This window comes from Pseudochelatococcus sp. B33 (genome assembly GCF_053570585.1).
The window spans coordinates 1-56142 of sequence record NZ_JBSEFH010000006.1 but is presented as its reverse complement, the minus strand read 5'-3'; the positions used below and the strand labels follow the sequence as shown (position 1 = coordinate 56142).

The window sequence follows — 56142 nt, the reverse complement described above, 5'->3', positions numbered from 1 at the left end:
CCGTCTGCCGCGTCCAGCGCGAGGCCGCCCTTCGCGGCCGTGATAGGATTGTTGATGATGATGTCGCTGTGCGCCTGGAGCGTCAGCGTGAAGGCGTTGGTCCACGCAATGTCGGCGTTGACCGTGATGTTGCCTGCCTGAGAGCCGCCGCCGTTGGTCGTGACGGTGACGTGCGCGGTCTCCAGCAGGGCCGTCAGCGTGTCCGCGCCAAGCGTCGAACTGTCTCCGGCGGGGTCGAAGTCATGGCCGTTCCGGACGGCGTCGCCGCCCGAACCCGCCACGATCTCGAGATCATGCGGATCGAGCAGCAGCGTACCGGTGCCCAGCGGCCCTTTCAGGTTCGCCGTGCCACGGAACGACAGCACCGCCTTGCCCGACACTTCTGCATCGCCCCCGCGGCCGGTCTCGCCCGTCGCAGAGACGTGGCCGGCAAAGGCGGTGAGGTCGTCCGACCATAGCACGATGCGGCCGCCGTCGTCGGCGCCGTCCGCCGCAACCGTCGCGCCCGCGGCCACGGTCAGGGTCCTGGCGGTTGCGACCTTTTCGGCAACGTAGTTCTTCGCCGCGTCCTTGCCGCCCTGGAAATCGCCGCCGACGAGCGCCACGCCGCCCCTGGCGCCCGAGACGTCGAGGCGCGCCGTATCCGCCAGCGTGATCGCCTCACCGGTGACGATCACCGTGCCGCCGTCGCCGTCGAGCGCGGAAGGCCGTGCCGGGGGCAGCACGCCCGGCGCAGCTGAAGGAGCCCTGCCGCTCGCGTCGAGCGTCGCCGCGACCTTGACGTTCCTGCCCGCGACGCGGATCTCTCCGCCGCGCGGGGGCCTCGCTGCATTGGCGTCCGCCTTGCGGGCAGCCACGCGCTGCGTCACCTCCACGGCGCCGGCGTCGCCCGCCGTCAGGAACACGCGTCCGCCCCGCGTCGCGGTGCCTGTCGCCACGATCACGCCCTTGCGGTTGCCCGCCAGCGCGTAGACGTTGCCGCCGTTGGCGCGCAGCTCCACCTCCGCCGCCCTGATGCTGCCGCTGTTGCGCGCGCTCGTGCCCGAGTTGCTTCCTTGCCGGCCCGCCTTCACCACGAAGCGCCCGCCGTCGAGCGCCCGGTCCTGCACCAGCACTTCCGTGCCGGCCGCCAGCGCCGCCGTGCCCCGGGGCGCGTCGATGTCGCCGGTGTTCTCCACAGTGCGCCCCACCAGTGCCACGTCGCCGCCGAGGGAGCCGATCCTGCCGGCGTTCACCACCGAGGCGGCGCTGTCGCCCTTCAGCGTGTAGGTCTCGCCCTTCGCGGCCTTGGCGAACTCCTCGTCGGCGAGGTCGAGCGTCGAGCCGAGGAAGGAGCCGCCGGTCTCGATGCGGCCCGTCGGCCCGACGGCGACGCCGGCCGGGTTGACGAGATAGAGCGAGCCTGTCGCGGTGAGCGATCCGTCGATCTGCGAGGCGACGTTGCCGCGCACGCGGTTCAGTGTCGCGCCGGCGCCGTTGTCGAAACGGACGCTGTTGGCCCCGCCGATGGAGAAGGTTTGCCAGGAGATGATGGCGGCGGGCGTGGACTGGCGCACATCGAGGTGCGGTCCGTCGCCGGCGACGGCGGCCTGTCCGCCGAGGACCTGCGCGCCGGTCGGCAGCGTCTGGGCAAGGGCTGCCGGCGACGACACGGCGGCGGCGAAGACCAGTCCCACGCCGGCGGCTCTGCCGAGCACCGCGAGGCGGGAAAGCCGGCGCTGCAGGCGGCGGGAAACGGTCTCAGACTTGCCGACCATATGACGCGCTCCACCCTGAAAGCAAGCATGCCGGCGCGGCAGGCTTACAAATCGATACGAGCGCCAAAACGCCAGAAAAAATCACCACTGGCGAAGCAGAGCGCCGAGTAAAAGCCAAGCAGTTTGTTAACACATGGCTATCTATATATTATTTGTTCATGGAGTCAATTATCTGTGAAAATTTCAGGCGGAATCGTAACGTGCGATTGACTGGGCGATCGGCCGCTCGCCGCGCATCGGCCGCCGGGCGGGTGCGACGCGCGGGCTGCGTCGCGCGCAGTTTGATTTCGCGCGCAGTTTGATTCCTCGGCGCCGGCGACGGTCGACATTTGCCGCCGGCGCGCGAAGTGCTACAAGCCCCGGCAGTGTCGATCATCATGCCAAGGACCAGACCGTGAGCACCATCCGTCCCTCGAAGCGCGCGCCCGACGAGCTGCGCAATGTCACGCTGGAGCGCGCCGTCGCGCGCTATGCCGAGGGCTCCTGCCTCGTGCGGTTCGGCGAGACCCATGTGCTGTGCACCGCCTCGCTGGAGGACCGCCCGCCGCCGTGGCTGCGTGGGCAGGGGCGGGGATGGGTCACCGCCGAATACGCCATGCTGCCGCGCGCCACGCTTGAGCGCACCCGCCGCGAGGTCACGTCCGGCAAGCCCTCCGGCCGCACGCAGGAGATCCAGCGCCTGATCGGGCGCAGCCTGCGCGCCGTCGTCGACCTCGCCGCCATCGGCGAGCGCCAGATCGTCATCGATTGCGACGTGCTGCAGGCCGACGGCGGCACGCGCACGGCCGCCATCACCGGCGCATGGGTGGCGCTGCACGATTGCCTCGCGTGGATGCAGGCGCGCGCCATGTTGTCGAAGAAGGCGCTCAAGGACCACGTCGCCGCCGTATCGTGCGGCATCTATCAGGGCACGCCGGTGCTCGACCTCGACTATGCCGAGGATTCGTCCGCCGAGACCGACGCCAATTTCGTGCTGACGGGAGCGGGGGGCATCATCGAGGTGCAGGGCACCGCCGAGGGCGCGCCCTTCTCGGAAGAGGAACTGCTGCGGCTGCTGGCGCTCGCGCGGGCGGGGACGTCGCGGCTCGTCGACCTGCAGAAACTGGCGGTGGCGTGATGGCGCGCAAGCTCGAAGGGCGGCTCGTGGTCGCCTCGCACAACCCCGGCAAGCTCAGGGAGCTGCGCGAGCTGCTCGCGCCCCATGCGGTGGAGGCGGTATCGGCGGGCGAGCTCGATCTGCCGGAGCCGGAGGAGACCGGCACCACCTTCGCCGAGAATGCAGCGCTGAAGGCGCATGCGGCGGCGCAGGCCTGCGGCCTGCCGGCGTTCGCCGACGATTCGGGCCTGTGCGTCGACGCGCTGGACGGCGCGCCCGGCATTTTTTCGGCCCGCTGGGGCGGCCCGGGCAAGGACTTCGCCGGCGCGATGGCGCGCGTCGAACGGGAACTGGCGGCGCGCGGCGCCCTCGATGACGTGGCCCGGCGGGCGCATTTCGTGTCGGCGCTGGTCGTCGCATGGCCGGACGGGCACGAGGAGCTGTTCGAGGGCCGCGTGTTCGGCACGCTGGTGTTCCCGCCGCGCGGCGACAGGGGGTTCGGCTACGATCCGATCTTCCGGCCGGACGGCCGCGCCGTCACCTTCGGCGAGATGACGGCGGAGGAGAAGCACGGCCTGTCGCACCGGGCGCGGGCCTTCGCGAAGCTGAAGCAGGCTCTGCTGGGCTAGCCTTTCCTCGGCTAGCGGCATCAGGCCGGCAAGCGCCCCCGCATTCGCAACCCGTCGCGGATATTCAGCCCGACGAGCGCGAGGTTGACGAGACCGGCCGCGATCTCGACGGATTGCACGGCGACGAAAGCCGTATCGAAGGCATGGGCGCCGGCTTTCCAGTTCAGGAACAGCGCGGCCGGCATCAGTATCAGCAGCCCGTTCGGCGCGATGACCTGCATGCGCCGCAGCTTGGCCGCCGCAAGGCCCCTCGGCTGACGGCCGGCGAGAAGGAAGCCCGTTGCGCCGACGACGGCCAGCGCGGCGATGAGCGCGGGCAGGCGGGAGACGATCCAGCCCTTCGCCGCCGCGATCTCGCCGGCCTGGCCGCCGAATTCCGCCCACGCCGTCTGTCCGAGAAAGCGCAGGATGAAAAAGAAGGCCGCCACCCCTGCGGCAATGTGGATAACGCGCAGTATCGGTCGGATCTTCATGGATTGCTCCTTGCAACCGCATTCTGTATAGCACACTATATATCATGCAATGAAACTTGATAGCAAGCTATATGTCTTTCGATCGTTCCCTTTCCGCCGGTTACATGACCAACTGGGCGGCCCGGCTGTTCGCCAGGGCCATTGATCGCAAGTTGAGGGCGGCCGGCCTTTCGTCGGGGCAATTGCCGGTCTTCTTCGCTTTGGGAAACGGCGAGGCCCTGCCGCAGAAGGCGCTGGCGCGCGCGGCGGCCATCGAGCAGCCGACGATGGCGGCGACGTTGTCGAGGATGGAGCGGGACGGCCTGATCGAGCGCCGGCCAGATCCCGAGGACAGGCGCAGCGCCCTCATCTCGCTCACCCCGGCGGCGATGGAGAAGGTGCAGGCGGTGCGCGAGGCGATCGCGAGCGTCAACGCGGCGGCGCTCGCCGATCTCGGCGAAGCGGAGCGCAACGCCTATCTGGCGGCGCTGCGGACGATCATCGCCGCGCTCGACGCACTGCCGGACAACGGCGATGCGAAAACGGAATGACGGCGGTGCGTTTCCTCGCCCGCCCGCCGTGTCAGGAGCCGCCGGCGTCGTGCTCGCGCAGGAACGCCGCCACCGCGTCCGCGAAGATCTGGCCATAGCGCTCGAGCTTCGCCTCGCCGACGCCCTGCACCATGCGCATGGCATAGAGGTCGGTCGGCTTGAGGCGTGCCATGTCGATCAGCGTGCGGTCGGGGAACACGATATAGGCCGCGACCTGCTCCGCCCGCGCGAGCTCCAGCCGCACCGCGCGCAGATGCTGGAACAGGGCGTTCTCCTCGGCTGTCAGGTCGCTTGCGGCTTCCGTGCGCGGGCTCTCGCGCCGGCGCTTCGGCTCCTCCGGGACGGTGCGCAGCGTCAGCCGCTCGCGGCCGAACAGGATGTCCTCGCCCCTGTCCGTCAGCCGGTAGCCGCTGTACTGGTCGCCCGTCTCGGCCACCGCGCCGGCCGCGAACAACTGCCGGATGACGGTGCTCCAGGCGCGCTTCGACTTGTCCTTGCCGACGCCGAAGGTCTTCAGCCGGTCGTGGCCGAGGCGCGAGATCGCGTCGTTCAGCGTGCCGGTGAGGATGTCGGCGATATGCGCGGCGCCGAAGCGCTGGCCGGTGCGGGCGATGGCCGAGAGCACCTTCTGCGCGTCGATCGTTGCATCGTAGAGGCTCACCCCGCCGCGGCACAGGTCGCAGCTGCCGCAGGGTTCCGACGCCTCGCCGAAATAGGCGAGCAGCGCCTGCCGGCGACAGGTGGCGCTCTCGCACAGCTCGATCATGGCGTTGAGCTTGCGGTGCTCGATGCGCCGGCGCTCGTCGTCCACGTCCTTCTCGTCGATCTGGCGCCGTCGCAGCGCCATGTCGGAGGCGCCGTAGAGGGTGAGCGTCCACGCTGGCAGGCCATCACGGCCGGCGCGGCCGATCTCCTGATAATAGCCCTCGACCGTGCCGGGCATGTCGGCATGCGCGACGAAGCGCACGTCCGGCTTGTTGATGCCCATGCCGAAAGCCACGGTGGCCACCATGACGACGTCGTTCTCCTGCAGGAAAAGGTCCTGCCGCTTGCCGCGCACCGCCTGGTCGAGCCCGGCGTGATAGGCGAGCGCGCGGATGCCGCGCTGCGAGAGGCTTTCGGCAAGCTCCTCCGTGCGCTTGCGCGCGCTCGCGTAGACGATGCCGCTGGCGCCGCCGTGGGAGGCGACGAATTCGGCGATCTGCGCCGCCGGGCGGTCCTTCACCGCGAAGCGCAGGTCGAGGTTGGGGCGGTCGAAGCTGTGCACGACGATGCGCGGCTCGCGCGGGAAGAGCTGCTGCACGATGTCGGCGCGGGTGGCGCGGTCGGCGGTGGCGGTGAGCGCGATGGTCTGCGGCGAGCCGAGCCCTTCGCGCACCGCCTTGAGGTTGCGGTAGTCGGGCCGGAAGTCGTGCCCCCATTGCGACACGCAGTGCGCCTCGTCGATGGCGAGCCGGCGGATGCCGCATTCGCGCAGCGCCGCGAGCAGGTTGTCGCTGGCGAGCTTTTCCGGCGAGACGAACAGCAGCCTGAGCTCGCCCCGGCGCATGGCACGCCAGGCATCGCGGTTCTCGTCGTCGCCGTTGGCGGAATTGATGGTGGCGGCGGCCGCGCCCAGGGCGCGCAACTGGCCGACCTGATCGCGCATCAGCGCGACAAGCGGCGAGACGACGAGGGTCAGCCCGCCGTCGTCGGTGAGGGCCGGCAACTGGTAGCACATCGACTTGCCGCTGCCGGTCGGCATCACCGCGAAGACGTCCTCGCCGTTGAGCACGGCGGCGATGACCTCGTCCTGCCCGGGGCGGAAGTCGTCGTAGCCGAAGACGGATTTCAACACCGAACGCGCACGCCTGGCGACGTCCGGGCGCACCGGCTTGAGGGGCGCGGCATTCGCGCCTGCCAGTCCGGCCACCTTCATGAGCGCGACGCCACCGCGACGGCGGCGCCCGCCATCACCGCGGCCGTCGCCCGGTTGAGGAGGGCGAGGGAGCGCGGGCTCGTCAGCAGGCGGCGCGCCCGCGCCGCGGCGATCACGTAGCCGGAAAAGATCACCGTCAGCACGGTGAACGTCACGGCCGCGAGCTCGGCATAGGTGAGGAGCGTCACGGCGTTGAGCGGAATGAAGCCCGGCAGCAGCGCGAGGTAGAACATCATCGCCTTGGGATTGGCGAGGCCGACGAAAAGCCCCCCGAACAAGGCCGGCAGGCCGCCTTCGCGCACGTCGAGCGGCGCGGCGGTGATGGTGGCTGCGGGCGCGGTCCAGAACCGCCACGCCAGCCACAGCAGATAGGCCGCGCCGAGATATTTGATGACCACGAACACGCCGTGGAACGTCTGCGCCAGCACCGCAAGGCCGGTGACGGCCAGCGTCAGCCAGATGACGTCGCTGAGGATGATGCCGAGGATGAAGGGGCCAAGCCCCCGCGTACCCCGCGCCAGCACGCGCGCCACGATGGCCGCGACCGCAGGGCCCGGAACGGCTGCCGCAATGGCGAGCGCGCCGGCGAAGAGGACGAGGGCCGCGATGTCGATGCCGGGCACGGGCAACTCCTGCAAGCTATTGCATCAAACCAGAAAATGGGTACCGATTTTGGATGAACTTGATGCACAAACAAAGAAATAGAGCAAATTGCTCTAAGGGGGCTGGAAGGCTTGGCGCGCCGCCACGCGCTGCCGCCAATCGGGCGGCTCCAAATCAGACCGCTCTCTGCATAGCGTGTCCCGGTGTCACCAGGCAAGTGAGCGCGGCGGCGGGCAGGTTGGTGAATAACGCAGGGTCGGCGCCGGTCATGAAGATCTGGCTGCCGATGCCGCCGAGCGCCGAAAACAGCGCCTCGCGGCGGCGCGGATCGAGATGCGCCGCGACCTCGTCGAGCAGGACGAGGGGCGCGATGGCGCTCATCGCCGCCACGAGCCGCGCGTGGGCGAGCACGAGGCCGATCAGCAGCGCCTTCTGCTCGCCGGTGGAGCAGCGGGCGGCCGGGATGCCCTTTTCCGCATGCTGCACGACGAGATCGCTCGTCTGCGGACCGTTGAGCGCCCTGCCTGCGGCGCGGTCGCGCGCCCGGCTCTCGCGCAGCAGGCGGCGGAAGCGGTCCTCGACATCGACGGCGGGAAGCGTGGCGAGATCGCGCTCCAGCGCGCCCTCCAGCGTGCTGCGGGCGGCGGGAAAGGGCGAGGCACGGTCGTGTCCGGCGTCGATCAGCGCCTGCAGCCGCGCGACCGCGTCGAGCCGCGCGGCGGCGACCGCGACGCCGAGTTCGGCCACTTCCTGCTCGATCGAATCGAGCCAGCGCGTATCGCCGGGCCCCTCATCGAGCACGCGGTTGCGCGACGCGAGCGCGCGCTCGAAGGCGTTGGTGCGCGCGCCGTGCGCGGGATCGATGGCGAGCACCATGCGGTCGAGGAACCGGCGCCGGTCGCCCGCCGGCCCGGTGAACAGGCCGTCGAGGGCGGGCGTCAGCCACACCACGCGCAGATATTCGGCAAAGGCGGAAGGCGAGGAAACAGGCGCGCCGTCGATCCGGCACCTTCGCGAAGCCGAGGCCGGGTCGAGGCCGGTACCGAGCCGCGCGCCGCCGGTCGCGGCATCAAGCGTCACGGCGACGGCGAAACCGCCGCTGCCGCCGGTGCGCGCCATCTCGGTGAAGGGCGCGCGGCGCAGTCCCCGCCCCGGCGTGAACAGCGACAGCGCCTCGAGCAGGTTGGTCTTGCCCGCACCGTTCTCGCCCACGAAGGCGACGATCGGCGCATCGAGCCCGAGATCGAGCGCGGCATAGCTGCGGAAGTCGGTCAGCGCCAGGCGCGTGACCCGTCGCGGGGCGGGAGAGGCATCAGACACACGTCAAACACGCTTCAAACGCGCGTCTCATCAAACACGCATGGGCATCAGGACGTAGAGCGCATCCGCGCCCTCGCGGTCCTGCACGAGGGTAGGGGAGCCGGGGTCGGCCAGCAGCAGCAGCGCGGTGTCGCCGTCGAGCTGGCCGGCGATGTCGAGCAGGTAGCGCGCATTGAAGCCGATATCGAGCGCCTCCGAGTCGTACTCGACCTCGATCTCCTCCGTCGCGCTGCCCGAATCGGGATTGGTGACGGAGAGCGTCAGCCGGCCGTCCGTCAGCGACAGCTTCACCGCCCGCCCGCGCTCGGACGAGATGGTCGACACGCGATCGACGGCGGTGGCGAACTCGGCGCGCTCGACGACGAGGCGCTTGTCGTTGTTCTGGGGGATGACCCGCTGATAGTCCGGAAAGGTGCCGTCGATCAGTTTCGAGGTCAGCACCACGGTGCCGGCGGTGAGGCGGATCTTGCTCGACGACAGCTCGACCTGCACACCGCCCTCGATGCCGTCGAGCAGCTTCTGGATCTCGGCGACAGCCTTGCGCGGCACGATCACGCCGGGAATGTCCCGGGCGCCGGCGGGCGCATCGGTCTCGACCCGGGCGAGGCGGTGGCCGTCGGTGGCGACCGCCCGCAGCTTCGGCGTGCCGCCGGCGTCGAACGCATGAAAGTAGATGCCGTTCAGATAGTAGCGGGTCTCCTCGGTGGAGATCGCGAACTGCGTCTTGTCGATGAGCTTCTTGAGCTCCGCCGCATTGATGGCGAACACATGCGGCAGCTCGTCGGCCGCAAGGTCGGGGAAATCGCTCTCGGGCAGCGTCTGCAGCGTGAAGCGCGAGCGCCCGGCGCGGATGACGACCTGCGCCCCCTCCTGCGCGCTCTCGAGCGCGATCTGCGCCCCGTCGGGCAGCTTGCGGATGATGTCGTAGATCACATAGGCTGGCACCGTGGTGGCGCCGTCCTGCGCCACATCGGCCGCGAGCGTCTCGGTAACTTCGAGGTCGAGATCGGTCGCGCGCAGCAGCAGGGCACCGCCCTCGGCGCGCAACAGCACATTCGACAGGATTGGAATCGTATTGCGCCGTTCCACGACCCGGTGGACATGGCCGAGCGATTTGAGGAGCGCTGCCCGCTCGACGGTGACCTTCATCGACACTTCCATTCAACTTGCACGCCGGACTGCCCGCCGTCCCGCGCGGCAACAAGGCTCGGCACCAGGGTGCGTTACCAGGACGCCAGCGGCGCGGGCGGGGAGGGAACAATGGCGTTTCCAGCGCCTGGACGCAAGAGGCGAAACGGCCCGGTGCGACGCTTTCCAGAGACTTCCGCCCGAGACTTCCGGCGCGCCGGAGATATCCGGCTCACCCGGCGGTGAAGCGCCGTTCCGGCAAGCACTACAGCAACTCCCGCTCAACTTGGTCATCAAATTGAGCGCGAGGTGCGGAAGGCAATAGAAACGGGAGTGGGCTGCAGAACAAACACCTCAACAACAATAATACAGACCGCTTTGTTCTTGACGGCCGGTCCCGGCGGTCATTGCCGAGCGTCACTCCTGCAGCATGCGCTTGAGAAGCTCGATCTCTTCCTTCAGCGTCACGTCGTCGGCGATGGTCTTTTCGATCTTGCGCACCGCATGCAGCACCGTGGTGTGATCGCGTCCGCCGAAACGGCGGCCGATCTCGGGCAACGAGCGCAGCGTCAGGATCTTGGACAGATACATGGCGATCTGACGCGGCTTCACCACCGCGGCGGTGCGCCGCTCGGACAGGATATCCGCTCGCGAAACGTTGTAGCGGCTCGCCACAAGCTTCTGGATATCCTCGATCTTCACCCGGCGCGGCTCGCGCGTGCGGATGAGGTCGCGGATGGCCACCTCCGCCGTCTCCAGCGTCAGCATGGTGCCGGTCAGGGTCGTGTGCGCCAGCAGGCGGTTGACGGCGCCATCGAGGTCGCGCCCGTTGGTGGCGATGACCCGCGCCACGTAGGAGACGACCGCCGGCGGCACCTGGAACGTGGGATTGACCGCCTGCACCGTCTCGATGCGCGCGGCGAGAATGCGCGCGCGCAGGTCCTCGTCGAGCGAGCTCACCTCGACGACGAGCCCGCCGGCGAGCCGCGAGGATACCCGCTCGTCGAGCGCGTCGAGCTCGGACGGCGGCCTGTCGGCGGCGACGACGATCTGGCGCCCGGCGTCGATCAGCGCATTGATGGTGTGGCCGAATTCCTGCTGGATCGACTTGCCCTGCAGGAACTGCACGTCGTCGATGATCAGAAGATCGATGCCGCGCAGCTTTTCCTTGAACGCCAGCGCGGTCTGCGCCTTCAGGGCCGCGACGAAGCCGTACATGAAGCGGTCGGCCGTCAGGTAGATGATGCGCTTGCCGTGAACCTGCGCCTCGTGCGCGATGGCTTGCAGCAGGTGCGTCTTGCCGAGCCCGACGCCGGCGTGGAGATAGAGCGGGTTGTAGAGGGCAGGGCCCGCGGTATGGCGCGCGACCCGCTCCGCCGCCGCATGGGCGAGGGCGTTCGAACTGCCGATGATGAAGCTCTCGAACGTCAGGCGGCTGTCGAGCGGATTGCCGCTGAGGTCGGTCGCCGCAGCCTGACTTGCAGCGCCCGCCGGCGCGGGAGCGGTGCGGGAGGCCGGCTGCTGCGGCGCCGGGCCGCGCTGGGCCGAAGCGGGGGCTGCCGGGCGCAGCGGCTCGACGTTGCGGGCCTGCGCCGCGGGAACGGCGGCGCCCTCGCGCCCGACGGTGTCGCGCACGCCGATGGTCACGCGCAGGAGCTTCGGATACTCGGCGCGGTAGAGCTGCAGCACCCGGTCGGCGTAATGCGATTCGATCCAGCTTTTCAGAAAGCGCGTCGGGACCGTCATGTGAGCGGTCTGACGGCTGACGGATTCGAGCTCGAGCCTGCCGAACCAGCTTGCGAACACGTCCTCGCCGAGCTCGGCGCGCAGGCGTCGCTTGACGCGCGGCCAGGCCGCCTCGGGTGTGTGTTCGGCTTCGGCGGCGTCCTCTCCCTCCGAACATGACAGAGCATCCAAAGCGCTGAAGGGGGCGGCGTTGTCGCCGTTCTGGTGGGCCTTGGCATATTTCGCGCTGTCATCAGCTTTAAACATGGTCTCGACGCTCCGCCTTTAGTCGTGGGCCCGCCGCTGCCGCCGGGCGTGCCGCAATTGTCTTGCCTATTTATATGGTGCCGCGTCCTTAAGCCCCCATGGGATCGGGACGCAGCCGGCTTTCGCCTGTCGTCGCGGTCGCGCATCATACGCGACCGGGCACCCGAAGTACCCGAAATTCCACCCGGGCACGTGAAGCGCCCAGGATTTCCCCGCATCGGCCCGCTGGCCGTCGCCTTCCCGCCGGTCGGTCGCACCGACCACAATATATATACCACATCGCTGCGCCCATCCCGCGAGGTGCGGAGCAGCAAAAATCATCGCCGCGCACCAGCCCTTGCGGGATATCGCCACGCACCAGACACGGTTTCACGCAAACGCCTACGCTGAGCCTGCCGCATTCTCCCGGACCGGGAGTGCGTGCCGGACGCCTTGCCTATCTCACCGCCGGCCCCCGAAGGTTACGACAATAAGCCGGGGCCGCAGACCGAACCGGGCCCGCTGATAAGATCTGCAGCCTGTGGAGAATGAGGCGAACATGCAGAACCAGTAGCGTATTAGACACATCTATGCGCAAGTGTTTGTATGTTAATTTATACTACTAAGCACCTCGCACTCACAAATACGCATACACTGCACGTTATACATCCGAATAAACCTTCACAGTAGATTGGATCTATTCGAATGATTATTCATCATTCGAATGCCTCCACTTCCGAGCGAGCGAAAGCTTTGGCTACCAACCTCCTGATTTGGAGAGGCAAAGTTGTCCCGAAGGCAAACTAACCTTACTTCAACTCTCCGGTCGTATGCAACTGTGCAAAACCGGCGCGAGCCGATGAATCGCAAGGCCCGCCGATTCGGCGGCGGGGATCCCCGCCGGGCGCGCGCGACAACGTCTTGTTGAATCGGAGTGATTTTTCATTGGATCTTTTTTGCCAGCATATTTTGTTTTGCACATTTTGCCCGCCGGAGTCGCAGATTTTTCCCCCGGAGCGGGGCAGATTCGCGACCGCGTGAGACCTTTGCCCCCTAACAGTTTGTTTTGCCGATGGATTGTCTGCGCGGTCGGCGAGGCCATTCCGATGGCTTGGACTAGCCCGCGGGAACCCCTTGTCAAGCCGATTTTGGGCAACACCGAGGGCGAAAACTGCGAGAATCGACAGCGGCATCGACCCGGAACGCGAAAAGCGGCTTTCAGCTTTTTGTCGTTGTCAAGTCTCGGGTTTCGCGCGCCGCCGGGCGCAAGCGGAGCGGTCATTCGACGTCAAGTCATGTCAATCTATCTCTATGTATTGTCGTAATTCCGGACAGAGAAGGCCGCATACATTTTTGAAATGACTGCAGGCGCGACTCGCGCGGCCTCGCCCGTTCGGTGCTCCGGCGTCGGGCGCACGGGGCAACGAAAAAGCCCGGCCGTGGGCCGGGCTCGGACAATTGGCAACGCGGGGAAGAAGGATCAGGCCTGCAGCGCCTTCACCCGGCTTGCCAAGCGGGACACCTTGCGGGAAGCAGTGTTCTTGTGCAGCACACCCTTCTGCGCGGCGCGGATGAGCTCGGGCTCGGCCAGGCGCAGAGCAGCCAGCGCGGTGGCGTGGTCGCCGGTGCCGATGGCGGTCTCCACCTTGCGCACGAAAGTCCGCACGCGGCTCTTGCGCGACTTGTTGATGGCAGTCCTGAGAGCGATTTTACGCACCGCCTTCTTCGCGGACGCAGTATTTGCCATGGTGTCCTCTTGTCAGTCCGACCTGCGCGCCACACGGAAACGGACCGCGCGATCGGCATCGGCTTGGTTGTAAACCGGGTTAAGATCTCTGCCGCGCAGCCGCAAGCGCGAATCCTCGCCGGGCGGAACGCTTATGAAGGCGCGCTTATAGTGCCTATCCGGCCGCTCGTCAATGCCCTATCAGCCGCGCCGTCACGACATGCAGCGGGTTGGCCGGATCGAGCAGCAGCCGCACCGCCATGGCGCAGCACACGACGACGAGCAGGGGCCGGATGATCCTGGCGCCGCGGCGCAGCGCGACCCGCGCCCCGAGCTGCGCGCCGATGTACTGGCCGATCCCCATGGACAGGCCGATGAGCACATGCACGCCGCCCGTCAGCCAGAAGAACAGCAGCCCGCCGGCATTGCTGGCGAAGTTGAGCAGCTTGGTATGGCCGGTGGCCTGCATGAGCGGGAAACCGAGCAGCACGACGAAGCCGATCATGAAGAAGGAGCCGGTTCCCGGGCCGAAGCAGCCGTCATAGAAGCCGACGCCCACGGCGGTCGCCGTGAACACGCGCGTGGAGACGCGCGCCGGCCGCGCCTCGGCGCTGATGCGCGGCGCTGCGGCGAAGTAGATCGCCACCAGAATCAGCAACACCGGCATGACCGTGGCCAGCACCCCGGTCGGCAGGACGGCGATCAGCGCCGCACCGCCCACCGATCCGGCGAAGGCAGCGACCGCCATCGGCCACGCCTTGCGCCAGTCGATCAGGCGCGCCCGCCCGTAGGCCGCCACGGCGGAGCAGGAACCGAAGGTGCCCTGCAGCTTGTTGGTGGCAAGCGCCGACAGCGGATCGAGCCCGCACGACAGCAGCGCCGGCACCGTGAGCAGGCCGCCGCCGCCGGCGATCGAATCGATGAAGCCGGCGAGAAGGCCCACGATCGCGAGCACGGCGACGGTCAACGGTTGTACGTCGCCGAGCAGGTCCACTTGGTGTGATTCCGGGATGAGGGGCCGGCATGAAGGGCCGGATAAGGGGCAATGGCGGGCAGGGGAAGCGGTTCAGTAGGCCCGGGCGATGCAGAAGGCCACCGCGTCGACGAGCGCGCGTTTCATGGCGCCGTCGGGGAAGGCTTCCAGCGCGTCGACGGCGTGGTCGCCGTAGTGGCGGGCGCGCCGCAGGGTCGCTTCCAGCGTGTCGTGGGCGCGCAGAATGCCGATCGCGGTCGCGAGATCGCCGTCGGTGATCTCGCCCCGCTCCAGCGTGCGGGACCAGAACGCGCGCTCCCTGTCATCGGCCTGGCGCAGGGCGAGCACGATGGGCAGCGTGATCTTGCCCTCGCGAAAATCGTCGCCGACGTTCTTGCCGAGGAGTTCCGCCGCGCCGCCGTAATCGAGCGCGTCGTCCACGAGCTGGAAGGCGATGCCGAGCGCGTTGCCGTAGGTGCGCGCCGCCAGGCGCTCGCGCTCGCCGAGCCCGGCGAGGATGGGGCCGACCTCGGCGGCGGCCGCGAACAGCGCCGCCGTCTTCGCCCGCACGACGCCGAGATAGGCCTCCTCGTCGGTGGTGAGATCCTTGGCCGCCGACAATTGCCACACCTCGCCCTCGGCGATGACGGCGGCGGCGCTGGCGAGCACCTCGAGCGCGGCGAGCGAGCCGACCTCGACCATCATCTTGAACGCCTGGCCGAGCAGGAAATCGCCGACGAGCACGCTCGCCTCGTTGCCCCACAGCATGCGCGCCGCGAGCTTGCCCCGGCGCATGTCGCTCTCGTCCACGACGTCGTCGTGCAGCAGCGTCGCCGTGTGCATGAACTCGACGCTCGCCGCAAGCCGCACGCTGCCATCGCCGCTGTAGCCCGACAGCTGGGCGAAGGCGAGGGTGAGCATCGGCCGCAGCCGCTTGCCGCCGGAAGATATAAGGTGACTGGCGACCTCGGGGATCAGCGCGACGTCGGAGCCCGTGCGCGAGAGGATGAAGCTGTTCACCCGCTCCATGTCGTCGGCGACGAGGGAGACGAGGGCGTCGATTCCGCCGGCTTTCGCCGGTCCGTCCGCGCGAGGCGCCGTCATGACCACGATATCGACCTCCGTTGCTCGCCCCTCGGGACGCCATCACCCGTGCGACCGACTGTGTGCGCAGGGGAGGCGGCGCCGCGCCGCTTGCGCCTGCCCTACACCGGATGCCTTAACTGTCCGACGATCGCAAGAGGGGGTATATCGCCTTTCCGCGAAAATTCAAAAGCGCGTGTCCGCTCAGCCTTGCCGCGCCGCCGGCAGGTCGGCGGGCGGGAACGCGCGCGCCTGCTCCCCGGCCGCGCCGAACTGGAGCCGGGCGAGGCGGGCATAGAGGCCGCCGTCCGCCACGAGCGTGGCGTGGGTGCCTTCCTCCACGATGCGGCCGCGATCCATCACAAGGATGCGATCCGCGGACAGGACCGTGGCGAGACGATGGGCGATGACCAGCGTGGTGCGGCCCTGCATCAGGCGGTCGAGCGCGGCCTGCACCAGCCGCTCGCTCTCGGCGTCGAGCGCCGACGTCGCCTCGTCGAGCAGCAGCACCGGCGCGTCGCGCAGGATGGCGCGGGCGATGGCGAGCCGCTGGCGTTGCCCGCCGGAAAGCGTCACGCCGCGCTCGCCCACGAGCGTATCGTATCCTTGCGGCAGGGCGGCGATGAAATCGTGCGCCGCCGCCTGGCGCGCCGCGGTCTCGATGCGCGCGAAATCCGCCTCCGGAGCACCGTAGCGGATGTTGTCGGCGACGCTCGCGCCGAAGATCACGGGATCCTGCGGCACGATGGCGAATCGCCGGCGCAGGGCGGCAAGATCGGCCTCGCGCGCGTCGACGCGGTCGATCAGCACGCGGCCCTGCAGTGGATCGTAAAACCGTTGCAAAAGCTGGAACACGGTGCTCTTGCCGGCGCCCGAGGGGCCGACCAGCGCCACCCGTTCGCCGCGCGCCACGTGGATGTCCACGCCGTCGAGCGCCGCGGTTTCGGGCCGCGTCGGATAGGCGAAGCGCACGCGATCCAGCGCCACCGTGGCGAGCGGCGGCTCGGGCAGCGGCTGCGGCGCGGCGGGGGAGACCACCCCGGAGCGCGTGGCGAGGATCTCGCTGAGCCGTCCGGCCGCGCCCGCGGTCTGCGACACCTCGCCCCAGACCTGGCTGAGCTCGCCGAGCGACGAGGCGGCGAGCACCGCGTAGAGCACGAACTGGGACAGCCTGCCGCCGGTCATCTCGCCGGCAAGCACCGCCTGCGCCCCGTACCACAGCACGGCCACGATGCTGGCGCCGACGAGGAAGAGGGCGACCGCCGTCAGCGCCGCCCGCGCACGCGCGGAGAGGCGCGCCGCGACGTAGGCCTCTTCGGCGGCATCGCGGAAATGCCCCGTCGCCTGGGCTTCGGCGTTGAAGGCCTGCATGGTGCGCACCGCGCCGATCGCCTCGGTGGCGTAGGCGGTGGCGGCGGCGAGCGTGTCCTGCGCCGCGCGGGAGCGTTTGCGCACGCCCCGGCCCGAAAACACCAGCGGCAGTACGATCAGCGGAATGGCGGCGAGCACCAGCGCCGACAGGGGCGGGCTCGTGATCACCATCATGGCGCTCGCGCCGATGAAGATCACCAGATTGCGCAGCGCCTGCGAAATGCTGGAGCCGAAGGCCGACTTGATCTGGGTGGTGTCGGCGGCGAGCCGCGACGTCAGCTCGCCGGTGCGTGCCGTATCGTAGAACGTCTGATCGAGGGTGACGAGATGCCGGAAGGTCGCCGTCCGCAGATCCGCCACCACCCGCTCGCCCAGCGTGGTGACGAAATAGTACCGCGTCGCGCTCGCCAGCGCGAGCACGCCGACCACCACGGCCAGCATGAGGAAATAGGCGTTGATCAGCCAGGTATCGAGACCGGAGAAGCCGTAGTCGATGACGCGGCGCACGGCGAGCGGCAGCGCCAGGGTGGCGCCCGCCGCGACCAGGAGGGCGACGAGCGCGGCGACGACGCGGCCGCGATAGCGCCAGGCGAAGGGCAGCAGGATGCGCAGCGCTTGCCCGGTGGAGTGTCCCGCATGCTCCGGGCTGCCTGCCTTCTGATCGCCTGCCTTCTGGCCGCCGGCGCCCTTCGCCGGCCCGTCCGTGGCGGGAAAGCCGGCTGCTGCCGCCGATTCCGCTTGCGCTTCGGTTCGCACTCCTGAAAGCTCCCGTCCCGTCAATGATTCTGCGTTGGCTATATGGGCGTCGGCGGCGGAGCGCAAGCCGTTCGCTGCAATCGTTATAATCTGCGACGAGGTGTCGCTTCGCCCCGCACGGGCGCGGCCGGCCGCCGCAACTGACGGCTTGTGTCGCCGGCCGACCTGCGCTATAGGAACGCGGATTCACTTTCACCATCGATAGTCGTCAAAGGTCGCCTGATCACCGGCTGGCCTCGACGGAGACTTTATCCGAGGACCGCGCCATGCCGAAACAAGACATCCATCCCGACTACCACTTCATCGAGGTGGTGCTGACGAACGGCTCCAAGTACGTCACCCGCTCGACCTACGGCAAGCCGAACGGCACGCTGAACCTCGACATCGATCCGTCGAGCCACCCGGCCTGGACCGGCGGCTCGCAGCAGCTCCTCGATCGTGGTGGCCGCGTCTCGCGCTTCAACAACAAGTTCGCCGGCATCAGCTTCGGCAAGAAGTAAGCAACGCGGCAGTATTGGGAGCGCCGGTCGTTCCGACAGTACTTGCGGTGGCACGCGCAATGACAGCCGGCTCCTCGCGGGGCCGGCTTTTTTGCGATGCGCAGGCCCATCGGCAGTGAGGCGCAAACTGCTCTAGGGAATCGGGCGAAAAGGTGCTAACCGCATCGCAGCATCGTCAAGTGACGCCAGAACAGGGTCCGTTCCACGCGCTGGCAGGCGCATCGTGCGGACGGGAGTATCGTATGCCGGACGAACGATATTTTCTTTCACTCTCCTGCCGCAACCGCCCCGGCATCGTCGCGGCGGTGGCGCGCTGCCTGTTCGAGGGCGGTGGCAATATCCAGGAAGCGCACCAGCACGACGACGTCGAAACCGGCAAATTCTTCGCCCGCATCGGGTTCAATTTCGTCAACGGCGGCGATCTGGAGACCCTGCGCGGGCGTTTCGCCGCCGTGGCGGACGCGTTCGGCATGGACTGGTTCATGCGCCCGGTGTCGCAGCCGCTCAGGGTGCTCGTCCTCGTATCGCGCTTCGACCATTGCCTCGCCGATATTCTCTATCGCTGGCGCATCGGCGAATTGAACATGACGATCGCCGGCATCGCGGCCAACTATCCGCGCGAGACCTACCAGCACCACGACTTCGATGGCATCCCCTTCGATTACCTGCCGGTGACGAGGGACACCAAGGCCGCGCAGGAGGCGCAGCTCTGGACCATCATCGAGGAGCGCCGGGTCGATCTCGTGATCCTGGCGCGCTACATGCAGATCCTCTCGCCGGAGCTGGCGGCGCGGCTCGCGGGGCGCTGCATCAACATCCACCATTCCTTCCTGCCCGGCTTCAAGGGCGCGAAGCCCTATCATCAGGCGCACGAGCGCGGCGTGAAGCTCATCGGCGCGACCGCCCATTACGTCACCGGCGATCTCGACGAGGGTCCGATCATCGAGCAGGATGTGGAGCGCGTGACCCATCACGACACGCCCGACGCGCTGGTGCGCAAGGGCCGCGACATCGAACGGCGCGTGCTCTCGCGCGCCCTGGCGTGGCATCTCGACGGCCGGGTCATCCTCAACGGCCGCAAGACAGTCGTGTTCAAGGATTAAGCCAAATGAGCGCCCAGATCATCGACGGCAAGGCCATTGCAGAGCGCCTGCGCAACACCATCGCCGCAGAGGTGGCCGAGATCGCCGCCCGCACCGGCCTGGAGCCGGGGCTTGCGGTCGTGCTCGTCGGCAACGACCCCGCGAGCGAGGTCTATGTCGGCTCCAAGGCCCGCCAGACGGTTGCGGTCGGCATGCGCTCCTTCGAGCACCGCCTGCCTGCCGACGCGTCCGAGGCCGAACTGCTCGCCCTGATCGCGCGCCTCAACGCCGATGAGGCCGTCGACGGCATTCTCGTGCAGCTGCCGCTGCCCGGCCATATCGACCCCAACCGCGTCATCGAGGCCATCGATCCGGCCAAGGACGTCGACGGGTTCCATCCCGTCAATGCCGGCCGTTTGCTGATCGGCCTGCCGGGGCTGGTGGCGTGCACGCCGCTCGGCTCGCTGCTGCTGCTGCAGAGCGTGCATCGGGATCTCACGGGGCTCTCCGCGGTGGTGGTAGGGCGCTCCAACATCGTCGGCAAGCCGGTGGCGCAATTGCTGCTGCAACAGAACGCCACCGTCACCATCGCCCACTCGCGCACGCGCGACCTGCCTGCGGTGGTGCGCGGGGCGGATATCGTGGTGGCGGCCGTGGGGCGGCCGGAGCTCGTGCGCGGCGACTGGATCAAGCCGGGCGCGACCGTCATCGATGTGGGCATCAACCGCCTGCCGCCGGAGCCGGGCGCGGCGAAGGGCCGCCTCGTCGGCGACGTCGCCTTCGAGGAAGCGCGTACGGTCGCCGGCGCGATCACGCCCGTGCCCGGCGGCGTCGGCCCCATGACCATCGCCTGCCTGCTGCGCAACACGCTACAGGCGTTCCGGGCGCGCCGTGTGAGAGGCTGAACGGTCCGCAATCTCTTTGCCTACGCATCAAATTTTTCCAAAAAGTGCGCACACTTTTTGGTTCGATGCGGCGGATCAGCGCGACAGGCTGACGGGTGCGCCGGACTTGGCCAGCACGCCATTGAAGTTGCCGCCGCCGCCGCGCAGCCGCGCCACCACGTTGCCGCGCGCATAGAGATAGACCTCGTTGCCGCGCAGATCCCACGCGTTGACGCTCTGCAGATCCTGCGACGAGCAGCCGCTGGACGACGCCCTGTAGAGATCGAGCGAGGGCGAGCTGGACAGCGTCACCCGGCAGGAGCTGCCGGCGGCTTCGCTTGCCCGCCAGCTTCCGGTCATGGAGGTGCGCGTCGGGGCGACGGCCGGCGGCGGGGCCGCCGCGGGGGGCGTTGCCGGCGGCAGCGCGGCCACCTGGCCGGGCGTCGTCCCCGCGAGCGCGGCATCGGGATCCTGCCCGAGCGACAGGTCTGCAGAGGGATCGCCGGGCGCACCGGGCAGCTGCGTTTCCGGCGCGACCACGGTGCCCGGCGCAGGCGGCAGCGGCGCGGAGATCACCGCCGAGGACGGCCGGTTGGAAGGCGCGGGGACGATATCGTCCACCGGCGCGGCGATGACGCGCGGGCTGCCGTAGGGCACCGCCCCATACGGGCCGCCGGAGGCGAAGCGTGCCGAATCGGCGCACGCGGCCAGCGCCAGCATGGGTGGAATGGCCAGCAGCGCCCTGACGGCCGACTGCGACCGGACAAGCCGGAAGATCCGCGCGACAACATCGGGGCCACAGGCAAAACCGGGCACGCTCCCCGCTGATTCAATCCCTCGGGCCATATTGATTCCTCACCATCACGCACACGCCGGGAAGACGGGTGGCTTCCGTCCCACCTCATCCTGAGCAGCATTGTGTGTCACGAACATTAACAAAACTGGAGAAGAATGTGATCCGGTCAATCCAAGTGAATCGATAATGGCGCATTCCTGCAACAGAACGCGCCATTATCGAGCGTGATCGGGATATCGGCCGGGCAGTCGGCGGTCACACCTGCCGCGCGACCATCATCTGCTTGATTTCGGCAATCGCCTTCGCCGGGTTGAGGCCCTTCGGGCAGGCGTTGGCGCAGTTCATGATGGTGTGGCAGCGATAGAGGCGGAAGGGATCTTCCAGGTCGTCGAGCCGCTCGCCGGTCGATTCGTCGCGGCTGTCGATCAGCCAGCGATACGCCTGCAGCAGCGCGGCGGGGCCGAGATAGCGGTCGCCGTTCCACCAGTAGCTCGGGCACGACGTCGAGCAGCAGGCGCACAGGATGCACTCGTAGAGGCCGTCGAGCTTCTGCCGGTCCTCGTGGCTCTGGCGCCATTCCTTCTCGGGCGCGGGCGTCACGGTGTGCAGCCACGGCTCCACCGAGGCGTGCTGCGCGTAGAAGCGCGTCAGGTCGGGCACCAGATCCTTCACCACCGGCATGTGCGGCAGGGGATAGATGTTGACGATGCCGTTCTTCTCCACCTCGTCGATGCCGCGCGTGCAGGCCAGCGTGTTGGTGCCCGAGATGTTCATGGCGCACGAGCCGCAGATGCCCTCGCGGCAGGAGCGGCGGAAAGTCAGCGTCGGATCGACGATGTTCTTGATCCAGATCAGCGCATCGAGCACCATCGGCCCGCAGTCGTCACGATCGACATGGTAGCTGTCGAGGCGCGGATTGTCGCCCGTGTCGGGATCGTAGCGGTAGATGTTGAACAGCGTGGTCCGCGTGGCGCCCTGAGGGGCAGGCCAAACCTTGCCCGACGTCACCCGGGAGTTTTTCGGAAGCCTGAACTCAGCCATTGTCTTTAACTCTCTCCGCTAAGCCGCTCGGGCCGCATCATTAAAAGCGAGCCTCGACAGACACGCGCCCCGGCGGACGCGCGCCCCGGTCAGCGCGCGCCTATCAATAAACGCGCGCCTTGGGCTCGATGTACTGGATCTCGTTCGACATCGTGTAGGTGTGCACCGGCCGATAATCGAGCGTCACCTGGTGGGAATGGGTGTCGAGCCACGACAGCGTGTGCTTCATCCAGTTCACGTCGTCGCGGTCGGGATAGTCCTCGCGCGCGTGGGCGCCGCGGCTCTCCAGGCGGTTGAGCGCGCTTTCCATGGTCACTACGGCCTGGGTGATGAGGTTATCGAACTCCAGCGTCTCGACGAGGTCCGAATTCCAGATCAGCGACCGGTCGGTGACGGCGATGTCGGAGGCCGACGACCACACGTCGTGAATGAGCTTGACGCCCTCGGCCAGCACCTCGCCGGTGCGGAACACGGCGCAGTTCGACTGCATGGTGCGCTGCATGTTGAGGCGCAGCTTCGCCGTCGGCGTGCCGCCCGCGGCGTTGCGGAAGCGGTCGAGCCGCGACAGGGCGAGATCGGCCGAATCCTTCGGCAGTTCCGGCTGCTTCTCGCCCGCCCTGACGATCTCGGCCGCCCGGAGGCCGGCGGCGCGGCCGAACACCACGAGGTCGATCAGCGAGTTCGAGCCGAGGCGGTTCGCGCCGTGCACCGACACGCAGGCCGCTTCGCCCAGCGCCATCAGGCCGGGCACGACCGAATCGGGATCGCCGCCGCGCTTGGTGACCACCTCGCCGTGGAAGTTGGTCGGGATGCCGCCCATGTTGTAGTGCACCGTCGGCAGCACCGGGATCGGCTCCTTCGTCACGTCGACGCCGGCGAAGATATGCGCCGATTCGGAGATGCCGGGCAGGCGCTCGGCCAGGATCGCCGGGTCGAGGTGGTCGAGGTGCAGGTAGATGTGGTCCTTGTTCTTGCCCACGCCCCGGCCCTCGCGGATCTCGATCGTCATCGAGCGCGACACGACGTCGCGCGAGGCGAGATCCTTGGCGGAGGGCGCGTAGCGCTCCATGAAGCGCTCGCCCTCGGAGTTGGTGAGATAGCCGCCTTCGCCGCGCGCGCCCTCGGTGATGAGGCAGCCGGCGCCGTAGATGCCGGTGGGGTGGAACTGCACGAACTCCATGTCCTGTAGCGGCAGGCCGGCGCGCAGCACCATGGCGTTGCCGTCGCCCGTGCAGGTGTGGGCCGAGGTGGCCGAGAAGTACGTGCGGCCGTAGCCGCCGGTGGCGAGGATCACGAGCTGGGCCCGGAAGCGGTGGATGGTGCCGTCGTCGAGCTTGAGCGCCACGACGCCGCGCACGCGCCCTTCCTCGTCCACGATGAGGTCGATGGCGAAATATTCGATGAAGAACTCGGTGTCGTGCTTCACCGCCTGGCCGTAGAGGGTGTGCAGCATGGCGTGGCCGGTGCGGTCGGCGGCCGCGCAGGTGCGCTGGGCCGTGCCCTTGCCGAAATGCGTCGTCATGCCGCCGAACGGGCGCTGGTAGATCTTGCCTTCCTCGGTGCGCGAGAAGGGCACGCCCCAGTGCTCCAGCTCGTAGACGGCGGCGGGGGCGTTGCGCACCAGATATTCGATGGCGTCCTGGTCGCCGAGCCAGTCCGACCCCTTGACGGTGTCGTACATGTGCCATTGCCAGTTGTCCTCGCCCATATTGCCGAGCGAGGCGGAGATGCCGCCTTGCGCCGCGACCGTGTGCGAGCGGGTGGGGAACACCTTGGTGACGCAGGCCGTGCGCAGGCCCGCCTGGGAACAGCCGACAGTGGCGCGCAGGCCAGCACCCCCGGCGCCGACCACCACCACATCGAACGTGTGGTCGGTGATCGGATAGGCGTTGCCGATCGCGGCAGGAGAGGAAAGCGTGGCCATCATTACACCCCGAACGAAATCTTGAGAACGGCGAACACCGCGGCGACCGCCACCACCGCCGTGAACAGGACGTTGGCGATCACCGCCAGAACCTTGATCCCCTCGTGATGGATATAATCCTCGATGATGACCTGCGCCCCGATCTTGGCGTGGATCGTGCCGGTGACGACGAACAGCAGCAGGACGATCGCCGTCAGCGGATGGGAGACGAGCGTGCGGGCCGCCTCGTAGTCGCGCGTCGAGGCGCAGATCACGATGGCGACGAAGGCGAGCGCGAGCGGCACCAGCGCGATGGCGGTGAGGCGCTGGCGCCAGAAATGCTCCGTGCCGGACTTCGCGGACCCGAGGCCGCGGACGGCCTTGACCGGCGTGCGAATGGAGAAATGAAACTGGCCCATGTCGATCTCCTCCTGTCCCCGGTCAGCCGACGCTCAGGCCGATCACCCAGACCAGCACGGTGAGGATGAGGGAGGCGATCAGCGTGCCGCGCGCCAGCGCGAAGCGTATCTTGGGTTCATAGCCGTAGCCGAGATCCCAGACGAAGTGCCGGATGCCGCCGGCCATGTGGTGCAGCAGCGCCCAGGTGTAGCCGAACAGCACGACGCGCCCGACCACCGAGCCGAAGACCTCGCGCGCCGTGGCGAAAGCCTCGGGACCCGCGGCGAGGGAAACCAGCCAGTAGACCAGAAGCAGCGTTCCGGCATAGAGCGCGATGCCCGTCGCCCGGTGCACCACTGACATGGCCATCGTCCATGTCAGGCTGTAAATCTGCAGGTGAGGCGACAGCGGTCGTTCCGCTGCGCGCGCGGGGGCTTTCGCCTCGGCCATGATCCTGGTCTCCTCCATGATCGCCATGCATTGTCGCCCTGTCCCGCCGCCATGGCTCCCGGATGGAGCGAACCGGACACGGGCTGGCGCAAACTCGATAGTCTAGAGCTACTCGAAGTTGCAATGCTTCGTATCTAATCCGTAGCAGGTTAGCAACGGAATGGAGCGAATCGCTGGTGACAAATTTTGGGAGTTGTCATCTGCCCTGGCCGGGCGAGGGGTATGCGCCGCGCCGCTTCGCGACAGCCAGGGGAGGGCGAACGGCGCGGCCGCGCCTGTCCCGGCCTTTCTTGTCTCAGTGTTTCCTGCCTTCAGTGTTTTCTGCCGCGGGGCGCGGGCGCGGCGTGGGCGAGATCCGCGTGAGCGGCGAGGGCGCCGACGATGCCGGGACCGTCGCCGTTGAGCCGCACGATCTTGATGCGCGATGTGTGGCCGGACACAATTTCGGCGGCCGAGGCCGGAATCCCGGCGCTCTTGGCGAGCAGTTTGAGCAGCGCCGCGTTGGCGGCGCCGTCCTCGGGGGCCTGCCGCACGCGCGCGAGGAGCACCTTGCGGCCGTCGGAGAGCTCTCCCGGCCCGTCGATGGCGTCGCGGCCGCCTCTTGGCGTCAGCCGCACGGCGACGGTCGCGCCGCCGTCGATGATCCGCCATGGCAAAGCTTTGTCGTCCGATGCGTCCATTAGGGAGTTGCCAGTGGGAACCGGGTTGCGAATCAGGGCAGGGCCGGCCGCAGATAGCGCTCGATGAAGCTTTGCAGGAAGAACACCAGCAGCAGCAGGATCACCGGCGAGATGTCGATGCCGCCAAGGTTCGGCAGCAGGTTGCGAATCGGCCGCAGCAGCGGTTCGGTCGCCTGATACAGAAAGCTGACGACGGAGTGGACGAAGCGGTTGCGGGTGTTCACGACGTCGAAGGCGATCAGCCAACTGAAGATGGCGCTGGCGATAATGACGTACGTGTAGAGGTTCAGCACAAGCTGAACGACGTCGAGCACCGATTGCATGTCGTCTCCTGAAACCGCAAGGACTGACGGGAAGGGATATCGTCCGACCTATATATCTGTCATCGCGGGCAAGAGCCAGAGAAGAAGCGGCAGGCGCGGCCTCTCCGGCTCCCGGAAATCCGCCGCCGTTCCCGGCCGGACGGCCGATGCCGGAGGCTGGCGGGCAAATGTGCAAAATCACGCGGATGGAAGCGGACAGGCGATTGACAGCGGACGAACGGGATCATACAACGCCCATCCATTGGGGCTGTAGCTCAGTTGGGAGAGCGCTGCAATCGCACTGCAGAGGTCGTGAGTTCGAATCTCATCAGCTCCACCAGTTACCCCGCTCCGGCGGGGTTTTTCGTATCCGGTTTCCAAAGGATACGACATTTCCGCAGGTTAGCCGGGACAGTCTCTGCCCGGGTGGCCGTTGCGGGGCCTTCCTGCCCTGTTTCCACCCTCTCCTCAGGCTCCGTCTCTGCCGGGCCATTTCCGTGACCACTTGGCCTGCCACACGATGCTAGGTGATCGCCGGGATGTAGCGGGCTGTCCGGAGGGATCGATTATGGGTGCCGGGCGTCGGGCGAGCCGACTGATTCGGCCGATGCCTTCGTTTACATTCCGAGCGTGTCGGCCTGTTCCGACCAGAGATACGGGACATCGATGGACCGCGCCAGGGTGCGGGCGGTGAGGTCTGCCGGTTGACGCCCAGTCAGAATCGCATCGGTGATCGCCGGCGACAGGAAGGCGAGGGGCAGGATACGGCTGATGTCGGCACGATAAACGCCGAGCTCACGCGCCAGTTCCACAATCGATGATACCGAGCCATCCGTGAGCCGGGCGAGATAGAGATGGGCGCGCGCCAGCAAATCGATCAGCGACGCCTCAGGTTCCCGCGCGGTTCCGTTGATGACGATGCGCGCCTCCAGTCCCCGCCGCTTGATCGCAACCGGCCGATCGATCACGCATGTTTCCGCCGCATCTTCGGTTGTCGGATCTTGGGATAGTTGATCCCGACAGTCGACGGGTTCCCGACCCGTCGACGCAAGCAGGTGGCTGACCAGCGTCTGTTTACGGACCTCGAAGCTGATCTTGTGGGGCGAAAGCGCGATCCTTCGGAAAAGCGCATGGAGAATCTTCTTCCGCGGTTCAGACACCGCATCGTTCTGCAGGGCGGCTGCCATTGCCGAAGCGGCCGACAATGCCCCCTCGATGCGATCGGCGGGGACAGCGTACTCCTGCAACCAGATTGCAATCAGGGTTCGATCCAGCAAAATTTCACAGGCCTGCCTCAGGACAATCCCTTCCAGTTCGCCGGCCGCGATGCGCCAGCTCCCTTCCTTGCTGGACGGATCGTGCCTGAGACGACGCGAGACATAATAACGGTAGCGCTTGCCGTGATTATAGGCGTGGGTCGGACCGAGCCCGTCGCCGGTGTCATCGACCACGAGACCGGTCAGCAGATGGATGTCCAGGCTGTATGATCGGTATTTTCTTTTCCGGGACTTGTCTGCGAGCAGGGGTTGTGCCGCCTCGAACATGGCCGGATCGATGATCCCCTCGTGCTCTCCCTCATAGACCTCGCCATGATAGCGTGCCTTGCCGATATAGACTGGGTTCGACAGCAACCGATGGAGCCGGCCCCTGCTCATGGGTGCGTGTTGCGGAGCGAGCTTGTCGCCCTGACCATCGACCTCCTTGGCAAGTTCCACCACCGATCCCAGTTCGAGATAGCGGCTGAACAGATGCCGCACCTTTTCTGCCCCGCCCTCATCGACGATCAGCTTGCGGTTCTCGACGCGATAACCGAGCGGTACCGTACCACCCATCCAGATGCCCTTCCTGCGCGAGGCGGCGATCTTGTCGCGGATGCGCTCCGCCGTTACCTCGCGTTCGAACTGGGCGAAGGAGAGCAGGACGTTGAGCGTCAGCCTGCCCATGGACGTGGTGGTGTTGAACTGCTGGGTGACGGAAACGAAGGAGACGCCGCTCGCGTCAAAAATCTCGACGATCCTGGCGAAATCCATCAGCGAGCGGGTGAGCCGGTCGATCTTGTAGACCACCACGACGTCGACCTTCCGCTCCCGGATGTTCTGTAGCAGGCGCTGCAAGGACGGTCGTTCCATCGTGCCGCCCGAGATACCGCCATCATCATAGCGGTCGGGGACCAGCTTCCAGCCGAGGCCGGATTGCGAGGCGATGAAGGCGGCGCAGGCTTCGTGCTGGGCATCGAGCGAGTTGAACTCCTGATCGAGCCCTTCCTCGCTCGATTTGCGGGTATAGATCGCGCAGCGCTGTCGGGGCTGCGATGAGCGGGGGGAGCCATTTCCATTGGTGTTGTTCCTGCCGCTACTACTGGCGGGGCTCCTCGTTGTGCCATTTCCCCTCATAACCCGAAGAACCTCGGCCCGGACCAATGCGTGCCGGTTATCGCACGGGCGATCGCCGTCAGCGAACGATAGATCTTCGCCTCATGGACGAAACCATTTTCGATGACGTCGACGATGTGAGTGCGGCCATTCCACTCACGCAACAACCGGGCACCGGGGCGCAGGATCTGGCGTTTCCGGGTGGTGATCTCCAGGCTGGTTACCAGCGGCAGCACATCGGTCGGACCAAGATCGGCATCATCGATCGGGCCTGCGGCGCCTTCCTTCTTTCCTGCGATCCGCTCTTCACGTTGCCGCATCGCCTCCTTCAAACGTCGCCTCGTCTCAGGCTTGAAACCACCCAGCCACCTTGCCTGCAGATGCCACGTCGCCGAGTGGATCAGAAGAGCGTTCCGCACGCCGACGGGTGGCGGATGGCCATGGGCCTTGATCCAACGTGCAGCCAGTTCCTCCCGCGAGAGGTCGCCGATCGCGCCGACCTCCTCGTCCAGCGCAAAAATCTTTCTCATGAGGATCACCCGGCCTTGCCGCTTGTGCCGCCGTCGTCGATTCGGTATCGGCGGATGCCGTCCCTACCGGTATCGGAGATCAGCCTCAGGCCGAGCTTCTTCTTGACCGTTCCCGACAAGAAGCCACGCACCGAATGGAGCTGCCAGCCTGTGGCCTCGGCAAGCTGGGCGATCGTCACGCCCCTCGCCAGACGCAGTTTTTTAAGGACGATATCGGTCTTTTTTTGGGCGGGGGTAGTGGCCCTGTGGGGCCATCTGGCCCGGTTAGAATTCACCGCTGTGGCAACGGCTATTCCTTGCCCTTGAGCGACGCTCGTTCGAGGGGCTGGGCTCCGCTTCTCGGGCTCGGCCTTCATGGGGGCCGACTTCCCCGCTGCCGATGCGATGGTTTCCGGGTTTCTCTCGTGCCCGGTTTTTTGCCTGGTTTTCAGGCTTGCTTCCGCTTGTTTCTGCAAGACCCGCCCGCCATCCGGAACAGCATCTTCGTCATTTGCAAGGGCGGATGTGATGGTGTTGATCAATGCCATGTTGGCTCTCCGTCAGTACAGCCACCGGATCATCCAGCGCCTGTACTGACGAAAGCCCGCTATCCGGGCCGGCCGTGAGCTTCAGCGGCAGGGGGCGCTTCAGCGACCCCGTTACTGTTAGCACGACATTATGCTCGCTTGTGCACCAAAGTCCAGCGGCTACCAAGCTAGCTGTGAGCTTTCAGGAGGTTGTCCATTCGGAGCGGATTTCGGAGACTGGAGTTACCACACCTCAGTTTTCCAGGATCGCTCCGAATGAACATACACAAGAATGCCCGACTGACGCCCTTGCGTCGAGAGGAAATGGCGTCGGCGTTATCAGTGGCCGGTTGTCTCGCGCACAAGCTGTCCGTGTCTACATGGAGCGTGTGTTCGGGCTACTCGATCCGCAGAAGGGGTCGGTGATGCAGCAGGTGCATATTCTCGAGAACTATCCGCTGGTGGCCGGCATCGTGGCCTCGACGGATGCGATCGGCATCGTCAGCGCCGATTACGCGGAAACCCGGACGTTCCGGAAGCATTTCGCGATCCTGCCTTTCGAACTCGGCGAACCCATGCCGCTCGCCGCAGCGTCGCGCGCCCGCTGGACCCCGACCCGCCCGATGCAGCATTTCATGACAGCCCTGCGGAACCACCCGCTGACCGGCAGGGATCCGATGTGAGGGCGGTTCCGGCTTTACGGCGTTGTTTACAGTTGGAGAGACGCATCTCGACGCGATGCGGACCGTGTGGGTCAACCCTTCTGCGCCGGATCGGCCGTATAGCGATCGGCGTAGACCGTCCGGATCACCTTTTTATCGAACTTGCCCACACTGGTGCGCGGAATCCTGTCGAGGAACAGGATCTCGTCCGGCAACTGCCATTTTGCAAAGCTGCCCAGAAGGTGTTCCCGCAAGTCTTCGGCGCTCGCTTCCTCCCCCGGTTTGAGCACCACGAGCGCCAGTGGCCGCTCCTGCCATTTAGGGTGCTGGACGCCGATCACCGCGGCCTCGAGCACCGCCGGGTGCCCAACCAGGGCGTTTTCCATGTCGATCGACGATATCCATTCGCCGCCCGACTTCACGACATCCTTGATGCGGTCCGTGACCTTCACGTAACCGTCGGGATCGATCGTGCCGACGTCGCCGCTGCGCCAGTAACCGTCGATGAAACGGTCTCCGTCATCCGGCATGTCGTGGTAACGGGCGGTGATCCAGGGACCGCGCACACAGATTTCACCAACTGTGACGCCGTCGTGGGGAAGGGCGCGGTTGTCCGCGTCCAGGATCAGGAAGTCAACACCCGGGGCCATCAGTCCTTGCTTGCGCTTGAGGTTCCAGCGTTCCTCGGCACTGAGACGCCGCTTCACGGAGGGCTTGAACCGGTTCAGGGCGATGATGGGTGACGTTTCCGTTGCGCCGTAAGCATGCACGATCTCCGCGCCTGTCAGCTCGTGGAAGCCGCGCATCATCGACAATGGCGGCTCTGTGGCGCCGGAAAGCATGCGCAGACGCCTGAGGTCGGGCTTTTCCGGCAGCGTTTCGATATAGCGCAGCATGGGCAGGAAGATGGCAGGGGCGCCGTTGGTCACGGTCACGCCTTCTGCGATCATCGCATCCGTCAGCGGCGCGGTGTCCTCCATGACGTAGCGGCCCGGCAGCACGATCTTGTTGGCGGTGAAGGTCGCCGCCTGCGGCAGGCCCCAACATTGCCCGTGGAACATCGGTGTGATCAGCATCGTGCAGTCGTCGAGAGTCATTTCGAGCGTCGTCGCCAGCATCATGGCGTGAAGGTAGACAGACCTGTGTGAGTAGTAGACGCCTTTGGGCCTGCCCGTCGTTCCCGTGGTGTAGCAGGCGCCCCAGGCGGAGCGCTCGTCGATCATCGGCCATTCGATCGCTTCGTCTGCGTTGGCCAACAGATCTTCGTAGTGGTAGACGGGAGAAAGACTGGTCGTGATCTCGGCAAGCGGCTTGTCGCTCATCACGATCCATCCCCTGACGTTTGGGGCGAGGGGGGCCAGCGTCTCGGCGATCGGCAGCAGGCTTTCGTCGACGGCGATGAAGCGTGTGTCGCTATGCGTGACGACATAGGCGAGGTCTTCCGGGCCAAGCCGCTGGTTGAGCTGGAGCATGACGGCGCCGAGGCCGGGAACCGAGTAGTAAAGCTCGAAATGGCGGCGGGTGTTCCAGTCGAGCACGCCGACGCGGTCGCCCGGGGTGACGCCGATGCCCGCGAGCGCATTGGCGCCGCGCTTGATACGCCGGTAGCATGCATCGTAGGTGTAGCGGTCCCAACCGCCGTCCCCGTTGCGATAGACGATCTCCTGCTCGGGATGGGTCCTGGCAGTGTGCCGGATCAGGGACGTGGTGTTGAGCTGGTAATCGTCGCCCATGGTGGAGGGGCAGCCCTGGATGATCCGGTATGGGCGTTTCGCTTTGGTCATTTTTCTTGTCTCCGGTAAATGTATCGGCCTTTAATCACTGTCGTGGCTTTGTGGGCCTAGTATATCCTTGGGCGCATTGTCATCGAGCGGACGAAAACGCGGGGCCGCAAGCGGCCGGACCACTCCATTCCCGTCAGATGCGCAAGCGCGGCGCGAAACGATATGAGGATGTCGCGCCGCCTCGTCATGGTTCAGCACCGGAGCGAAGCAGACGTCGCCGCCTTCCAGCAGGAGGGACCATTCCGCCCGCGTGCGACCGGCGAAGAGCGCCGCCATGCGCGCTTTCAGCGCAGGCCATTGCGCGGTGTCGTACTGGGCGGCGGGGTCGACATCGGTCAATCCGAGCCGTTCCAGAAGCAGCGCGTAGAACTGCGGCTCCAGAGCGCCAACAGTGATGAAGCCGTCGGCGCAGGGATAGACATCGTAGAACGGCGAATCGTGGAAGGCGCTTGGCCGTCCGGCTGCGAGCTGTCCGTTCGCCTTTAGCCATTGCACCAACGTGCCGAGCATGGCGACGATGTCGACGATCGCAGCGTCGACCACCCGTCCAGAGGCGCCGCGACCCACGTCGAGCAGCGCCGCGACCATGCCGAAAGCCAGGCCGAGCGCGCCCGAAGCATCCCCCACTATGGTCGGTGGAACGATCGGCGCTGCGCCGTCGCGGGAAGAGAGGGGGAGGAGACCGGTCAGGGCAACGTAGTTGAGGTCGTGCCCGGCAGTCTGTGCCAAGGGTCCATCCTGTCCCCAGCCGGTTATGCGCCCGTAAACGAGGTGCGGATTGCCGGACGCGAAGTCGGAGGGGCCGAGGCCAAGACGTTCCATCACGCCAGGCCGGAAGCCTTCGATCAGGCCGTCGGCTTCTTCCACCAGTGCCCGCGCCCTTGCGCGCCCGTCCGGGGATTTGAGATCGAGCGTTTCCACCCGCTTGCCGCGACGAAGCAGGTCGGTGTCGTCTTTTTCGGTCGTCGAGGCGGCGCCGGGGCGCACGATCAATGTGATGTCGGCGCCCATGTCAGCAAGAATCCGCCCCGCCAGCGGGCCGGGGCCGAGGCCCTCGAACTCGACGATGCCGATGCCGCGAAGTGGCGATGCGAGAGCGCTTGTCACAGCTTGCGCGCGATCAGGTCTTTCATGACCTCCGTCGCGCCTCCGTAGATTTTCTGGACCCGCGCGTCCGCATAGAGCCGGGCGATGGGATACTCGGTGATGTAGCCATAGCCTCCGAAGAGCTGCAGGCAGGCATCCATCACCTTGCATTGCTGTTCCGTGCACCACCACTTGGCCATATAGGCCGCTTCGTCGTCGAGCTTGCCGTCGACCAGGCGCTGGATGCAGTCATTGACGAAGGTGCGCACGACGTGTGCGATCGTCGCGACTTCCGCCAGTACGAAGCGGGTATTCTGGAGGTCGTAGAGCGTCTTACCGAATGCTTTGCGCTCCTTGGTGTACTCCAGCGTTACCGCCAGCGCCCGCTCGATCGCCGCCGCCGCCGGCACCGCGATGAGAAGGCGCTCGTAGGGCAGTTGCCCCATGAGCTGGGCGAAGCCCCGGCCTTCCTCGCCGCCGAGCAGATTCCCGACCGGCACGTTGACGTTCTCGAACGACAGCTCGGCCGTATCGGAAGCATGCTGTCCGATCTTCTCCAGCAGTCGACCAACGTGGAACCCCTGCAGGTTCTCGGTTTCGAGCACGATAAGCGAGATACCGCGGCTGCCTTCCTCGCCGGTGCGGGCGACCACGATCAGCAGGTTGCCGGTGCGGCCGTTGGTGATGAAGGTCTTGGCGCCGTCGATGATATAACGGTCGCCATCACGGCGCGCGCGGGTTTTGATGGCCTTGAGATCGGAACCGCAGCCGGGTTCCGTCATGGCTATACCGGCCAGCATCTCCCCGCTGGTGAGCCTGGGCAGCCAGCGTTTTTTCTGCTCCTCGGTGCCGTAGTCGGCGATATAGTGGGTGGCGATGCTGTGCACGGAAATATTGACCGGCATTTCTGCGCGGGCCAGTTCATCCTGCACCACGAGCTGGTAGGCGGGAGAGGCGCCGGCGCCGCCGTAGTTCTCGTCGATTTCCGGCAGCAGGAAGCCCATGGCGCCGAAGCCGCGCCAGACCTCGCGGGGAATGAAGCCCTGACGACGCCAGCCATCGAGGTGCGGGGAGAACTCGTTGGCGACATAGCGCTGGACTTGCCCGCGAAACGCCTCGATGGAATCATCCATCCAGGGGTGGCGGTGGAGTTGGGGCAGCATGCGATGGTCTCCTTTCAGATGCCGGTGAGGCCGCCGGAGCACAGCAGGGTCTCGCCGCTGACGTAATCCGACTCCGGAATGCATAAGAGATAGACCGCGCCCGCGGCCTCCTCGGGCGTGCCGCCGCGGCCGAGCGGAATGGTGCGCTCCATCGCTGCCAGCAGATCCGGGTTGACACCCACTTTGATGTCGCGGCCGTCGATGCGCTCCGTGCCCTGGTCGGCGGAGTTGCCTGTGAGGCGGGTCCTGATGAGGCCGTAAGCGACGCAATTGACGGTGACGTTGAGCCGCCCCCATTCCTTGGCCAGCGTCTTGGTGACACCGGTGATGCCGGCTTTCGCGGCCGAGTAGTTGATCTGACCCGCATTGCCGAAGAGGCCGGCGACCGACGAGATATTGACCACCTTGCGCACGATACGCCGGCCCGCCTCCGTCTCGGCCTTCGCCAACGCACGGATCACCGGCTGGGCAGCGCGCAGGATGCGGAACGGCGCCGTCAGGTGGCAGTCGATCATGGCGTACCACTGCTCGTCGGACATCTTCTGGATGACGTTGTCCCATGTGTAGCCGGCGTTGTTCACCAGGATGTCGAGGCCGCCATAGGTTTGCGTCGCCGTGCCGACGAAGCGTTCGGCGAAATCGGGCGCGGTGACGCTGCCGGGGCAGGCTACCGCCTCGCCGCCGGCGTCGCGGATGGCCGCCACCGTTTCCTCGGCGGGCGCCTCGTCGAGGTCGTTGACGACGATGCGCGCACCGTCGGCGGCGAGTTTGAGAGCGATGGCGCGGCCGATGCCGCGGCCAGACCCGCTGATCAGGGCGATCTTGCCCTCGAGTTTCCGTGTCATGGAATGTCCTCCCCCAGTGTTGGTCTCAGCGCAGGGCGATGAGCGCATCGCCGACGATCTTGGTTTGTCCGTACTGATTGGCGCTCGCCACCTCGACGCGCACGCAACTTTCGCCATCGTGTTCCAGCTTCTCCACGATGCGGCCCGTGCAGCGGATGGCGTTGCCGAGATGGGTGATGGCCTGGAAGCGCACGTCGAGCCGCCGGAGGCTCGATTGCGGCGCCCAGCCGATGAGCAGCCGGCCGATCCACGCCATCCCCAACATGCCATGCGCGAAGACGTCTGGCATGCCGGCGCGGCGCGCGTATTCGATGTCAATGTGAACGTCGTTGTGGTCGCCGGATGCGCCGGCGAAAAGCGCGAGCGTCTTGCGGCTCACTGGCGGCAGATCAAGCGGTGGCAGGGCGTCGCCGACTTGCACGGCGTCGAAATCGGGTATCGTCATGATCGGTCCTCTCCGGTTCAGTGGCGCACGACGAGGATCGAGCGTAGCTCGGCCACAAGCTTGTCGTTCTGGTCGACGACGCGGGACTGCTTGACGACGAATTCAAGCGCGCCGCCCTTCTTCGCGTAGATGTCGGTGATGCGCGAATGGACGGTGACAGTATCTCCCGCGCATACGGACTTGTACCAGGTGAAGCCCTGCTCGCCGTGGAGCAGCTTGGGGAGCGGGATGCCGAGGTCATCAAGCAGGCTGTCGATGGCGCCGGAATCGAGTTCCGCCGCGAAGAGGAATGTGGGCGGGGCGACCAGGTCGGGATAGCCCGCAGCCTGCGCGGCGCCCACGTCTGTGTAGATCGGATCGGTGGCGCCGATGGCCTTGGCGAAAAAACGGATGCGCGTGCGCTCGATCGGCAGGACGGAGGGCGGCAGTTCATGGCCGATCCATTTGGGGTCGATCGGTTGTGGAGCGGTCATCCCGGAAGTGTTCGTGGCGGAAATGTTCGTGGCGGAAGCGTTCATGGCGGTCTCACACGCGCTCGTAGAGCGTCACGACGCAGGCGCCGCCGAGGCCGACATTGTGCTGAAGACCGAGGCGCGCATCATCCACCTGCCGCACGCCAGACTGGCCGCGCAGTTGCTGGACAAGTTCGGTGCACTGGGCAAGGCCAGTCGCGCCGAGCGGGTGGCCCTTGGAGAGCAGGCCGCCGGATGGATTGGTAACGACGCGGCCGCCGTAGGTATTGTCCCCGTCCTCCACGAATTTCTCTGCATCTCCCTCGGCGCAGAGCCCCAAAGCTTCATAGCTGATGAGTTCGTTCTGGGCGAAGCAGTCGTGCAGCTCGACCAGCCTGATGTCGCGCGGGTCGACGCCCGCGGCGTCGTAGACTTTGCGCGCAGCCGCCTTGGCCATGCCGTAACCGACGACTTCCCGCATGTCGCGTGCCTCGAAGGTCTCAGGCCGGTCCGTTTCCATCGCCTGAGCGCGGATGCGCACCTGCGGCGTGAGGCCGAGACGCTGCAGGGCGCCGGCGGAACACAGGACCGCAGCGGCGGCGCCGCAGGTGGGCGGGCATGCCATCAGCCGCGTCAGGACACCGGGCCAGATGGTCGGGGACGCCAGTACCTCCTCCTCCGTCATCACCTTGCGGAACAGCGCGAGGGGATTGTTGGCCGCATGGCGGCTCGCCTTGGCGCGCACCTTAGCGAAGGTTTCGAGGCGGGTGCCATACTGCTGCATGTGGGCGATCCCGGCGCCTCCGAAGTAGCGCAGGGCGAGCGGTATCTCGCCGTGTCCCACCAGTTCGTCGGTCGCGGTATCGAAGCGGTCGAACGGCGACGGCCGGTCCGTGAACGTGTTGCCGATCGCGCCGGAACTCATGTGCTCGAAGCCGAGCGCCAGCGCGACATCCGCCGCACCGCTCGCCACGGCCTGACGTGCCAGGAACAGTGCCGTCGATCCGGTGGAGCAGTTGTTGTTGACGTTGATGATGGGGATACCCGTCATCCCGACTTCATAGAGCGCCCGCTGCCCGGCAGTTGAGTCGCCATAGACATAGCCGGCATAGGCTTGCTGCACCTTGTCATAATCTATTTCGGCGTCCGCGAGGGCATGCCGGACGGCTTCGGCGGCCATCTGCGGATAGGGGGCGTTGGCCCCTGGCTTGGTGAACGGGATCATGCCGACCCCCGCCACGTAAACATCTTGCGACACGGTGCAACTCCTGTTTCAATCGGTCGACCCGGGGTACGCAGTTCATGCTCGACTGCGAAAGGAGGACGCACTGGAACAGGCGGCGTGCGGTCATGCCGGCAGACGCAACAGCGTGCCGGCAAGGATGCCTCCCCGACGAGGGTTAGCTCCGGCGGGGAAGCCGGCTCATTCGAGCTCGTCGCGGGAACCGTATGTTTCCTCCTTCCGCAGGCATTGCATGCTGCGGTTCTTGGCGGATAATGACGCGTGGGGTAGGAGGCGGCGATTGCCAGTCAGGTCGTTTGGATTGCAAAACGCGTCACTTCGCGCCTCCTCACGTCAGCGTCACCGCTGTGTCGTGCATCCACCCGTTACTGTCCCGATCGCGGCCGTAACGGGCATGCTGTCCGGCGTCGCGGCCCAGCAAGAGGACCGCTGGCTTGGTGTCCTCGTCGAGGAGGCCGGCATCCCGCGCAGTCTGCTGGCGGAGAAAGACGCGCGCGTGACCGGCGACCAGTATGTGAAGCTGTTCACGACGCTGATGAACCGGCTCGACGACGAGTGCCTCGGCCTTCTCTCCCGGCCGCTGCGCCGGGGAGGGTTCGCCCTCGTGGCGCGCTCGGCGCCCAGCGCGCCGTCCCTCGCCGTGGCGCTCGACCGCATCGGCCGTGGTTTCGGGCTGCTGATCGATGACGTGACTTTCGCCGTGGTCCATGACAATTCCCTCACCGGCCTTGTCCTGTGCCCGCGACCCGGCATGCCGCAGCCGCGCAACTTCTTCTTCGAGCTGCTGCTGCGGGTGTGCTGGCGCCTGCTCGCGTGGCTGCGGGGAGGGCGATTGCCCGCCAGCCGGTTCGATTTCTGCTTTCCCCGGCCTGACTATGCCGACATTTACGGCGACATCTTCCGGGCGCCCGTGCGCTTCGATCAACCGACTGCGGCGGTCTGGCTCGATAGCGCGGCATTGCGCGGACCCGTGCGGCGTGACGCGAACGACCTCGAGGCGTTCCTCGCGTCCTCTCCTGCCAACGTGGTGCTGCCCTGGCTCGGGGAACGAACGGCAGGCGCGCAGGTCCACGCCCTCCTGCAGCGAACATGTCCTGTCTGGCCCGACCTGCCGGCGGCGGCGAAGAGCCTCAACATGTCGGTCAGCACCCTTCAGCGACGCCTGAATGCCGAGGGGAAGTCATTCCAGATGCTGAAGGACCAGCTACGCCGCGACCTCGCCATCATGCGGCTCGTGACCAGCACGGAGCCGCTTTCGGTGCTGGCGGCAGAGCTCGGATTCGCCGATTGCGCGGCTTTCCAGCGCGCCTTCAAGACCTGGACAGGCAGCGCGCCGGGCGCCTACCGCCGGATGTTGGAGACGGACGTCCGGCGCGAAACGCCGCCTGCCCTGTCCGCCCGCGTCTCCGCCGGTTCCCGGTAGAGACGGAACGGCGCCGGCGGCGGCTACAGCGCGCTTGCCGTCAAGTCTGCATGGGAAGCGCGGAAGCAAAGATGCCGCGGCTCGTCTTCCGGTATGTCGCAGGCGAAACCCCGGCCACACGCCGGAAGAAGCGCGAAAAACTCGCCGTTTCCGCATAGCCTAGTCTCTCGCCTATCGCGGCGATCGCAAGAGACGAATCCTCCAGAAGCTCGCGCGCACGTCGCAGCCTCACGTTATCGAGGATTGCGCCGTAACTCGATCCGCACTGAGCAAGGCGGCGATGCAGCGTACGCTCGGATACATGTAGCCTGCCAGCGACCTCGACCGCGCTGGGAAATTCGGTCCGTGACTGCATCAGCACCTGGTAGACCCCGTTCACGATGCCGTCGAAATTGGGGCTGGTTTCGAGCATGTTCTCGCAAAGCCGACGGTAGCTGGCTGCGAGAACCGGATTTGTCATCGGGAGCGGCAATGCCCCCGCGCCGGCCTCGAAGTGAAAGGCGGTTCGGGACGACCGATAGATGAATTCGGTCTCCCAGCGGCTGTCAAGGTTCATCCAGTTCTTCGGACGGTCGAGGGGGCTCTCCACGTATTTCAGCGGCAATCGCTGCTGTCGCAGGTCCCAGAAGAAAGTCGGCACCGAGCCAAGTGCACGCTCATGCATGAACTCACGCATGTCCGCCGGAGTGAACTGGTCGTTCGCCGTGAAGGCGATGCCGATGCCGTCCCGCTCCACGAGCCGGTACTCCAGCATCGAATAGCCGAGTGCCTGCATCTTGGTGAAAAGGCGCAATCCTTCGGTCACGTTTGCGGAAACCAATACGGCCAGCCCGAGCGGTCCGTAGGTGACGAGACTGTAGCGCAAGCCCGCGTGGAACGCTGCTCCTGCGACGTGACCGGTGGTCTGCAAAAAGAACCTCTCGAAGCGAAGTTCCTGATGTCCGTTCAGCGTGCTCCATGGGTCGTCGAGCACGTTCGGATCAATGCCCGCCGCGGTAATCAGAGGAATGGGATCCAGTCCGAATTCGATGAGTACCTCGCACATGATCCGGAGGCTCTGATTGGGCAGCCGAATGCTATCGAGACGGTCTACCTGCATGTCGGAGGTCTCCCTGCTGACCGGGCTCTCACTATCGGCATCGTGGCAGTTAAAGTCAAATTGTTGGCAGTTGCGAACATTCTCGAACGACATTTTGCTTGCGAGTATTCCTCAATGAAGGGTCCCTCCAGAGGACCCGAGGAGGAGACAGCAATGACCGCAGCCTGTGCGATCGGGGCATCCCGCGTGATGCCAATTCTCTTGCGACGATCGGGATTCTAACCAAATCAGCGAGCTTTAGCGCGGACCGCGTTTGCATCGGCAGCATTCCACATCACGGATGCTTCGTGCGGGATCGTGCGACGCAATTCATCTCCAACATCTGAATGCTGTTCCGGGGCTATTCCCGGACCAGATGGCTGCCTGTGACTTTCGTTCCAGGACGGGTTCCATTGCATCATCAAGAGGGAAGAACATGAAACGTCGGACATTACTGAAAATGGCGGGCGCCACCGCATTGGCGGGTGTATTTCCCGCGCAGATATTGCGCGCCAGAGAGCCGGACGAATTCCATATTGCAGCGATCCTGGCGTTTTCCGGTCCCTACGGGTTGATCGGCACCGACATGCGCAAGGGGGCCGAGCTCGCCGTCGCGCATCGAGGGGGAAAGGTGCTGGGGAAGCCGATCCGTTTCAGTTGGGAGGATGACGAAACGAAGCCGCAACCGGCGGTGCAGAAGGCAACCCGACTGCTGGCCGGAGGCGCGCAGACTATTTTCGGTGCCGTAGGATCGGCCTCGACGCTCGCGCTGCAGAGCCTTGCCAACCAGCGCAAGGTGCCGCTTCTGGTTACCATTTCGGCCGATGACGCGATCACCAAGCGTAACGGCTCGCGTTACACCTTCCGCACGTCCAATACGCTCGGCATGGAAATCAGGATGTGCGTCGAGTTCGTGAAGACGGCGGGGCTGAAGAAGATCTACGGTGTGACGGCCGACTATCAGGCCACCCGCGAAGCGTGGGAACAATTTTCGGTGCTCGCTGCCAACATCGGCGTGGAAATTGTCGGCGGCGATTTCGCCCCCCTCGGCAACCGCGACTATTCCGTCATCATCGACAAGATCGCGAAGACAAATGCCGAGGGGATCATCGTCGTCGCCACCGGCAACGACGGCGTGACCTTCGTCAAGCAGGCGGGCCAGGTCGGTCTCGGCAAGAGCAAGACAATCTTCGGTCCCGTGCTGCAGGACGAAACATTCGCCGCGGCGACCGGACCGGCGGCGCTGGGCGTTCAGTCGGGCGCGCGCTACCACTTCAGCATCGACAATCCGCAGAACGGGAAATTCGTCGATGCATACCGCGCCATCCACGGCAGCTTCCCGTCGAGTTTCGCGGGCGAGGCCTATGACGGCCTGAGCTGGTGGCTGGACGTCGTCGAATCGACCGACAAGTGGGACATCGAGGCGTGGGTGAATGCCTTCGAAACCAGCGTCCGGGAAAATTCGCTCGAGGGGCGCAAGGAAATGCGCCCATGCGACCATCAGGCCGCCCAGGCCGGCCTGTGGGGTGAGGTCGTGCGTGGTGAGGCGCCGTTGCCGGAGCTGACCATGAAGATCACGAACGTTTTCCCGGCCGACAAGCTGTTCGATGCCTGCTGATGGCCCGCTCAATCGGCCGGTAGGGGTGACAAAGCCGCCGGCCTCTCGCCCGCTCACCGCCATGCCCGTGATCGGAAATCAAACGAATGTCCATTGTCATTATCGGTCTTAGTCTCAGCTTCCTGCTGTTTCTCCTGGCTGCAGGCCTTACCCTGATCTTCGGGATGCTGGGCGTCATCAATTTCGCCCACGGCGCTCTCTATATGCTCGGTGCCTACGTCTGCTATAGCGTCGGCGTGGCGACGGGGTCTTTCTGGGGCGGTCTGCTAGTCGCTCCGCTGGTCGTTGCCGCCGTCGGCGCGCTGATGGAAACGCTGACGCTCCGGCGTGTCTACGATCGCGATCATATCTACCAGCTTCTGCTTACATTCGGCTTTATCCTGGTCTTCGACGATGTGACGAAGATCGTCTGGGGCCTCGACTACAAGCAGGTGCCTACGCCGGAAATCTTCTCGCAGCCGATCGAGATGTTCGGCAGCCTGATTCCTTCCTATCGCGTGTTCGTTATCCTTTTCGGGACGGCGGTCTCGATCGGCCTATTCCTGGTGCTCGACCGTAGCAAATGGGGCATGGTCATCCGCGCCGCGAGTTCCGATTCCGACATGGCGCAGGCGCTCGGCATCGACGTGTCGAAGGTGCGCACGGGGGTCTTCGCGCTGGGCGCGGGCCTTGCGGCCGTCGGGGGCGCGATCACTGCCCCGTTGGTGCCGATCGAGCTCGGAATGGGCTTCAGCATCATCATTGACTGCTTCATCGTCGTCATCATCGGCGGTCTCGGCAACATCCGCGGTGCCATCCTCGCCTCGCTCGTGATCGGGATGACGCGAGCGGCCGGCTATGCCTACGCCACCGAATGGGTCGAACTCACGACCTTCGCGCTGCTGATCGTAACGCTGATGTTCCGCCCCGCCGGCCTGTTTAGCTACAAGGGACGCTCGGCATGAACAACCTGCTCCGCAGCCCGTTCCTGACGGGCGCTCTCATGGCCGCCATGATCGTCAGCCCGTTCTTCCTGTCCGGGGGCGAGGGGGTCAACCTCGTCAGCCTGATCCTGATCTGGGCGCTATTCGCCATCGGTTTCGACCTGATCTTCGGCATGGCCGGTCTGTTATCCTTCGGGCATGCGGCGTTGTTCGGGAGCGGTGGTTACGCACTCACTTTCCTGACCGTCGGCCACGGCGTCGGCTTCCTGCCGGCGCTGCTGGTGGCCGCGGCCGTAGGGGCGGCTCTGGCTTTCGGCCTCAGCATCTTCGCGCTCAGGGTGTCGGGGCTGTTCTTCTCGCTGCTGACACTGGCGCTCGCCCAGATGGTCTACATTCTGGCGTCCACCCGGCTGCGGGAGTTCACCGGCGGGCTTGACGGCATCCCCGGTGTGCCGCGTCCCGAACTGTTCGGGATCGATTTCTACGACAACCACAATTTCTACATTTTCCTGCTCGTCGTGTTCCTGCTTGGCCTCGGCCTCATGGCGCTGCTGCGCGCCTCGCCCTTCGGGCGGTCGCTCAGGGCCGTGCAGGCCAACGCGGTGCGTGCCGCGCAACTCGGCTACAATGTTCACCGCCTGCGGCAGGTCGCGTTCATCGTTTCGGGGGCCTATGCGGGCGTGTCGGGCGCGCTGCTGGCTTCGCTGATGTTCTACATCAGCCCGCAGATGCTCCACTGGACGACTTCCGGCGACGTTCTGATCATGACCGTGCTCGGCGGCAAGGGCACGCTGCTCGGGCCGATCCTTGGGGTGGCGGTGTTCGAGGTGCTGAAGGAGGAACTGAGCCAGTTCACCCAGTACTGGTACGGTATTCTCGGCCTGGTTTTCATCGTCGCGACCATCTACTTGCAGAACGGCATCGCGGGTCTGTTCCAGCCGCGCGGCGGCGGTCGCGAAGGAGGTTCCCCATGAGCGGCGGATCGCTAGCAGGCGGATTGCTGCGCTGCGAGAACGTTCAGGTCGCGTTCGGCGGGCTGAAGGCGGTGAATGGCGTGAGCCACGATTTCCTGCCGGGCCGGCTATACGGCCTCATCGGCCCGAACGGTGCCGGTAAGACCACGCTGATGAATGCACTTTCGGGCCATGTGACAGTGAGCGCAGGCCGCGTGCATCTGGATGGAACGGACGTGACCGACCTGCCGGTCCACGCCCGTGCACGCGGCGGCCTGGGGCGGAGTTTCCAGATCACCAAGATCTTCGCCGGAATGTCGGTGCTGGAAAATCTCGAACTCGCCGCCTTCGCGCATCGCTACCGGGTCCAGCCGTTCTGGCTGCCCGTCGGCCGCTTCCGCGGCGTGCGCGAGGCGGCGGAGCGGGTGCTGGACGAGGTCGGTCTCGCGCGGCTTGCGCACGCGCCGGCGGAGAACCTGTCGCACGGTGATCAACGGGCTCTGGAAGTCGGGCTGACGCTGCTCGGCGAACCGCGCGTGCTGCTGCTCGACGAGCCCCTCGCCGGCGTCGGCCACGATCAGGTGGAACGGGCCATCGGCCTGCTCGGGCGCATCGTCAAGAACCGGACCGTGTTGTTGATCGAGCACAACATGGATGCGGTGATGGAGATCTCGGACGAGATCATCGTGATGGTGCAGGGTCAGATTCTGGCTTCCGGCCTGCCGAAGGACATCCGCGCCAACGCAGCCGTGCGCAGGGCCTATCTGGGGGAAGAGCCATGACGGTGCTCGCGCTGCAATCCTGCGATGTCTTCTATGGCAAGGCCCAAGCCTTGCATCGGGTGTCGATCGACGTGTCGCAAGGCGAGGTCGTATCGCTGATCGGCCGCAACGGCGCGGGCAAAAGTACCTTGCTCAAGGCGCTGATCGGTCTCTGCTCCATCGCCTCCGGCCAGCGCCGGTTGCATGGCGACGACGTGACAGCGCTGCGCCCGTATCAGCTCGGCCGGCGAGGCATCGCCTTCGTGCCCGATACCCGCCGCATCTTTTCCAACCTGTCGGTGGAGGAAAACCTGCGTATCGCAACAGTCATGGGGCGCACAGGCCGCTGGACCATAGAGCGGGTGTGGGAACTCTTTCCGGTACTGAAGGTGCGCGGCATGCAACCGGGCAACACTCTCTCCGGCGGCGAACAGCAGATGCTCGCCATCGGGCGTGGCCTGCTGACGAACCCTGACGTCCTGTTGCTGGACGAGCCGACCGAGGGCCTCGCGCCGCTCATCGTCGATCTCCTCGTCGAAGCGATGCGTGTCATCAACGGCGAGGGAATGGCCATCCTGCTGGTGGAGCAGAACCTGCGCGTGCCGCTGAAACTTGCGCACCGGCAATTCGTCATCGACCACGGCGCCATGCTGTGGAGTGGAACGACAAGCGATCTGCAAGCCAATCGCGACCGGATCGAATCCCTGATCAGTGTTTGAGGTGAACCATGGGACATGCATATATCGTCGGAGTAGGGATGTCGCGGTTCGGGCGATTTCTCGACCGCTCGTTGGCCGATATCGCGGCCGAGGCCGTCACCGAAGCCATTGCGGACAGCGAGCTGGAGCGGGCTGATCTTCAGGCCGTCTTCTTCGCCAACGCCACCCAGGGCATCGTCGAAGGACAACATCTCGTGCGCGGGCAGATCCTGCTGCGCAAGCTCGGTCTGCCGGGCATTCCGGTTACTAATCTGGAGAACGCGTGCGCGAGCGCCAGCACGGCGCTGAACGCCGCCTGCGCCTACGTCATCTCGGGTCAGGGCGATGTCGCCATGGCGCTGGGTGCGGACAAGATGAATGCGGCCGATCGCGCTAGGTCCTTCGCGGTTTTCGACGGGGCATGGGATGTGGGCGACGAGGAGGCCTCCATCCGCCGTCTCGCGCAGTTCGGCTCGGCCGTTGAGCCGCCGGAACGCAAGGTCGAGACCGGCCAGCGCAGCGTTTTCATGGATATTTATGCTGCGCTTGCGCGCTATCACATGGGTCGGTTCGGCACCACGCAGGCTGATATCGCCGCCGTTTCGGCCAAGAACCACAAGCATTCGGTGCTGAATCCCAAGGCCCATTACCAGACGCCCATGACCGTCGACGAGGTGCTGGCGGCGCGGGAGGTGTCGTGGCCGCTGACCCTGCCGATGTGCGCGCCGATCAGCGATGGCGCCGCTGCGGCCATCGTCGTGTCGGAAGCGAGGGCACGGCAGTTGGGTCTGTCCCGCGCCGTTCGCGTTGCCGCCAGCGTGCAGGCGTCGGGGTCGGATCGTGCCCCGGATGATATCGAGCGGCATCTATGTCGACGCGCCGTCGACCGAGCCTACGAGGTCGCTGGCCTCGGCCCGCAGGACGTCTCTGTTGTCGAGGTTCACGATGCTTCCGCCTTTGCCGAATTGCAGCAGGCGGAACTGATGCGGCTGTGCCCGATGGGTGAGGGTGGCCCGCTGGCGCGTTCCGGGGCGACATCGCTTGGCGGGCGCATCCCTATCAATGTGTCGGGCGGTCTTGAGTCACGCGGGCATCCGATCGGTGCTACGGGATTGGCGCAGATCTACGAACTCGTCATGCAATTGCGCGGCGAGGCCGGGGGCCGTCAGGTTTCCGGCGCGCGTGTCGGCCTGGCCGAGAACGGTGGCGGCTTCTACGGATACGAAGAGGCCACCGCCGTCATCACTTTGCTTCAGCGTTAGGACAAGGCCATGCGTTTAATCGATCTTTTCGACCGCGGCGTCGCTATCGCCCCTGACCGCGTCTGCCTGAAGGATGCCGACATAAGCCGGACGTTCCGCGACGTGCAATTACGAACCTTCCGCTTCGCCAACGTCCTCGCCGCGACCGGGTTCACACCGGGCCAGAAGGCGGCGGTTTACAGTCCCAACTGCGTTATCGGCTTCGAGGTGATGCTGGGCCTGTTCCGGTCGGGAGTCGCCTGGGTGCCGGTCAACGCAAAGAACGCCATCGGCGAGAACTGTTATATTCTCGACAATTGCGACGTCGAAATCCTGTTTTATCACAGTGAGTTCGAACCACTGATTGGCCAGATTCGCTCTGCCTGTCCGAAGATTGGCCACTACATCTGCCTTGATCGGAGAACGGACGCGGTGCCGTCGCTGGAAGATTGGATGAAGGATGCGCCGGAGACCGATCCGGACGTGCCGCTTGGTCCCGATGATCTGGTGGGCATCCTCTCTTCCGGTGGCACAACGGGGCAGCCCAAGGGCATCCTGCTGACGCAGCTCAACTGGACGACCATGGTCGCCAATTTTTGTGCCGCATTGCAGGTCGGGCCTGAGCCGGTGCATCTGGTCATCGCGCCTATGACTCATGCCGCCGGGTTGCTGGGTGTGGTTCTGGCGGCTGTCGGCGCCACCAACGTTATCCTTCCCCGTTTCGATGCGGCGGCTGTGCTCGACGCGATCGAGGCGGAAGGCGTCACGCACCTGTTCCTGCCGCCGACCGCGATCTACATGCTGCTGTCGCATCCGGGCATCGAAGGGCGCAACTTTTCGAGTCTGCGCCACTTCATCTACGCGGCCGCGCCGATGGCCGTCGATAAGCTGCGGCACTGCCTGGCGATCTTCGGACCGGTCATGACCCAGAGCTTTGGCCAGGCCGAAGCACCGATGTTCTGCACAGTCCTGCCGCCCGAGGACCATCTGGTCATCGGAGATCCTTTGCGGGAAAAGCGTCTGGCAAGTTGCGGCAGGCCGGCACTGCTGACCCGTGTCGCCATCATGGATGGCGATGGCAACCTGCTGCCCGCAGACGAGCGCGGGGAAATCGTGGTGCGTGGCGATCTCGTGATGAAGGGCTACTACAAGAACGAGACCGCCACCGCCGAGGTGTCGCAGTTCGGCTGGCACCATACCGGCGACATCGGCTTCATCGACGGGGACGGCTATGTCTACATCATCGACCGCAAGAAGGACATGATCATCTCGGGCGGCTTCAACGTCTATCCGAGCGAGGTCGAGCAGGTGATCTGGGCGCATCCCTCCGTGCAGGATTGCGCCGTCATCGGCATTCCCGACGAAAAATGGGGTGAGGCCGTCAAGGCCGTGATCGAGCTCAAGCCCGGTGCCAGCGTCGATCCCGAGGAGATCGTCGCACTCTGCAAGGCGGAACTCGGCAGCATCAAGGCACCGAAGTCGGTGGAGGTCTGGGAAGCTCTGCCGCGCAGCCCGGTCGGCAAGGTGCGCAAGAAGGACATCCGGGATTCGTTCTGGCGCGGGCAGGTCCGGAACATCTAGACGAAAAAGGATGATGAACGTCGCCACGCTTCTTCAACAGTCGGCAATCGTGTTCGGGGGGCTTCCGGCCGTTTGTCAAGGCGCCGTCGTTGTCCATACTTGTGCGTCATTGCGCGCCCGCAGCGCGACCGTCGCCGTGGGCCTTGCGGCACTCGGACTCGCGTCTGCCGCGCGTTGCGATCTACATGGCGAACCGGCCCGAGTCTCTAGAAATCCTGTTCGGCATCTGAGCCGCCAGCCGAGTGGTGGTGCCAGTCAATGCCAAGCTCCATCCTTGGGAACTGTCGTACATCCTCACCGACAGTGAGGCGGCAGTGCAGTTCATCGATTGGCTCGGCGAAGTCTCCGGTTGCGAAGCCATTATCGATATCGGCGAGTAACAATACCGTGATCTGGCCGGGGTTGCCGCGGATCTTGTTCAAGCCCCGGCCGCGGGAGACCTTGTCGCACGGGATAGGGTGGATGTCCGCATTTTTTAACAGATAGGGGGAGGACATCATGCTTGGACGTTTGCAGGACAAAGTGGCTGTCGTCATGGGCGCAGGGTGCGCGGGTGAGGGATGGGGCAACGGCAAGGCGACGGCTGTGCTTTTCGCTCGCGAGGGCGCAAGGGTGGTCTGCATCGATCACAACCTCGAGTCGGCGGAAGCTACGGTCGACATCATTCGCGCTGAAGGCGGCAAGGCTGTCGCCATGCGGGCCGATGTGACCTCGGCGGAACATATCGACCGCGTGACGAAGGACGTGCTGTCGGATTTCGGCCACATCGATGTGCTGCAGAACAACGTGGGCATCGCCGACACCGTCTGCGCCACCGAAGCAGTATCCGAGGCGAGCTGGGACCGGGTGATGGACGTCAACATCAAGGGCATCTTCCTGACCTGCCGGCGCATCATGCCCGAGATGGCGAGGAGGCGCGGGGGTGCGGTCGTCAACGTGTCCTCTCTCGCCTCGATCAGGATCATCGGTGTTCCGATGGCTTCCTATTATGCCTCGAAGGCGGCAGTGAACCAATTCACCCAGGCGGTGGCCATCGAATATGCGACGCGGGGTGTACGTTGCAACGCGGTTCTGCCAGGGCTCATGAATACGCCGATGATCGTCGACCCCTACAAGTACGTCTATCAGGACGTCGACGACATGATCGCGCGGCGCGATGCTATGGTTCCGACTGGAAAAATGGGCGATGCCTGGGACGTTGCGCACGCTTCCCTTTTTCTGGCGTCGGACGATGCGTCATACGTGACCGGCGTCCTGTTGCCCGTTGACGGCGGCATGTCCTGCAAATGCGGTTGAGGCCGGACAAGGTGAAGCTGATTGAAGCTAACAGCACCAAGTGATTCTCGGCACCGCCGACGTACATGAGGGGCCGGACGGCACGACAACACCGGTTGTCGCCTCACTGCCCCACGAGGTCGGTGACGACGACTGGGCGCTGTCTCCCGGACCAGCAGCTGTTAGATCAGAACCATGTCGGGTAGTACCAGCGCGATCCGCACGCATATGTCCCGCCTCCTTGATCACATTCAGGCTTCTGCCGCTGACAAATCTCACTCCCTAGTGAAGTCAGGATCGGCGCCGCCCCTGATCCTCTCGCACTGGCAGTATTGACATTATAAATCAATATATTATACCAATTCTCATTGATCTGAACCTCTATATCCACTGCCGCATTCCGATAGTCATGATGCGCGACGGTTGGTCGATGAGTTTGTTCCATGCGTAGCAGCAGTGATCGATGATATCGACGTAGGAGTAGAAGCCCCGGTTTGACAGCCAGTTGTCGCGCATGAACTGCCAGACATTTTCCTGCGGGTTGAGTTCGGGGGCACTTGGCCTGCAGGTGCAAGAGGGTGATGTTCGGCGGGATGATCAGCCGGCTCGACAGATGCCAGCCGGCCTGATCGAGCAGGAGGATGGCGTGCCTGCCCGGCGCGACCTGGGTGGCGATCCCGGCCAGATGCGGGCTCATCGCCGGGGTGTCGCAGACGGGCTGGACGAGAGCGGCGCCTTTGCCGTCCTTCGCACAGATCGCGCCGAAGATGCAGGTCGAGGCCGTGCGCTGGTCGTGCGGCGCCGACGGTCTGGTTCCGCGCCTGGCCCAGTGTCGCGTGATCTTGTTCTTCTGACCGATACGCGCCTCGTCAGCGAACCAGATTTCCATATCGGCGGGGTCGAGGCCTTTATCTCTGGCGACCTCTGCTACACGGGCGGGAAAGCTTTTTTAAAATCCTCGATCGCCTCTTCGGCCTGCGCGTGATGGCCGGCCGGGCGGAAAGCGCTCAATGAAAGAATCGCAGAGCATTTTACGATCATGACCGATCGAAAAATGCTTTAGCCCATGGCCCGCAGTTCCCGGGTCAGCGTCGGCCTGGAAACGGATACCCTGAACTCGTCGTGAAGCCATTGGCACAGATCGATGATCCGCCAGCGCACGACGCCATGGATCGCCGGCGTCGGCCCACTGTCGATGATCGCGGCCAGCGCCTTGCGATGCTCGTCGTCGAGCCGAGACGGTTGGCCCGGCGCCTTGCGGTCGATCAGTCCATCAGGACCGAGCGCGTTGAACTTCAAGACCCAGCCGCGAACGATCTGCACTGTCACGCCGCCGATCCGCGCGGCTTCGCCCCGGCGCGCGCCCTCGTAAATCGCCGCCAAAGCCAGCAGCCGCCGGGCTTGCGGTCCGTCCTTGGACCGCCTCGCAACGGCCCGGATCATCGGCGCATCAAAATCAGCCCGAAGAGGAATCAGCATCGCAAACCTCATGCGTTCTCACAAATGAATCAGAAAAGCGCTGATCGGGGAAGACCAGAAGAGTCATGAGCTCCGAGACTTGGTATTATATGATATTGGAAGTGGTCTTGACCGTGATCATTTAATTACAACAGAGTATTGGGAATTTCTTTCTTCTGTTCCGGTCTGTCAACTGAAAAGTTATTCTTGACTTAAACATGGCTTATGAGCCTTGGATATCACTGAGGTCTGTCACCTTACCTCACGCCATCAAGCGTATAGTATCCGTTCCGCCGCCAATTGAGGAGCTGTGACAAGGCATCGGCCTGATCGTCATGACGACTGTCGGGAAAAGCAAGAATCTCGTTCCGGAAGTCATCGAGCCAGGAGGCGGCCGACGGCAGCAGCACCGCGCCGGCCTCGATGCGGGCCGAACAGGCAGACATCCTGACGACCTTGTCGGCTTCCGGCTTGATCGCAATCGTGTGACAACGGTCACGCTTGAGGTCCTGGATCAGGCTCGTGCCGCTGCCCTTGTCCTCGATCAGAATGGTTTGCGCCTTCCAGCGCTCCCTGGCCCACAAGATGCGATTCTTGAGGCTGGGATAGTCGAGCTTTTCCCGGATGACGTCGACGATGTAGACCGTGTCCTGAACGACAAGAGCGGTAATGCCTACCGAATAATTGTGCAATTCACCCGCCTTCGAAGCCGTATCCCAGCTCTGAACCATCATCGCCGGCCACTTCGCCTCGGGCAAGGCGCTATATTGGCCGAACCAGGCCCATTTGATCATGTTGCCGCCGGCCGGCACCGGCGATTGCTGATATTGCGCGGAGAAGGCTGCCGAGCCCATATCGCTCTTCAGACGGCCGAGATCGGCAACAGTGTCGCGGCCAGGGTGAAGGACGTCGCCGGGCTTGATCAGGTGGGAGCGCCCGTAACCGATCGGGATACGGAGTTCTTCTTCGGCAATCGCCGGGAGATTGAGGTGAACCCAGCCGCTCTCCGCCAGAGTACCTTTGGCGAGCACATGGCCTGCGAGATCGTCGACATGCAACCGCTGCATGATCAGGATGATGACGTCGCTTCTGCGGTCATCGAGCCGGGTCAGTAGCGTTTCGTCGAACCAGCGTTTGACGGAATCGCGGGCCGCCTGCGACTCGGCGTCCACCGCTTTCATCGGGTCGTCGATGATGATAATGCCGCCCCCGCGTCCCGTGAGCGGTCCTCCCACCGTGGTGGTCAGCCGGTAGCCGCCGTCCGTGGTGCGGACCTCGCGCTCCCTATCCTTCCCTGGGTCGATCCGGGTGTACGGAAACAGATCACGATACCAGTCGGCCTTCATCACCTTGCGGAAGGCATTGGCGTGCTCGACCGCGAGATCATTGCCGTAGCTCACCGTGATGATCCTCCGGCCGGGCTCATGTCCGAGAACCCACGCCGGAAAGGCGACGGATGCGGAATGCGACTTCAGGCTGCGGGGCGGGACCGTGATCAGCAATCGCTTGATGCGGCCATGCATCACCTTCGACAGGTGCCAGGCAAAGGCATCGATATGCCAATTATGCAGATAGGGCAGGGCGGGATAAAGCTCCCGGAACGATTTTTCGATGAAGGCGCCCAGGTTCTGTCGCAGGATCACCTGCATATCGTGATAGGTGAGTTCCGGCGGATCACCCGCGACTTGCAAATGCGCTTGCCTCATTCGCCGCCCTCCGGAAGCACTCCGTTGGGGAACAACCGCTGCATGATCGCTCGATCCGATTCATTGAGCTGCTTGCGGGCGTCGTCATTCGGGGCGTTCGGTTCTCGCTCCATATGGCCGAGGTCCCTTAGAATACCGAAAAGTGCCGTTGTTGCCCTGGCATCACCCTTGAGGGCCTTGTTGGTCAGCTGACGAAACCAGGCCTCCTTCCGGGTGATCTTCTTCTCCCGGTCTCCTTCCCGGACGACGATCTTCTCATCCAGAATCTCCTGCAGGAGCGTGCCCGTGTTCCTGGTGCCTCTTTTACGGCCCTTCGGGTTTCCGGATTGGCCGGGCTTGAAGCGGCTGTGGCGTGGCGGCCTGCCGTAACCTACCTCATAGGCCGGCGCCGGCGAGGCAGCCTCCGCTTCCAGCCCCTCGACATTGTCTTCCACGGGGTGATCATTCATGGGAAATGAGTCTCTCGCCGTTCGAGCCTGGTGTCGGAGCCGCCGTATCCGGCAATTCGTCAGGAATCTGATGCTGAAGCCGCTCCGCCGCGCGCCGGGCACGCGCGGCCGCAAACGTCTCGCCCGTCGCCGCCAGCACGGCGTCGTCCTTCGCAAACCGTTGCCAGCGAAGGATCGCCGTATCGCAATAATGAGGATCGATCTCCATCGCTCGCGCGCGGCGCCCGACTTTCTGGGCGGCAATCAGAATCGTGCCGGAGCCGCAGAAGGGGTCGAGCACGATGCCGCCCCGGCTCGAGCAATCCTTCATCGCATCGGCAACCATCGCCACCGGCTTGACCGTGGGGTGGAGGGCAAGCTCCTCCCTCGCGGTTCTGCCGCCCGAGTTGACGCCGCGATAATTCCAGACATTCGTCCGGTAGCGGCCTTTCTGGCCGAGCTCGAAGGAATTAATATGCGGCGCGGTGCCCGCCTTCCAGGCGAAGATCAGCTCATGCCGGGAGCGATAAAAGCTTCCCATGCCGCCGTTGTCCTTCACCCACACGATCAGGTTCTTGAGGTCGGAATAATGCGCCTCGCCCGCCTGCTGCATTTCGGTGAGATGCCGCCAGTCGATGCAGAGGAAGTGGATCGAGCCGTCCGCGCTAAAAGATACGAGGTGACCGATGATTGTGGATAGGAAGGCGGTGAAGGCCTCCCGTGACATCTCCCCCGAGGCCATGGCGAACTCGCGGTGGCGAATCTTTCCCGACCCGCTGACATGGCCGTCGATCGGGACGTTGTAAGGCGGGTCGGTGAACACCATCTGCGCCTGCTCGATCCGGCTGCCCGCCGTCATCAACAGCCGGTACCCGTCGGCCTCCCGCGCATCACCGCAGACAAGCCGGTGATCACCGAGCAGCCAGACATCGCCCGTCTCTGTCGTAGCCGCGGCGCTGCTGTCGACGACCGGAACGCGATCATCCCGCGGATCGGTATCATCGCGGGTGCCGCCGATGTCGATGAGATCGTCGATCTCGGCCACCGAAAAGCCGGTCAGGCCGATGTCGATCTCCGGCGCCTGCTCGATGAGGAATTGAAGCTCGATGGCCAGAATTTCCTCGTCCCAGCCGGCATTGAGGGCGAGTTTGTTGTCCGCCATGATGTAGGCGCGCTTCTCGGCCTCCGACAGCGATGCGATCAGCCGGCACGGCACTTGATCCATGCCGAGGAGTTTCGCCGCCTCGACGCGGCCGTGCCCTGCCAGGATGTGGTCATGCTCGTCGATCAGCACGGGATTGGTGAAGCCGAACTTTTTGATGCTGTCGGCGATCTGACGGATCTGCTTTTTCGAATGCGTCCGCGCATTGCGGGGATAAGGCGTCAGGTTCCGGATACCCTTGTTCAGGAGCCGTTCAGCGTCCATCGTCATGGACCTCCCGCTGAACGGCTGCGCTGACATGATCTTGCCTTGAGTTCCCGTTGCCCGCGCTCGCGTCGGCATGGGTCTTCAACCTGTCGGCCTGTGCAAGGCAAAGCTCGGCGAACCGCCGGAGGAATGCCTCGTCGGGTTCCAGTCCGGTCGCCGACCAGCCGGCATAAGCCTGCTTGAACAATTCCTCGGCGTGAAGCAGACCAATCGCGCTGTGGCGGACGATCTCGTCCCAGAGGGTGACGATGCCCAACGATAGGGGATCGGCAGGCATGCCATCCTGGCCATATCTCCGGAGAACGGCTTGGCCGATCGACGAGGCGGCGAAGGTGTCGACAACGCGGGAGAATTCAGGCGAAGCCTTCTCGAGCTGATCAGCGTCGAACAGCCATCGCTGCGCAAAGGCGTCACGGCGTGCCTCTGCCAGATATTGTTCGCCATGCTGTTGCCACTGGCGCTGCAGACGGCGGAGCACTGCGGGAAACTCCGGATCGTCCTCATCGAGCAGTGAGCGGAAGGCTCCTGTTGCGTTCGGCGACAGGCCGAAAATCAGGTTCCGCACTGCTTGCCGCAGCAGGCGCTGGTCGTGTTCGCGATTCGGTGCCGTGCCCATTGGGCGGCCGCGTTTCCTGGGAATCGTCATGGCCTCGATCCATCTTGGTCATCCGGGAACAAGATGGATTAATTAATGACGTTATACAACGTCATTAATTCAATGCAATTGTGTCACTGTCCCCTAACGTCGCCTGAATCTTGTTTTTTATTCTGAAAATTCAACTCATTAGAGGATTCGGAGACTCCGACGCTCACTGTGAATGCCAATGACGATTGGCTTGTTACAAGCCTTGTCGAGAATGGCGCTCGGCGTAAACATTGTGCGATCGATTCGCTGCAGGATATCGATGCGATGAAGCAGCGAGAATAACCTGGCGATACCGATCCGTAAGGTCTGTTAGTTAGCTTCGAACGCAAAAGGGCGGGATGCAGTCATTCGCGGCAAATGCGAATACAGTAACTATCTTGCAGGAAGGTGACGCTCGAATCCCGCATGTCCCGTCATTTTTCGTCGATGGTCCACTATTGTCGCTGCTCTCCGCATCCCAGCAAGCGACATGGTAAATCGCCGATTCTATGCTAAAGCTTAATGTCGTGGGCGAGTTGCAGACTGGTTCAGCATAGATTGAAAGACTAGCAATGGCCGAAGCGCAGCCGATAATCTACGCGGGTCTGTCTCATGTCACCTACGATGACGAGCCGCTTGAGCTAGGCCATGGTATCGTCCTAAGATCGGCCTATGCTCATCTTTTTGCCGCTAACATGATGGCGTTCGCTAAAGCGACAGATGGGAATCCTCACTCTTTACCTTGGCGCGCAGCGCGAGGTGGGTTTAGTTACGACGTTGAGGTCGAACTGGCGGTCCCCGCAAGACAGAGGCTGCCGGGAGGACTGAGCGGCGAGGATATCGTGTGGCTGATCGCGGCATTATTGAGGCTGGCGAAGTACGCGTATCTCATGGTTCCGGTCATCTCTGACGTCCCATTCGACTCCGCCGCAACGTCGAAGCAGGAACCGTTGCTCCGACCGTTCGAGATCGAACCTCGTATTCTTTGTGCAGGGGAGAAGGAACTGTCGCGCCTCAAGATTGAAGATCTGTCGTGGGTGAAGTCCGTCTGGCCTCGCACAGCGGAACTACTGAGGACATGCTCCCCCTTGAACATGGCGCTTCGGGCGGCGGATGCTTGCACGGTGAGAGGAAGACCGGCCTCGGCGCTGCTGACAGTATGGGGCGCGCTGGAAGAACTGTTCGCGCCGTCGCGAGCCGAGCTTCGTTTCCGGGTATCCGCCCACATCGCTGCATACCTTGAAGCAGCAGGGCCCAAGCGACTCGAATTATTCAAAACGGTCGCTGACCTATACAACGCGCGCTCGAAGGCAGCACACTCGGCCCAAGATGCGGAGGTCGCTGCCTTGGTGCAGAGTTTTGTTATCCTGCGAAACGCTCTCATTCGGATGATTGATGAGGGAATCGTGCCCACGCAAATCGATTTGGAGAAACGCCTGTTCTGCAATGATAGCCAATGATCGTCGACAGCGCGACGAACTAGGTGTTTAGTCCCGGTATTTGGTGGATCGGGTTGAGAATGAATCTCTCCGGCTCGCTTGTCCATCGCTTGCAGATGAATTCGTAGGGTGTAAGGCCTTTGAGGGTCTTGAGCCTTCGGGCGAAATTATAGGCATTGATGAAGTCGGCGAGGTGCCTTCGCAGTTGATCGTGGTCGTCATAGTGGAAGCGCTTGACGGTGGCGTCCTTGATGGTTCGGTTCATCCGTTCCACTTGGCCGTTCGTCCAGGGATGATTGATCTTGGTGAGCCTGTGTTCGATGCCGTTCTCGTCGCAGACGCGATCGAAGATGTGGTGGAAGGCGTATTTGTGACGGGCATGGTTGGTGAACTGGATACCGTTATCGGTGAGCACCGTGTGGATAATATAGGGCACCGCTGCGATGAGGTTGCGCAGGAACTGAGCCGCGACCATCTTGCTCGCCTCCTGGTGGAGTTCGGCGTAGGCGAACTTTGAAGTGCGGTCGATGGCGACGAACAGGCGCAGCTTGCCTTCGGCCGTCTGGACCTCGGCAATGTCGATGTGAAAATAGCCGATCGGATAGCTTTTGAACTTCTTCTTCGCCGGTTTGTCGCCTTCGATCTCCGGAAGCCGGCTGATTCCATGCCGTTGCAGGCAGCGATGCAGGGAAGACCGTGTCAAGTGCGGGATCGTCGCCTGAAGCGCGTAGAGGCAGTCATCGAGCGGAAGCAGGGTGTGACGCCGGAAGGCGACGATGATCGCCTCCTCCTCGGGTGACAGCACGGTGGAATGCAGCTCCTTCGGCCCGGTCGGCAGATCGGCCGCCGAGCTCCGCTTCTTCCACTTTGCCACGGTCTTCTGATTGATCCCGTAGCGCTTGGCCAGAGCCCTCAGGCTCTCTTGACTATTCTGTATTGCTCGACGGACCGCCTCTGTCGTTCGGGCGCTCCCGTGCAGAATTTGTCCCATAGCGCATCCTTCCATTGCTGGCTGAATAATGCACCATCAAAGCCCGGGACTAAACA

At 64.9% G+C, this 56142-nt stretch carries 52 protein-coding genes, 1 tRNA gene and 2 pseudogenes (1 of these 55 only partly in view); 19 read left to right on the top strand and 36 right to left on the bottom strand.

The annotated features are described in order from the left end of the window. Positions 1-1757, bottom strand: the 5' end (the start) of a protein-coding gene (locus ACUSIJ_RS08015; protein WP_449307852.1) for an MBG domain-containing protein. Its footprint begins 4531 nt before the window's first position; the window shows 1757 of its 6288 coding nt (coding positions 1-1757); it begins with the start codon at positions 1755-1757; the stop codon falls past the left edge of the window. Between the two features lie 403 nt (positions 1758-2160). On the opposite strand from ACUSIJ_RS08015, the gene rph reads away from it, so the two are divergent. Beyond that, entirely contained in the window at positions 2161-2874 is a 714-nt protein-coding gene (rph, locus tag ACUSIJ_RS08010) for a ribonuclease PH (RefSeq protein ID WP_449308034.1), read from the top strand. Next, positions 2874-3482: an RdgB/HAM1 family non-canonical purine NTP pyrophosphatase gene (gene rdgB / locus ACUSIJ_RS08005; RefSeq protein ID WP_449307851.1), complete on the top strand. Its 609-nt coding sequence runs from the start codon at positions 2874-2876 to the stop codon at positions 3480-3482. The genes rph and rdgB overlap by 1 nt, the downstream gene beginning before the upstream one ends. 20 nt (positions 3483-3502) lie before the next feature. On the opposite strand, the gene ACUSIJ_RS08000 is transcribed toward rdgB, so the two are convergent. Further along, positions 3503-3955 (bottom strand): hypothetical protein, encoded by a 453-nt coding sequence (locus tag ACUSIJ_RS08000; protein ID WP_449307850.1) that lies wholly within the window; start codon positions 3953-3955, stop codon positions 3503-3505. Between the two features lie 71 nt (positions 3956-4026). On the opposite strand from ACUSIJ_RS08000, the gene ACUSIJ_RS07995 reads away from it, so the two are divergent. Further along, on the top strand, positions 4027-4485 hold the full coding sequence (locus tag ACUSIJ_RS07995; RefSeq protein WP_449307849.1) for a MarR family winged helix-turn-helix transcriptional regulator: 459 nt from the start codon (positions 4027-4029) through the stop codon (positions 4483-4485). A gap of 31 nt (positions 4486-4516) precedes the next feature. On the opposite strand, the gene recQ is transcribed toward ACUSIJ_RS07995, so the two are convergent. The 9 genes from recQ to ACUSIJ_RS07950 form a co-directional block, all read right to left on the bottom strand. Beyond that, entirely contained in the window at positions 4517-6403 is a 1887-nt protein-coding gene (gene recQ, locus ACUSIJ_RS07990; RefSeq protein ID WP_449307848.1) for a DNA helicase RecQ, read from the bottom strand. Further along, positions 6400-7026, bottom strand: a complete 627-nt coding sequence (locus tag ACUSIJ_RS07985) for a LysE family translocator (RefSeq protein ID WP_449307847.1) — start codon at positions 7024-7026, stop codon at positions 6400-6402. Before ACUSIJ_RS07985 ends, recQ begins: the two co-directional genes overlap by 4 nt. Before the next feature lie 154 nt (positions 7027-7180). After that, the gene (gene recF / locus ACUSIJ_RS07980; RefSeq protein WP_449307846.1) at positions 7181-8326 is read right to left on the bottom strand and encodes a DNA replication/repair protein RecF; all 1146 of its coding nucleotides are present in this window, start codon (positions 8324-8326) and stop codon (positions 7181-7183) included. 30 nt (positions 8327-8356) lie between these two features. Beyond that, positions 8357-9475 carry a DNA polymerase III subunit beta gene (dnaN, locus tag ACUSIJ_RS07975; protein WP_449307845.1) on the bottom strand — a complete coding sequence of 373 codons (1119 nt, stop codon included), beginning with the start codon at positions 9473-9475 and terminating at the stop codon, positions 8357-8359. Between the two features lie 396 nt (positions 9476-9871). After that, positions 9872-11446: a chromosomal replication initiator protein DnaA gene (gene dnaA / locus ACUSIJ_RS07970; RefSeq protein WP_449307844.1), complete on the bottom strand. Its 1575-nt coding sequence runs from the start codon at positions 11444-11446 to the stop codon at positions 9872-9874. A gap of 1459 nt (positions 11447-12905) precedes the next feature. After that, positions 12906-13172, bottom strand: coding sequence for a 30S ribosomal protein S20 (gene rpsT, locus ACUSIJ_RS07965; protein ID WP_449307843.1), 267 nt, complete (start codon positions 13170-13172; stop codon positions 12906-12908). Positions 13173-13341: 169 nt separating this feature from the next. Next, positions 13342-14145 carry a TSUP family transporter gene (locus ACUSIJ_RS07960; RefSeq protein ID WP_449307842.1) on the bottom strand — a complete coding sequence of 268 codons (804 nt, stop codon included), beginning with the start codon at positions 14143-14145 and terminating at the stop codon, positions 13342-13344. Between the two features lie 72 nt (positions 14146-14217). Further along, positions 14218-15228, bottom strand: coding sequence for a polyprenyl synthetase family protein (locus ACUSIJ_RS07955; RefSeq protein ID WP_449307841.1), 1011 nt, complete (start codon positions 15226-15228; stop codon positions 14218-14220). A 183-nt stretch (positions 15229-15411) separates the two neighbouring features. Next, on the bottom strand, positions 15412-17334 hold the full coding sequence (locus tag ACUSIJ_RS07950; RefSeq protein WP_449307840.1) for an ABC transporter transmembrane domain-containing protein: 1923 nt from the start codon (positions 17332-17334) through the stop codon (positions 15412-15414). 266 nt (positions 17335-17600) lie between these two features. On the opposite strand from ACUSIJ_RS07950, the gene rpmE reads away from it, so the two are divergent. The 3 genes from rpmE (at position 17601) to folD (ending at position 19821) form a co-directional block, all read left to right on the top strand. Next, the gene (gene rpmE, locus ACUSIJ_RS07945; RefSeq protein ID WP_449307839.1) at positions 17601-17834 is read left to right on the top strand and encodes a 50S ribosomal protein L31; all 234 of its coding nucleotides are present in this window, start codon (positions 17601-17603) and stop codon (positions 17832-17834) included. A gap of 242 nt (positions 17835-18076) precedes the next feature. Further along, positions 18077-18937: a formyltetrahydrofolate deformylase gene (gene purU / locus ACUSIJ_RS07940; RefSeq protein WP_449307838.1), complete on the top strand. Its 861-nt coding sequence runs from the start codon at positions 18077-18079 to the stop codon at positions 18935-18937. A gap of 5 nt (positions 18938-18942) precedes the next feature. Next, positions 18943-19821 (top strand): bifunctional methylenetetrahydrofolate dehydrogenase/methenyltetrahydrofolate cyclohydrolase FolD, encoded by an 879-nt coding sequence (gene folD / locus ACUSIJ_RS07935; RefSeq protein WP_449307837.1) that lies wholly within the window; start codon positions 18943-18945, stop codon positions 19819-19821. A gap of 75 nt (positions 19822-19896) precedes the next feature. Here the strand turns inward: folD and ACUSIJ_RS07930 are convergent, their stop codons facing one another. The 7 genes from ACUSIJ_RS07930 to ACUSIJ_RS07900 all read right to left on the bottom strand — a co-directional run bounded on the left by ACUSIJ_RS07930 (position 19897) and on the right by ACUSIJ_RS07900 (position 25392). Then, positions 19897-20646 carry an AprI/Inh family metalloprotease inhibitor gene (locus tag ACUSIJ_RS07930; RefSeq protein ID WP_449307836.1) on the bottom strand — a complete coding sequence of 250 codons (750 nt, stop codon included), beginning with the start codon at positions 20644-20646 and terminating at the stop codon, positions 19897-19899. 205 nt (positions 20647-20851) lie between these two features. After that, entirely contained in the window at positions 20852-21637 is a 786-nt protein-coding gene (locus tag ACUSIJ_RS07925) for a succinate dehydrogenase iron-sulfur subunit (protein WP_449307835.1), read from the bottom strand. A 103-nt stretch (positions 21638-21740) separates the two neighbouring features. Further along, positions 21741-23561 (bottom strand): succinate dehydrogenase flavoprotein subunit, encoded by a 1821-nt coding sequence (gene sdhA, locus ACUSIJ_RS07920; RefSeq protein WP_449307834.1) that lies wholly within the window; start codon positions 23559-23561, stop codon positions 21741-21743. 2 nt (positions 23562-23563) lie between these two features. Continuing rightward, a complete protein-coding gene (gene sdhD / locus ACUSIJ_RS07915; RefSeq protein WP_449307833.1) occupies positions 23564-23959 on the bottom strand; it encodes a succinate dehydrogenase, hydrophobic membrane anchor protein in 396 nt (131 codons plus the stop codon). A 22-nt stretch (positions 23960-23981) separates the two neighbouring features. Beyond that, positions 23982-24389, bottom strand: coding sequence for a succinate dehydrogenase, cytochrome b556 subunit (sdhC, locus tag ACUSIJ_RS07910; RefSeq protein WP_449308033.1), 408 nt, complete (start codon positions 24387-24389; stop codon positions 23982-23984). A gap of 311 nt (positions 24390-24700) precedes the next feature. Then, positions 24701-25069, bottom strand: coding sequence for a DUF167 family protein (locus tag ACUSIJ_RS07905; protein WP_449307832.1), 369 nt, complete (start codon positions 25067-25069; stop codon positions 24701-24703). Positions 25070-25101: 32 nt separating this feature from the next. Further along, the gene (locus tag ACUSIJ_RS07900; RefSeq protein ID WP_449307831.1) at positions 25102-25392 is read right to left on the bottom strand and encodes a YggT family protein; all 291 of its coding nucleotides are present in this window, start codon (positions 25390-25392) and stop codon (positions 25102-25104) included. Between the two features lie 243 nt (positions 25393-25635). Between ACUSIJ_RS07900 and ACUSIJ_RS07895 the strand changes: the two genes are divergently transcribed. After that, a tRNA-Ala gene (locus tag ACUSIJ_RS07895) sits at positions 25636-25711 on the top strand. Positions 25712-25988: 277 nt separating this feature from the next. Here the strand turns inward: ACUSIJ_RS07895 and ACUSIJ_RS07890 are convergent. Genes ACUSIJ_RS07890 through ACUSIJ_RS07880 form a run of 3 tightly spaced genes read right to left on the bottom strand, consistent with a single transcriptional unit; the run spans position 25989 to position 28800 of the window. Next, complete coding sequence (locus tag ACUSIJ_RS07890) at positions 25989-27764, bottom strand: recombinase family protein (protein ID WP_449307830.1); 1776 nt, start codon at positions 27762-27764, stop codon at positions 25989-25991. Next, positions 27761-28273 carry a DUF2924 domain-containing protein gene (locus ACUSIJ_RS07885; RefSeq protein ID WP_449307829.1) on the bottom strand — a complete coding sequence of 171 codons (513 nt, stop codon included), beginning with the start codon at positions 28271-28273 and terminating at the stop codon, positions 27761-27763. The genes ACUSIJ_RS07890 and ACUSIJ_RS07885 overlap by 4 nt, the downstream gene beginning before the upstream one ends. 5 nt (positions 28274-28278) lie before the next feature. Beyond that, positions 28279-28800, bottom strand: coding sequence for a DUF3489 domain-containing protein (locus ACUSIJ_RS07880; protein ID WP_449307828.1), 522 nt, complete (start codon positions 28798-28800; stop codon positions 28279-28281). A 255-nt stretch (positions 28801-29055) separates the two neighbouring features. Between ACUSIJ_RS07880 and ACUSIJ_RS07875 the strand changes: the two are divergent. Together ACUSIJ_RS07875 and ACUSIJ_RS07870 are read left to right on the top strand one after the other, a co-directional pair. Further along, positions 29056-29159: pseudogene (locus ACUSIJ_RS07875) on the top strand (IS481 family transposase); the annotation flags it as partial. Next, on the top strand, positions 29160-29462 hold the full coding sequence (locus ACUSIJ_RS07870; RefSeq protein ID WP_449308041.1) for a hypothetical protein: 303 nt from the start codon (positions 29160-29162) through the stop codon (positions 29460-29462). It begins immediately after the preceding pseudogene. A gap of 71 nt (positions 29463-29533) precedes the next feature. On the opposite strand, the gene ACUSIJ_RS07865 is transcribed toward ACUSIJ_RS07870, so the two are convergent. From ACUSIJ_RS07865 to ACUSIJ_RS07835, 7 genes are read right to left on the bottom strand one after another with little or no spacing between them, the layout of a single operon-like run. After that, positions 29534-31225, bottom strand: a complete 1692-nt coding sequence (locus ACUSIJ_RS07865; RefSeq protein WP_449307827.1) for a long-chain-fatty-acid--CoA ligase — start codon at positions 31223-31225, stop codon at positions 29534-29536. 30 nt (positions 31226-31255) lie between these two features. Further along, positions 31256-32332, bottom strand: coding sequence for a CaiB/BaiF CoA transferase family protein (locus ACUSIJ_RS07860; RefSeq protein WP_449307826.1), 1077 nt, complete (start codon positions 32330-32332; stop codon positions 31256-31258). Next, a complete protein-coding gene (locus ACUSIJ_RS07855; RefSeq protein WP_449307825.1) occupies positions 32329-33474 on the bottom strand; it encodes an acyl-CoA dehydrogenase family protein in 1146 nt (381 codons plus the stop codon). Before ACUSIJ_RS07855 ends, ACUSIJ_RS07860 begins: the two co-directional genes overlap by 4 nt. Positions 33475-33488: 14 nt before the next feature. Next, positions 33489-34319: an SDR family NAD(P)-dependent oxidoreductase gene (locus tag ACUSIJ_RS07850; RefSeq protein WP_449307824.1), complete on the bottom strand. Its 831-nt coding sequence runs from the start codon at positions 34317-34319 to the stop codon at positions 33489-33491. 25 nt (positions 34320-34344) lie between these two features. Next, the gene (locus tag ACUSIJ_RS07845; RefSeq protein WP_377591240.1) at positions 34345-34764 is read right to left on the bottom strand and encodes a MaoC/PaaZ C-terminal domain-containing protein; all 420 of its coding nucleotides are present in this window, start codon (positions 34762-34764) and stop codon (positions 34345-34347) included. Positions 34765-34781: 17 nt separating this feature from the next. After that, a complete protein-coding gene (locus tag ACUSIJ_RS07840) occupies positions 34782-35282 on the bottom strand; it encodes a MaoC family dehydratase N-terminal domain-containing protein (RefSeq protein WP_449307823.1) in 501 nt (166 codons plus the stop codon). Between the two features lie 7 nt (positions 35283-35289). Continuing rightward, positions 35290-36474: a lipid-transfer protein gene (locus ACUSIJ_RS07835; RefSeq protein WP_377591243.1), complete on the bottom strand. Its 1185-nt coding sequence runs from the start codon at positions 36472-36474 to the stop codon at positions 35290-35292. Positions 36475-36853: 379 nt separating this feature from the next. Here ACUSIJ_RS07835 and ACUSIJ_RS07830 point away from each other — a divergent pair, with 379 nt between their 5' ends. Next, a complete protein-coding gene (locus ACUSIJ_RS07830) occupies positions 36854-37882 on the top strand; it encodes an AraC family transcriptional regulator (RefSeq protein WP_449307822.1) in 1029 nt (342 codons plus the stop codon). A gap of 40 nt (positions 37883-37922) precedes the next feature. On the opposite strand, the gene ACUSIJ_RS07825 is transcribed toward ACUSIJ_RS07830, so the two are convergent. Further along, on the bottom strand, positions 37923-39074 hold the full coding sequence (locus ACUSIJ_RS07825; protein ID WP_449307821.1) for an AraC family transcriptional regulator ligand-binding domain-containing protein: 1152 nt from the start codon (positions 39072-39074) through the stop codon (positions 37923-37925). A 160-nt stretch (positions 39075-39234) separates the two neighbouring features. Between ACUSIJ_RS07825 and ACUSIJ_RS07820 the strand changes: the two genes are divergently transcribed. The 7 genes from ACUSIJ_RS07820 to ACUSIJ_RS07790 all read left to right on the top strand — a co-directional run bounded on the left by ACUSIJ_RS07820 (position 39235) and on the right by ACUSIJ_RS07790 (position 46735). Continuing rightward, a complete protein-coding gene (locus ACUSIJ_RS07820) occupies positions 39235-40578 on the top strand; it encodes an ABC transporter substrate-binding protein (protein WP_449307820.1) in 1344 nt (447 codons plus the stop codon). Between the two features lie 86 nt (positions 40579-40664). Then, complete coding sequence (locus tag ACUSIJ_RS07815) at positions 40665-41522, top strand: branched-chain amino acid ABC transporter permease (RefSeq protein WP_377591251.1); 858 nt, start codon at positions 40665-40667, stop codon at positions 41520-41522. After that, on the top strand, positions 41519-42475 hold the full coding sequence (locus ACUSIJ_RS07810) for a branched-chain amino acid ABC transporter permease (protein WP_377591253.1): 957 nt from the start codon (positions 41519-41521) through the stop codon (positions 42473-42475). The genes ACUSIJ_RS07815 and ACUSIJ_RS07810 overlap by 4 nt, the downstream gene beginning before the upstream one ends. Further along, complete coding sequence (locus tag ACUSIJ_RS07805) at positions 42472-43236, top strand: ABC transporter ATP-binding protein (protein ID WP_377591255.1); 765 nt, start codon at positions 42472-42474, stop codon at positions 43234-43236. Before ACUSIJ_RS07810 ends, ACUSIJ_RS07805 begins: the two co-directional genes overlap by 4 nt. Then, positions 43233-43934 carry an ABC transporter ATP-binding protein gene (locus tag ACUSIJ_RS07800; protein WP_377591257.1) on the top strand — a complete coding sequence of 234 codons (702 nt, stop codon included), beginning with the start codon at positions 43233-43235 and terminating at the stop codon, positions 43932-43934. Before ACUSIJ_RS07805 ends, ACUSIJ_RS07800 begins: the two co-directional genes overlap by 4 nt. Before the next feature lie 8 nt (positions 43935-43942). Then, complete coding sequence (locus tag ACUSIJ_RS07795) at positions 43943-45175, top strand: thiolase family protein (protein ID WP_377591259.1); 1233 nt, start codon at positions 43943-43945, stop codon at positions 45173-45175. 9 nt (positions 45176-45184) lie between these two features. Beyond that, positions 45185-46735 (top strand): AMP-binding protein, encoded by a 1551-nt coding sequence (locus ACUSIJ_RS07790; RefSeq protein WP_377591261.1) that lies wholly within the window; start codon positions 45185-45187, stop codon positions 46733-46735. A 206-nt stretch (positions 46736-46941) separates the two neighbouring features. On the opposite strand, the gene ACUSIJ_RS07785 is transcribed toward ACUSIJ_RS07790, so the two are convergent. Then, positions 46942-47235, bottom strand: coding sequence for a hypothetical protein (locus ACUSIJ_RS07785; RefSeq protein WP_377591263.1), 294 nt, complete (start codon positions 47233-47235; stop codon positions 46942-46944). On the opposite strand from ACUSIJ_RS07785, the gene ACUSIJ_RS07780 reads away from it, so the two are divergent. Then, positions 47234-48031, top strand: a complete 798-nt coding sequence (locus tag ACUSIJ_RS07780; RefSeq protein ID WP_449307819.1) for an SDR family NAD(P)-dependent oxidoreductase — start codon at positions 47234-47236, stop codon at positions 48029-48031. The two genes, ACUSIJ_RS07785 and ACUSIJ_RS07780, sit on opposite strands and share 2 nt — an antisense overlap. Before the next feature lie 360 nt (positions 48032-48391). Here ACUSIJ_RS07780 and ACUSIJ_RS07775 read toward each other — a convergent pair. The 5 genes and pseudogenes from ACUSIJ_RS07775 to ACUSIJ_RS07755 form a co-directional block, all read right to left on the bottom strand. Beyond that, a pseudogene (locus ACUSIJ_RS07775) lies at positions 48392-49489 on the bottom strand (IS630 family transposase). Between the two features lie 236 nt (positions 49490-49725). After that, a complete protein-coding gene (gene terL / locus ACUSIJ_RS07770; RefSeq protein WP_449307818.1) occupies positions 49726-51117 on the bottom strand; it encodes a phage terminase large subunit in 1392 nt (463 codons plus the stop codon). Between the two features lie 53 nt (positions 51118-51170). Next, a complete protein-coding gene (locus ACUSIJ_RS07765) occupies positions 51171-51608 on the bottom strand; it encodes a DUF5681 domain-containing protein (RefSeq protein WP_449307817.1) in 438 nt (145 codons plus the stop codon). A gap of 7 nt (positions 51609-51615) precedes the next feature. Then, on the bottom strand, positions 51616-53034 hold the full coding sequence (locus tag ACUSIJ_RS07760) for a site-specific DNA-methyltransferase (protein WP_449307816.1): 1419 nt from the start codon (positions 53032-53034) through the stop codon (positions 51616-51618). Next, positions 53018-53677: a hypothetical protein gene (locus ACUSIJ_RS07755; RefSeq protein ID WP_449307815.1), complete on the bottom strand. Its 660-nt coding sequence runs from the start codon at positions 53675-53677 to the stop codon at positions 53018-53020. Before ACUSIJ_RS07755 ends, ACUSIJ_RS07760 begins: the two co-directional genes overlap by 17 nt. A 551-nt stretch (positions 53678-54228) precedes the next feature. Between ACUSIJ_RS07755 and ACUSIJ_RS07750 the strand changes: the two genes are divergently transcribed. Next, positions 54229-55116, top strand: a complete 888-nt coding sequence (locus tag ACUSIJ_RS07750) for a hypothetical protein (protein ID WP_449307814.1) — start codon at positions 54229-54231, stop codon at positions 55114-55116. 19 nt (positions 55117-55135) lie between these two features. On the opposite strand, the gene ACUSIJ_RS07745 is transcribed toward ACUSIJ_RS07750, so the two are convergent. Further along, on the bottom strand, positions 55136-56086 hold the full coding sequence (locus ACUSIJ_RS07745; RefSeq protein ID WP_449307813.1) for an IS481 family transposase: 951 nt from the start codon (positions 56084-56086) through the stop codon (positions 55136-55138). Between the last annotated feature and the right edge of the window lie 56 nt (positions 56087-56142).

Excerpts from the sequence above, each read along its gene's own strand:
- rdgB (WP_449307851.1), top strand. The coding sequence starts at position 2,874 with ATGGCGCGCAAGCTCGAAGGGCGGCTCGTGGTCGCCTCGCACAACCCC.
- ACUSIJ_RS08000 (WP_449307850.1), bottom strand. The coding sequence starts at position 3,955 with ATGAAGATCCGACCGATACTGCGCGTTATCCACATTGCCGCAGGGGTG.
- ACUSIJ_RS07995 (WP_449307849.1), top strand. The coding sequence starts at position 4,027 with ATGTCTTTCGATCGTTCCCTTTCCGCCGGTTACATGACCAACTGGGCG.
- recQ (WP_449307848.1), bottom strand. The coding sequence starts at position 6,403 with ATGAAGGTGGCCGGACTGGCAGGCGCGAATGCCGCGCCCCTCAAGCCG.
- dnaN (WP_449307845.1), bottom strand. The coding sequence starts at position 9,475 with ATGAAGGTCACCGTCGAGCGGGCAGCGCTCCTCAAATCGCTCGGCCAT.
- dnaA (WP_449307844.1), bottom strand. The coding sequence starts at position 11,446 with ATGTTTAAAGCTGATGACAGCGCGAAATATGCCAAGGCCCACCAGAAC.
- rpsT (WP_449307843.1), bottom strand. The coding sequence starts at position 13,172 with ATGGCAAATACTGCGTCCGCGAAGAAGGCGGTGCGTAAAATCGCTCTC.
- ACUSIJ_RS07955 (WP_449307841.1), bottom strand. The coding sequence starts at position 15,228 with ATGACGGCGCCTCGCGCGGACGGACCGGCGAAAGCCGGCGGAATCGAC.
- rpmE (WP_449307839.1), top strand. The coding sequence starts at position 17,601 with ATGCCGAAACAAGACATCCATCCCGACTACCACTTCATCGAGGTGGTG.
- purU (WP_449307838.1), top strand. The coding sequence starts at position 18,077 with ATGCCGGACGAACGATATTTTCTTTCACTCTCCTGCCGCAACCGCCCC.
- folD (WP_449307837.1), top strand. The coding sequence starts at position 18,943 with ATGAGCGCCCAGATCATCGACGGCAAGGCCATTGCAGAGCGCCTGCGC.
- ACUSIJ_RS07930 (WP_449307836.1), bottom strand. The coding sequence starts at position 20,646 with ATGGCCCGAGGGATTGAATCAGCGGGGAGCGTGCCCGGTTTTGCCTGT.
- ACUSIJ_RS07925 (WP_449307835.1), bottom strand. The coding sequence starts at position 21,637 with ATGGCTGAGTTCAGGCTTCCGAAAAACTCCCGGGTGACGTCGGGCAAG.
- sdhA (WP_449307834.1), bottom strand. The coding sequence starts at position 23,561 with ATGGCCACGCTTTCCTCTCCTGCCGCGATCGGCAACGCCTATCCGATC.
- sdhD (WP_449307833.1), bottom strand. The coding sequence starts at position 23,959 with ATGGGCCAGTTTCATTTCTCCATTCGCACGCCGGTCAAGGCCGTCCGC.
- sdhC (WP_449308033.1), bottom strand. The coding sequence starts at position 24,389 with ATGGCCGAGGCGAAAGCCCCCGCGCGCGCAGCGGAACGACCGCTGTCG.
- ACUSIJ_RS07905 (WP_449307832.1), bottom strand. The coding sequence starts at position 25,069 with ATGGACGCATCGGACGACAAAGCTTTGCCATGGCGGATCATCGACGGC.
- ACUSIJ_RS07900 (WP_449307831.1), bottom strand. The coding sequence starts at position 25,392 with ATGCAATCGGTGCTCGACGTCGTTCAGCTTGTGCTGAACCTCTACACG.
- ACUSIJ_RS07890 (WP_449307830.1), bottom strand. The coding sequence starts at position 27,764 with ATGAGGGGAAATGGCACAACGAGGAGCCCCGCCAGTAGTAGCGGCAGG.
- ACUSIJ_RS07885 (WP_449307829.1), bottom strand. The coding sequence starts at position 28,273 with ATGAGAAAGATTTTTGCGCTGGACGAGGAGGTCGGCGCGATCGGCGAC.
- ACUSIJ_RS07880 (WP_449307828.1), bottom strand. The coding sequence starts at position 28,800 with ATGGCATTGATCAACACCATCACATCCGCCCTTGCAAATGACGAAGAT.
- ACUSIJ_RS07870 (WP_449308041.1), top strand. The coding sequence starts at position 29,160 with ATGGAGCGTGTGTTCGGGCTACTCGATCCGCAGAAGGGGTCGGTGATG.
- ACUSIJ_RS07865 (WP_449307827.1), bottom strand. The coding sequence starts at position 31,225 with ATGACCAAAGCGAAACGCCCATACCGGATCATCCAGGGCTGCCCCTCC.
- ACUSIJ_RS07855 (WP_449307825.1), bottom strand. The coding sequence starts at position 33,474 with ATGCTGCCCCAACTCCACCGCCACCCCTGGATGGATGATTCCATCGAG.
- ACUSIJ_RS07850 (WP_449307824.1), bottom strand. The coding sequence starts at position 34,319 with ATGACACGGAAACTCGAGGGCAAGATCGCCCTGATCAGCGGGTCTGGC.
- ACUSIJ_RS07845 (WP_377591240.1), bottom strand. The coding sequence starts at position 34,764 with ATGACGATACCCGATTTCGACGCCGTGCAAGTCGGCGACGCCCTGCCA.
- ACUSIJ_RS07840 (WP_449307823.1), bottom strand. The coding sequence starts at position 35,282 with ATGAACGCTTCCGCCACGAACATTTCCGCCACGAACACTTCCGGGATG.
- ACUSIJ_RS07830 (WP_449307822.1), top strand. The coding sequence starts at position 36,854 with ATGCTGTCCGGCGTCGCGGCCCAGCAAGAGGACCGCTGGCTTGGTGTC.
- ACUSIJ_RS07825 (WP_449307821.1), bottom strand. The coding sequence starts at position 39,074 with ATGTCGTTCGAGAATGTTCGCAACTGCCAACAATTTGACTTTAACTGC.
- ACUSIJ_RS07815 (WP_377591251.1), top strand. The coding sequence starts at position 40,665 with ATGTCCATTGTCATTATCGGTCTTAGTCTCAGCTTCCTGCTGTTTCTC.
- ACUSIJ_RS07810 (WP_377591253.1), top strand. The coding sequence starts at position 41,519 with ATGAACAACCTGCTCCGCAGCCCGTTCCTGACGGGCGCTCTCATGGCC.
- ACUSIJ_RS07805 (WP_377591255.1), top strand. The coding sequence starts at position 42,472 with ATGAGCGGCGGATCGCTAGCAGGCGGATTGCTGCGCTGCGAGAACGTT.
- ACUSIJ_RS07800 (WP_377591257.1), top strand. The coding sequence starts at position 43,233 with ATGACGGTGCTCGCGCTGCAATCCTGCGATGTCTTCTATGGCAAGGCC.
- ACUSIJ_RS07795 (WP_377591259.1), top strand. The coding sequence starts at position 43,943 with ATGGGACATGCATATATCGTCGGAGTAGGGATGTCGCGGTTCGGGCGA.
- ACUSIJ_RS07790 (WP_377591261.1), top strand. The coding sequence starts at position 45,185 with ATGCGTTTAATCGATCTTTTCGACCGCGGCGTCGCTATCGCCCCTGAC.
- ACUSIJ_RS07780 (WP_449307819.1), top strand. The coding sequence starts at position 47,234 with ATGCTTGGACGTTTGCAGGACAAAGTGGCTGTCGTCATGGGCGCAGGG.
- ACUSIJ_RS07785 (WP_377591263.1), bottom strand. The coding sequence starts at position 47,235 with ATGATGTCCTCCCCCTATCTGTTAAAAAATGCGGACATCCACCCTATC.
- terL (WP_449307818.1), bottom strand. The coding sequence starts at position 51,117 with ATGCAGGTGATCCTGCGACAGAACCTGGGCGCCTTCATCGAAAAATCG.
- ACUSIJ_RS07760 (WP_449307816.1), bottom strand. The coding sequence starts at position 53,034 with ATGACGATGGACGCTGAACGGCTCCTGAACAAGGGTATCCGGAACCTG.
- ACUSIJ_RS07755 (WP_449307815.1), bottom strand. The coding sequence starts at position 53,677 with ATGACGATTCCCAGGAAACGCGGCCGCCCAATGGGCACGGCACCGAAT.
- ACUSIJ_RS07750 (WP_449307814.1), top strand. The coding sequence starts at position 54,229 with ATGGCCGAAGCGCAGCCGATAATCTACGCGGGTCTGTCTCATGTCACC.
- ACUSIJ_RS07745 (WP_449307813.1), bottom strand. The coding sequence starts at position 56,086 with ATGGGACAAATTCTGCACGGGAGCGCCCGAACGACAGAGGCGGTCCGT.